Source organism: Veillonella sp. CNR 79/14, assembly GCF_003992185.1.
Lineage (GTDB): Bacteria > Bacillota > Negativicutes > Veillonellales > Veillonellaceae > F0422.
Genome location: NZ_RQVH01000012.1, coordinates 1 through 49,203, shown reverse-complemented (window position 1 = coordinate 49,203; position 49,203 = coordinate 1). Strand labels below are relative to the sequence as shown.

38 protein-coding genes and 2 other annotated features are annotated in these 49,203 nt (G+C 40.2%); of the genes, 4 read left to right on the top strand and 34 right to left on the bottom strand.

Annotation, left to right across the window (positions count from 1 at the left end; all coding sequences use genetic code 11):
- Positions 1 to 226: 226 nt before the first annotated feature.
- The 4 genes from EO119_RS05480 to yfbR all read right to left on the bottom strand — a co-directional run bounded on the left by EO119_RS05480 (position 227) and on the right by yfbR (position 6,516).
- Entirely contained in the window at positions 227 to 1,453 is a 1,227-nt protein-coding gene (locus EO119_RS05480) for an O-antigen ligase (protein WP_126940958.1), read from the bottom strand.
- The gene (locus EO119_RS05475) at positions 1,426 to 2,718 is read right to left on the bottom strand and encodes a folylpolyglutamate synthase/dihydrofolate synthase family protein (RefSeq protein WP_126940957.1); all 1,293 of its coding nucleotides are present in this window, start codon (positions 2,716 to 2,718) and stop codon (positions 1,426 to 1,428) included. Before EO119_RS05475 ends, EO119_RS05480 begins: the two co-directional genes overlap by 28 nt.
- Before the next feature lie 11 nt (positions 2,719 to 2,729).
- Positions 2,730 to 5,390: a valine--tRNA ligase gene (locus tag EO119_RS05470; RefSeq protein WP_126940956.1), complete on the bottom strand. Its 2,661-nt coding sequence runs from the start codon at positions 5,388 to 5,390 to the stop codon at positions 2,730 to 2,732.
- 123 nt (positions 5,391 to 5,513) lie between these two features.
- Positions 5,514 to 5,724 (bottom strand) — a binding site (T-box leader).
- A gap of 198 nt (positions 5,725 to 5,922) precedes the next feature.
- On the bottom strand, positions 5,923 to 6,516 hold the full coding sequence (gene yfbR / locus EO119_RS05465; protein ID WP_126940955.1) for a 5'-deoxynucleotidase: 594 nt from the start codon (positions 6,514 to 6,516) through the stop codon (positions 5,923 to 5,925).
- Positions 6,517 to 6,618: 102 nt separating this feature from the next.
- Here yfbR and EO119_RS05460 point away from each other — a divergent pair, with 102 nt between their 5' ends.
- Positions 6,619 to 7,353 (top strand): adenosylcobinamide amidohydrolase, encoded by a 735-nt coding sequence (locus EO119_RS05460; RefSeq protein WP_126940954.1) that lies wholly within the window; start codon positions 6,619 to 6,621, stop codon positions 7,351 to 7,353.
- Positions 7,354 to 7,426: 73 nt separating this feature from the next.
- On the opposite strand, the gene EO119_RS05455 is transcribed toward EO119_RS05460, so the two are convergent.
- Positions 7,427 to 8,404: an asparaginase gene (locus tag EO119_RS05455; protein ID WP_126940953.1), complete on the bottom strand. Its 978-nt coding sequence runs from the start codon at positions 8,402 to 8,404 to the stop codon at positions 7,427 to 7,429.
- Positions 8,405 to 8,571: 167 nt separating this feature from the next.
- On the opposite strand from EO119_RS05455, the gene EO119_RS05450 reads away from it, so the two are divergent.
- Positions 8,572 to 10,017 carry an aminoacyl-histidine dipeptidase gene (locus EO119_RS05450; RefSeq protein WP_126940952.1) on the top strand — a complete coding sequence of 482 codons (1,446 nt, stop codon included), beginning with the start codon at positions 8,572 to 8,574 and terminating at the stop codon, positions 10,015 to 10,017.
- Positions 10,018 to 10,202: 185 nt separating this feature from the next.
- Here EO119_RS05450 and EO119_RS05445 read toward each other — a convergent pair whose 3' ends face one another.
- From EO119_RS05445 to EO119_RS05335, 23 genes are all read right to left on the bottom strand, one after another.
- Positions 10,203 to 11,774 (bottom strand): methyltransferase regulatory domain-containing protein, encoded by a 1,572-nt coding sequence (locus tag EO119_RS05445; RefSeq protein WP_126940951.1) that lies wholly within the window; start codon positions 11,772 to 11,774, stop codon positions 10,203 to 10,205.
- A gap of 324 nt (positions 11,775 to 12,098) precedes the next feature.
- The gene (locus EO119_RS05440) at positions 12,099 to 12,410 is read right to left on the bottom strand and encodes a hypothetical protein (RefSeq protein WP_126940950.1); all 312 of its coding nucleotides are present in this window, start codon (positions 12,408 to 12,410) and stop codon (positions 12,099 to 12,101) included.
- 241 nt (positions 12,411 to 12,651) lie between these two features.
- Positions 12,652 to 13,065: a PepSY domain-containing protein gene (locus tag EO119_RS05435; protein WP_126940949.1), complete on the bottom strand. Its 414-nt coding sequence runs from the start codon at positions 13,063 to 13,065 to the stop codon at positions 12,652 to 12,654.
- A gap of 314 nt (positions 13,066 to 13,379) precedes the next feature.
- Entirely contained in the window at positions 13,380 to 14,267 is an 888-nt protein-coding gene (pheA, locus tag EO119_RS05430) for a prephenate dehydratase (RefSeq protein WP_126940948.1), read from the bottom strand.
- A gap of 305 nt (positions 14,268 to 14,572) precedes the next feature.
- On the bottom strand, positions 14,573 to 15,646 hold the full coding sequence (gene leuB / locus EO119_RS05425) for a 3-isopropylmalate dehydrogenase (protein WP_126940947.1): 1,074 nt from the start codon (positions 15,644 to 15,646) through the stop codon (positions 14,573 to 14,575).
- A 4-nt stretch (positions 15,647 to 15,650) separates the two neighbouring features.
- Positions 15,651 to 16,145: a 3-isopropylmalate dehydratase small subunit gene (locus EO119_RS05420; RefSeq protein ID WP_126940946.1), complete on the bottom strand. Its 495-nt coding sequence runs from the start codon at positions 16,143 to 16,145 to the stop codon at positions 15,651 to 15,653.
- Between the two features lies 1 nt (position 16,146).
- Positions 16,147 to 17,412, bottom strand: coding sequence for a 3-isopropylmalate dehydratase large subunit (gene leuC / locus EO119_RS05415; protein ID WP_126940945.1), 1,266 nt, complete (start codon positions 17,410 to 17,412; stop codon positions 16,147 to 16,149).
- Positions 17,413 to 17,416: 4 nt separating this feature from the next.
- Positions 17,417 to 18,955, bottom strand: coding sequence for a 2-isopropylmalate synthase (locus EO119_RS05410; protein ID WP_126940944.1), 1,539 nt, complete (start codon positions 18,953 to 18,955; stop codon positions 17,417 to 17,419).
- Positions 18,956 to 19,285: 330 nt separating this feature from the next.
- Positions 19,286 to 19,486 (bottom strand) — a binding site (T-box leader).
- Positions 19,487 to 19,664: 178 nt separating this feature from the next.
- Complete coding sequence (locus tag EO119_RS05405) at positions 19,665 to 21,275, bottom strand: CTP synthase (RefSeq protein ID WP_009352983.1); 1,611 nt, start codon at positions 21,273 to 21,275, stop codon at positions 19,665 to 19,667.
- A 31-nt stretch (positions 21,276 to 21,306) separates the two neighbouring features.
- Positions 21,307 to 22,971, bottom strand: a complete 1,665-nt coding sequence (argS, locus tag EO119_RS05400) for an arginine--tRNA ligase (RefSeq protein WP_126940943.1) — start codon at positions 22,969 to 22,971, stop codon at positions 21,307 to 21,309.
- Positions 22,937 to 23,395: a DUF1934 domain-containing protein gene (locus EO119_RS05395; protein WP_126940942.1), complete on the bottom strand. Its 459-nt coding sequence runs from the start codon at positions 23,393 to 23,395 to the stop codon at positions 22,937 to 22,939. The genes argS and EO119_RS05395 overlap by 35 nt, the downstream gene beginning before the upstream one ends.
- Before the next feature lie 36 nt (positions 23,396 to 23,431).
- Entirely contained in the window at positions 23,432 to 23,704 is a 273-nt protein-coding gene (locus EO119_RS05390) for a GIY-YIG nuclease family protein (RefSeq protein ID WP_126940941.1), read from the bottom strand.
- A gap of 1 nt (position 23,705) precedes the next feature.
- A complete protein-coding gene (locus EO119_RS05385) occupies positions 23,706 to 24,332 on the bottom strand; it encodes a peptidylprolyl isomerase (RefSeq protein ID WP_126940940.1) in 627 nt (208 codons plus the stop codon).
- A gap of 109 nt (positions 24,333 to 24,441) precedes the next feature.
- Complete coding sequence (locus tag EO119_RS05380; protein WP_126940939.1) at positions 24,442 to 24,960, bottom strand: pyridoxamine 5'-phosphate oxidase family protein; 519 nt, start codon at positions 24,958 to 24,960, stop codon at positions 24,442 to 24,444.
- 353 nt (positions 24,961 to 25,313) lie between these two features.
- Positions 25,314 to 25,625, bottom strand: a complete 312-nt coding sequence (locus EO119_RS05375) for a PepSY domain-containing protein (RefSeq protein ID WP_126940938.1) — start codon at positions 25,623 to 25,625, stop codon at positions 25,314 to 25,316.
- Between the two features lie 524 nt (positions 25,626 to 26,149).
- Positions 26,150 to 26,821 (bottom strand): energy-coupling factor transporter transmembrane protein EcfT, encoded by a 672-nt coding sequence (locus tag EO119_RS05370; RefSeq protein WP_126940937.1) that lies wholly within the window; start codon positions 26,819 to 26,821, stop codon positions 26,150 to 26,152.
- Between the two features lie 10 nt (positions 26,822 to 26,831).
- Entirely contained in the window at positions 26,832 to 27,638 is an 807-nt protein-coding gene (locus EO119_RS05365) for an energy-coupling factor ABC transporter ATP-binding protein (protein ID WP_126940936.1), read from the bottom strand.
- Position 27,639: 1 nt separating this feature from the next.
- Positions 27,640 to 29,106: an energy-coupling factor ABC transporter ATP-binding protein gene (locus EO119_RS05360; protein ID WP_126940935.1), complete on the bottom strand. Its 1,467-nt coding sequence runs from the start codon at positions 29,104 to 29,106 to the stop codon at positions 27,640 to 27,642.
- A gap of 336 nt (positions 29,107 to 29,442) precedes the next feature.
- Complete coding sequence (gene purB, locus EO119_RS05355; RefSeq protein WP_126940934.1) at positions 29,443 to 30,738, bottom strand: adenylosuccinate lyase; 1,296 nt, start codon at positions 30,736 to 30,738, stop codon at positions 29,443 to 29,445.
- Positions 30,739 to 31,102: 364 nt separating this feature from the next.
- Positions 31,103 to 32,446, bottom strand: coding sequence for an MFS transporter (locus EO119_RS05350; protein ID WP_126940933.1), 1,344 nt, complete (start codon positions 32,444 to 32,446; stop codon positions 31,103 to 31,105).
- Positions 32,447 to 33,257: 811 nt separating this feature from the next.
- Positions 33,258 to 34,130: a 2-oxoacid:ferredoxin oxidoreductase subunit beta gene (locus EO119_RS05345; RefSeq protein WP_126940932.1), complete on the bottom strand. Its 873-nt coding sequence runs from the start codon at positions 34,128 to 34,130 to the stop codon at positions 33,258 to 33,260.
- Positions 34,130 to 35,881, bottom strand: a complete 1,752-nt coding sequence (locus EO119_RS05340; RefSeq protein WP_009352980.1) for a 2-oxoacid:acceptor oxidoreductase subunit alpha — start codon at positions 35,879 to 35,881, stop codon at positions 34,130 to 34,132. Before EO119_RS05340 ends, EO119_RS05345 begins: the two co-directional genes overlap by 1 nt.
- Positions 35,882 to 36,484: 603 nt before the next feature.
- A complete protein-coding gene (locus EO119_RS05335) occupies positions 36,485 to 37,180 on the bottom strand; it encodes a GntR family transcriptional regulator (RefSeq protein WP_009352927.1) in 696 nt (231 codons plus the stop codon).
- Between the two features lie 192 nt (positions 37,181 to 37,372).
- Between EO119_RS05335 and EO119_RS05330 the strand changes: the two genes are divergently transcribed.
- Positions 37,373 to 38,317 (top strand): diacylglycerol kinase family protein, encoded by a 945-nt coding sequence (locus EO119_RS05330; protein ID WP_126940931.1) that lies wholly within the window; start codon positions 37,373 to 37,375, stop codon positions 38,315 to 38,317.
- A 63-nt stretch (positions 38,318 to 38,380) separates the two neighbouring features.
- Here the strand turns inward: EO119_RS05330 and EO119_RS05325 are convergent, their stop codons facing one another.
- The 6 genes from EO119_RS05325 to EO119_RS05300 form a co-directional block, all read right to left on the bottom strand.
- Entirely contained in the window at positions 38,381 to 39,829 is a 1,449-nt protein-coding gene (locus EO119_RS05325; protein ID WP_164725686.1) for a glycosyl hydrolase family 28-related protein, read from the bottom strand.
- 96 nt (positions 39,830 to 39,925) lie between these two features.
- On the bottom strand, positions 39,926 to 40,258 hold the full coding sequence (locus EO119_RS05320) for a hypothetical protein (RefSeq protein WP_240629062.1): 333 nt from the start codon (positions 40,256 to 40,258) through the stop codon (positions 39,926 to 39,928).
- Positions 40,248 to 41,510 (bottom strand): DNA repair protein, encoded by a 1,263-nt coding sequence (locus tag EO119_RS05315; protein ID WP_126940929.1) that lies wholly within the window; start codon positions 41,508 to 41,510, stop codon positions 40,248 to 40,250. The genes EO119_RS05320 and EO119_RS05315 overlap by 11 nt, the downstream gene beginning before the upstream one ends.
- Before the next feature lie 381 nt (positions 41,511 to 41,891).
- Positions 41,892 to 42,764 (bottom strand): CoB--CoM heterodisulfide reductase iron-sulfur subunit B family protein, encoded by an 873-nt coding sequence (locus EO119_RS05310; protein WP_126940928.1) that lies wholly within the window; start codon positions 42,762 to 42,764, stop codon positions 41,892 to 41,894.
- A complete protein-coding gene (locus tag EO119_RS05305; RefSeq protein WP_062401129.1) occupies positions 42,764 to 43,720 on the bottom strand; it encodes a succinate dehydrogenase/fumarate reductase iron-sulfur subunit in 957 nt (318 codons plus the stop codon). The genes EO119_RS05310 and EO119_RS05305 overlap by 1 nt, the downstream gene beginning before the upstream one ends.
- Position 43,721: 1 nt before the next feature.
- A complete protein-coding gene (locus EO119_RS05300) occupies positions 43,722 to 45,440 on the bottom strand; it encodes an FAD-binding protein (protein WP_126940927.1) in 1,719 nt (572 codons plus the stop codon).
- Between the two features lie 934 nt (positions 45,441 to 46,374).
- Here EO119_RS05300 and EO119_RS05295 point away from each other — a divergent pair.
- The gene (locus EO119_RS05295; protein WP_126940926.1) at positions 46,375 to 48,657 is read left to right on the top strand and encodes a ribonucleoside-diphosphate reductase subunit alpha; all 2,283 of its coding nucleotides are present in this window, start codon (positions 46,375 to 46,377) and stop codon (positions 48,655 to 48,657) included.
- The last annotated feature ends 546 nt before the right edge of the window (positions 48,658 to 49,203 follow it).

Below are 49,203 nucleotides of genomic sequence, written 5' to 3'. Positions count from 1 at the left end.
ACTTTACTGTGTTAGTCCACTCAAAGCTATATAATTGATGATTCCTTTAACTTCAAAACAACAGTATCATTTTTCATATTTCTTAATTCAATATTCATACTCTTCTATAACAATTGATGTATGCAAATATTGTTATAGACAATATACAATCTAAACACAATGATTACCACATATAAAAAGTATAGAGATTGTCATAAGACCTTCTCTATACTTTTTAAGTTTTATATTATTTTTTATTTCGTATGACACTCATAGAAAAGCCTAATAGTTGCCACAAGACCATACTTACTTGCTGGCTATATAAAGCATGATCAAAGAGACCGCTTACCAAAACAACTACGGTAATCAAGGTCATACTATAGCGATATGGAATGGCAAGGTGCTTTTGTTTTTGCATATTTCTACTATGCCCTAATAAAATTGCTAACAACAAGCACAAGGAAATCGGACCCGTTTCTGCAGCCACTTGCAAATACAAATTATGGGCATGATAGATTATGACCGTTGGATCTTGGATAAAATAATTATAGTCTGGATAGGTCATCCAAAATGCATCCCAACCAATACCAAAGATAGGAAAATCTTCTATCATGTACATAGTGCTATCCCATAATGCCCACCGGAGCATGACTGATGTATCTTGCCCACTAAAGAGCGACCACAATCGACTGGATACTTCCCCATGGTAAAAGAATAACACCAACGGCACTACTAGAAGGGCATATAATAATCTTCGCTCTACACAAATACCTGCCACAAATACAACAATAGCCAAACTAAGCCACATGCCTCTCGAATAAGTAAGGACAAGACATAGTAGCATACATATGACTGCTAATGCCATGTAAGCAAAGCGTTTCCAATCTTTAGCTTTCAATACCTGTATCGTTCCTAATCCACCAACGGATAGGACAAACAATAAATACTCACCCAATAAATTAGGGTTCTGTAACGTCCCATACATGCGCCGCATGAGTCCTGGAAAATGAACATTATCCACCCATTCATGAATATGTTCCGGAGTCATATAAAAATACTGATATCCCGCACCTAAGCACACGAGAACTCCAGTCATACAAAATAAGGACAAAAACGCTTTCTGCCGTAATTCATTATCTATATAATATGTCATCAACCAATAGATACTGCCATACATACCTATATGGTAGAACCAGCTCATAGCCGACCATTGTATATTTATGGAATTAACGATAGAAAATCCCGTCCAAAGAATAAACCCCAGAACTGCCCATTGTAGCCAATGTAAGGCCCCAGAAAATCGTTGCCTATCAAACAACAATGCCAGTATCCCCGCCACAAGGACAAGAATATTGCCACCTATGGGTACTAAAGGAATGCACACGGTGGCTCCATAGAGGAGGTAGACTATCCATTGGTCCACAGATAGTCTACGTAGGGCATCCATTAGTGCCCCATTTCTTGGGCGATCCATTGTTGCACGTCCCCAAGAATGTATAAGGATCCCACCACAGCGATGATATCGCCTTCCTTAGTTATTTTCATAGCATGGTCTAAGCCCTCTTGGATTGTCTCCATAGGATCTGCTTGGACGGGCATTTGTTTGGCCAACTGTTGCGGTGCAATGCCTCGTGGTGTTGGTGCTGGTACCGTAATAACACGGTCTTTTTGTCCCACTAAATAACTAACCATAGTGGATACATCTTTATCTTCCAAAATTGATAAAACCACAGTTTTCGCTTTTTCTGGATACAGTTCATTGAAAGTCATAGAAAAGGCTTCTGCTCCGCTCGCATTATGAGCCCCATCTAAAATGATTGTCCTGCCATGGACTTTGAAGGTTTCAAACCGTCCTGGCCAAGTAGCACGAGCTAAGCCTTCACGGTACGTTTCTTCGCTCACTGCTTGTTCTTTGTCTTTCAGGATTTGCAATACCCTTGCTGCACACGCTAAATTCAGGGCTTGATGGATACCATGCATAGAAGTAAAGAGCATGTCTTTATGTCCTTCTTTATCTTTTACAGTAATCATTTGTCCCATCGCCATCGCACTGCGACTATCGATGGTAAAGTCCTCATTGAACACATGGTAGGTCACGCCTAGAGAACGAGCCGTTTCCTTGATCACATCTAGAGCGCTCCCTTGAGCTGCTGTTACAAGAGGTACTCCTTGTTTGATGATACCTGCTTTATGGCGGGCAATCTCCTCTACGGTATCTCCACAGTACGCTTGATGGTCAATGGTCACATTTGTAATTACTGCCACTTCTGGAGTGATGACATTCGTAGAGTCTAGTAATCCACCTAAGCCTACTTCGATAACGGCATAGTCCACATCTTGTTCTTGGAAGAATAAGAATGCTGCTGCCGTCAAGATTTCAAATTGTGTGGGTGCTTCCACACCGCGATCCATAATGGTTTTCACAGCATGACTTACACGTTCAATCAAATCAGCAAAAGCCTCTTCTGTAATGCAGGCCGTATTCACACGCATGCGCTCCGTGTAGGATTGCAGATGCGGGGACGTAAATATCCCCACTCGAAGCCCGCTCATATACAAGCCATAGGTAATATAAGTAGAAACAGACCCTTTTCCATTCGTTCCTGTGACATGAATCGTTTTATATGTATGTTGTGGATTTCCTAGCTCTTCTAATAGCGCTGTAATCCGTTCTAATCCTGGATGAATCCCAAAGGAGGCTACCTCTTCTAGGTAGGCAATCGCTTCCGTATAATTCATGATGGATCTCCTTATGCTAATGTTTTTAAGAACTCTTCACGTTCGTTCAAGGCTTGTTGTTTTTGTTTGTATTCTTCCAATTTTTCTTTTTCTTTCGCTACTACCGCTTCAGGAGCTTTCGCTAAGAATCCTTGGTTGTTCAATTTACCTTCTAAACGAGCGATTTCTTTCAATACTGTGGCTTGTTCTTTGGCGATACGTTCTTTTTCTTTATCTGCGTCAATTAAATCTTTCAACAACAAGTACACTTCTAAGCCGTTCACCACAGTTACTGTAGCATTTTCTGGTTTTGGCGCATCTGGTGAAAATACTGTTACTTTTTCTGCCCAACCTAAGGTATGGAAGTAATCACCATGGGTTTCTAAGATACCTTTCAATTCTTCTGTAGCAGGCACTAAGATAACTTCAGAACGTTTGCCCATTGGTACATTCATTTCTGCACGCATGTTACGGATACCTTTAATGCCGTCCATCATCACATTCATATGTGCCGCTGCAGAGCCGAAACCTTCCATGGATAATGTACTTGGCCATGGAGCAACCATGATGCTCTCCCCTTCATGTGGCAAGTGTTGCCAAATATGTTCTGTTACGAATGGCATGAATGGGTGCAATAATTCCATCATATGACGAAGAATGGATACCAATAGGTATTGAGCTGTTTGACGGTCACGGCCACCTTCTTTGTTGTACAAACGAGGTTTCGCTAATTCAATGTACCAGTCGCAGTACGTATTCCAAATGAAATCGTATACAGCGCTCGCTGCTTCCCCTAATTCAAATTTATCAAGGTTATTCGTAATGTTTGTGACTGTTTTATTGTATTCTTCTAGAATCCATTTATCTGCCAATGTGTAGTCTTCTGCGCTTGGTACAAAACTTTCATCAAAGCCTTCTAAGTTCATCAACACAAATTTGGATGCATTCCAAATTTTATTAGCGAAATTACGGTTTGCTTCCACACGTTCCATGTAAAAACGCATATCGTTCCCCGGTGTATTGCCTGTTACCAAGGTAAAGCGCAACGCATCGGCACCGTATTCTTCGATCACTTCTAATGGATTGATACCATTGCCCAAGGATTTACTCATTTTGCGACCTTGGCTATCACGTACTAGGCCATGAATGAATACGTGTTTGAAAGGAATTTCTTTTTTAAATTCTAAGCCCATGAAAATCATACGAGCTACCCAGAAGAAGATGATGTCGTAGCCTGTTACCATAACACTAGTTGGGTACCAATGTTTCACTTCCTCTGTATTTTCAGGCCAACCCATTGTAGCAAATGGCCATAACGCAGAGCTGAACCATGTATCTAATACGTCTGGATCTTGTTCTACTTTGCCATGGCAATGTGGACATTCTGTCAATGTTTCTGTCGTTACAATCGTTTCCCCACAGTCTTGGCAGTACCATGCTGGGATACGATGTCCCCACCACAATTGACGAGAAATACACCAATCGCGAATAGACTCTAACCAGTTGGTATATGTTTTAGTAAAGCGTTCTGGTACAAATTCAATAGATTTGTCACGTACCACTTCTAAAGCAGGTTTTGCCAATGGTTCCATAGATACAAACCATTGTTTCGATACCATAGGTTCTACTGTTGTGTTACAACGAGAACAATGACCTACACTATGCCCATGTTCTTCCACTTTTTCTAATAAACCTTGCGCCTCTAATTCTGCTACTACTTGTTTACGCGCTAATTCACGAGGCATATTTACAAAGTGACCTGCTCCTGCATTCATGGTGCCATCCGGGTTCATCACCACAATACTTTCTAAATTATGGCGTTGTCCCATTTCAAAGTCATTAGGGTCATGAGCTGGTGTAATTTTTACGCAACCAGTACCGAAAGATTGATCTACGTATTCATCGGCAATGATTGGGATATGACGATTCACGAATGGAAGCAATAATTCTTTGCCTACTAAATGGGCATAGCGCTCATCGTTAGGGTTCACCGCTACGGCTACGTCACCAAACATCGTTTCAGGACGAGTGGTAGCTACTGTTAAAAATACATCTTCTTCCCCGATTACAGGATATTTAATATGCCATAAATGACCATTTTCATCTTCGTGTTCTACTTCGATATCAGATAAAGCTGTCAAACAATTAGGGCACCAGTTAGTGATGCGTTCTCCACGATAGATTAAACCTTTTTCGTATAACTCTACGAATACTTTTAATACTGCTTCATGGTAACCTTCATCCAAGGTAAAACGCTCTCTCGTCCAGTCACAAGAAGCACCTAAACTACGAATTTGTTTTACGATGGTGCTACCGTACTCTTGTTTCCACTCCCATACACGTTTCAAGAACTCTTCACGACCTAAATCATGACGAGATTTTCCCTCTGTTTTCATGATATTTTCTTCTACTTTTACTTGCGTTGCAATCCCTGCATGGTCTGTACCAGGCATCCACAACACGTTGTAGCCTTGCATACGTTTCGTACGAATCAAAATATCTTGCAAGGTGTTATCAAGAGCATGACCCATGTGCAATTGACCTGTTACATTTGGTGGCGGTAAGACAATGCTGAACGGCTCTTTATTTGTGTCCACTTCCTCATGAAAGTACCCTTTCTCTTCCCAATATGTATACCATTGTTGTTCAATCTCTTTTGGATTGTAAGTTGTGAGATTTTTATATTCCTTCATATGTCCTCCTAGTTCAAATATATCTTTACATTCCTACCCTTCAATAAGCATATTTCTATGGTAAACTTGCAAAGTCGCAAAAATGATAGATATTCTTTCTATATACAAAAAGACCCCTTCGTCCATTAGGACGAAAGGGTCTATACTTCCGCGGTACCACCTAGATTATTGCCGTAGCAATCACTCATTATCGTTAACGCTGATCAGCGGGCATACTTACTCTAGTTCACCATGCCAACTCCGAGGCTACCCTCTTTCTATTACATACATTGTTCCACCAACCCAATGCTCTCTGTGATGCGTTCAAAAGATTTTTCCTCTTCTTAGTCATTATCTATATAATATTAGTATACGTGAAAGTATGTAATGACGTCAATATGACAAACTATAAACCCTCTATATTTTCTAGAGATAGTACAGGTTCCCCTTAATAACAATCCCAGGGTTCTTTTTAGACACCTTTAAAGCCTCTATAGTTGTACTCATATAGGTAACATGTCCTTTGCATACATGAAAAGTAATAAGTACACTCTTACTTTGCAAAAGACACATTCATTTCATCTAAAGACTTTGTCAAGCTCGGAACATACACTTTCAAAAATAAATTCACCTCTGGTAAATTCATATCCTGCAAACGCTTATAAATACTGTCATAGGCTGCATTAAACTCATCATTACCAGCAGCTTTTTCTGTGACGCATTTCATAAATGCTGACATCGTATCTGCTGCTTTAATTAAGACTGCATATTCATCAGAGCTACCTAATAAAGCTTCCTCATAGCACGGTTGAACCTCTTCTGGTAATGTATGCCACAAAGTTTTATTTGCCAACTGTTCTACTTCTCCATAGAGAGCACGCAACTTAGGGTTAAAATATTTTACCGGTGTCGGCATATCTCCTGTAAAAACTTCACTCACATCGTGATACATAGCCAATACCGCTAATCGGTTCACATCTACAGCCCCATCAAAATAGGTATTCCGTAACACGCCTAATTGGTGCGCAATCATAGCTGTTTCCAAACTATGGCCTTGTAAGTTTTCTACTTCTGTATTGCGCATTAAGCTCCAGCGTTGAATATATTTCATACGCTGCAATAGCGCAAAAAAATGACTCTCTTCCATGATAGACTCCTCCTCAATGATTATATAATCTATTATACTATCCTAGTTCTTTTTATGGTACTATAACTATATAAAATAACATGTTACTTACTAGGAGGATATATGCCCAATTACAATCAATACAAGGTTCCTACTACACTACGTAGTGGTGGTTACGTGGACATCCATAGTTCAGCCATTACCATTACCTATGATATGCCCTATTATGCCATCAGCACAAGCCCTTTCAACGGTGGCCTACACCATGTCATGGCAGTACGCAATCAGCAATTAACTTTTTTTGTCAATAATGAAAGTGAATTACCTGGTGGGTCCACCTCTGCCTATTTAGCAAAAGAATGCGTACAGTTAGACTTACCCATCCATTTTTGTACAGCCTTATTGACTAGTGCCTCTATGAATCGACATGCCTATGTATGTTACCAAGAAGGAACTATCATCGTAGAAGTCATTGCCACCGCCGGTGTTGAAAAAACAGCGCATCGAGCAGGCGATGGCTACACATACTACGAAAAAGATGGAGTTTTTCACGCTGGAGGCACCATCAATCTCTTAGTCTTTACTAATTGTGCACTTACTGATGGAGCACTTACAAAATCACTTCTCACAATTACCGAAGCCAAAACAGTGGCACTTCAATCTATAGGAATCACTAGCGTTCTATCTAATCAGCCTGCCACTGGTACATCCACAGATGGCGTCATCATGACCATCGATCCAAATGGAGCGCTCCTGACAGATACAGGAACCTTCTCCCAATTTGGTGACACCTTAGCTAAAGCCGTGCGAAGTGCTATAGAAAAAGCATTAGAAAACACAGCTACCTTGGATCTGTAAATTTTATGGACTTATTTGCTACCATTTCGTTAACCTAGACCTCTATAGAATGCATAGCAGAACAAGAGATGCCTTAATAGAGTGCAAATAAGTTCTCTAAATCTTCTCGACTTCGTTCTTGTTGTAAAGCCAACATCAAAAGAATTCTAGCTTTCACAGGTGACAAGGAATCGCTAACGATAAAGCCTTCTTTTACATCTGATGAATTACTGGACACAATACCATTTCCAATGCGAGATGATCGTACTTTGGGAATGGTAATTTTTTTGAGCGTATCTCGTACAGCCTGTGGCAATGTGCCATGCCCAAAACCACCCACAATTAACCCTTGTGATCGACTTGCTACCATAGTTAGTATTTCTGTATCCATACCTCCATAGAGATTCACAATTCCCACTTGTGGCAATTCCACTTCTTCACGCAAAATAAATTCGCTGTCACTTGTATGCTTACGACATGGAGTATAGTAAAAATAAGCCTTTCCATTTTGTATACACCCCATATGGCCTAATTGGGTATTTCCAAAGGTAGCCACATCGGTGGTATGTAATTTTGCTACTTCTCTAGCGCTATCAATGTATCCATTCATCACTACAAGAACACCTTGGTGGATAGCACTTTCACTGCGCGCCACTTGCACTGCTTGCAGCAAATTCACCGGACCATCAGCACTGAGTGCTGTAGCAGGACGCATGGAACCAGTCATCACAACCGGTTTCTTCGTATGTACCGTCAATTGCAAGAAATACGCAGTTTCTTCCATCGTATCTGTGCCGTGGGTAATAACAATACCACCTATATCATCTCGCTCAGCCACTTCATTCACAAGTAGTGCTAACCGTACCCACCGATAAGGGCTCATTTCAGAACTATCTATGTTAGAGAATTGCACACTTTCAAAAGGACCATACTCATTCAAAGCAGGCACAGCCTGTATCAAATCATACACGCCTATGGATCCCGCTCTATATTCCGTTAATGCACTAGACCCATTTCCTGTACCTGCAATGGTACCTCCTGTGCCTATAATCATAATCTTTGTATCCTTCATGTGATAACCTCCTTTGAAATCACTATTCTTATTATAGCATTCCTTGGCACACCATTGACATAGACTTTCATCATAAAAGAATCATTTATTCTTATATTGACCCCTTACGGCTAATAGAGTATAGTTATTTTATTGAATATTTCATCCATCCTAAGAAAGGGTTTATTATGACACATACTAACTATACAACTAATGTATTACACTGGTTCCGTGAAATCAGTCAAATCCCTCGTGAATCTGGTAATGAGCAGGGTATTAGCGATTTTCTAATGCAATTTGCCAAAGATAGAGGTTTAGAAGCAGAACAAGACGAAGAATTAAATGTAATCATTCGTGCTAATGCAACTGCTGGCTATGAAAATCATCCATCTATCATTTTACAAGGTCATATCGATATGGTGGCAGAAAAATCTGACACATCCACTCACGATTTTTCCAAGGACCCCATCGAGCTGATTGAAGAAGGTGAATGGTTGCACGCCAACGAAACTACTCTAGGTGCCGATAATGGCATCGCTGTGGCGATGGCACTGGCCGTGCTAGATGATCCAACCATCCCGCATGGACCTTTAGAATGCCTATTTACCACTAATGAAGAAACAGGTATGAATGGTGCCATGGCTGTGAAAGGTGACCGCCTACACGGACAATATTTGCTCAATATCGATACAGAACAAGAACATGAATTCATTGTAGCCTGTGCTGGGGGCTGTCGTTTGGACCTTACCTTGCCAACGAACGCTGTACCAACACCAGCTGGATTAACTGCTTTGAAAGTCTCCGTAGATGGACTCCATGGTGGTCACTCCGGCATTGAAATTGGTGAACAACTTGGTAATGCTGTGACAATCCTAGCTCGCTTATTAGTGGAAGCACAACAAGAATCCCCTATTTCTTTAAGCCATTTTACAGGTGGTTCTAAACATAACGCGATTCCTCGCTTTGCAGAGGCAACTATTCTTTGCCAACCTTCTGATGCAGATGCATTACAAGCTCATATTCAAGGCAACGCTGAGATCATTCGTCACGAATTATCTCCACAAGATCCAAATCTACAAGTGAAAGTCACTCCTTGTGACACACCTGCTACAATCTATAGTGATGCACAAGCACACACCTTCTTGCAATTCTTATACTTAGCACCTCATGGTGTATTTGGTATGAGTAAAAAGTTAGAGGGCTTAGTAGATACCAGCAACAATATCGCTATCATAGAAGATAATGACACACAATTAGATATTCTTATCTCCGTACGTAGCTTGACTATGAGTCAACTAGCATACCTACGTGACCGCATCATGACATTGGCAAAAGCACATGGCTTCACGGCTTCCGAGCAAGGTCGTTACCCAGCTTGGGAATACGAACGTGGTAGCCGTTTAGAAGAACAAGCGATTGCTCTATACAAAGAGGTAATCGGTGTAGAACCTCATGTAACAGCCGTGCATGCAGGCCTTGAATGTGGCTTATTAAAAGCACAATTACCAAATACACAAATGATTAGCTTTGGTCCTACTATCTTAGGCGCTCATACTCCAAAAGAACGGTTACACTTGCCAGCAGTAGATACAGTATCTAAATTCTTATTAACCTTATTAGAAAAATTACAATAACACCATACACAAGGGGGATTGCTACGCGATTCCCCCCGTTGTATACACATCATTATGAATGTCCTGTCCTTTGTATATTCTCTAGCACAACAAAAGAGCTGTACTTACATGTCACATAGACATGCTAGTACAGCTCTTTTTAATAGGAAAAGCTACATCTACCATCTAGGCAGACATACATCCATCTACTTATTACACAGGAATCCAAGACGTCCCAAATCATCTAAAACACCATCTACAACGGTACGACCAGCTATTTCTACCACTTTTCCAGATGATTCTGTTTCATTTACTTTTAACTTTTCATCTGCCAGTATATAGAGTTCTTCTAATGTTTTTGGTGTTTCTAACTCTTTCATCATCAGCACATGTCCAGAGTTAAATCCAGTGATGCTATCATTGTATAAGTCGGAGATATTAATGAACTTATCACCGCCTCTATCCACAACAGTTTGTACATAATTAGCCATCTCTTTTGGCACTGTGGACATACCTTCTTGGAATGTAGTAATTTCTTTTTTCTCCGTCACAGGTACAATGAATCCACATAATAAGAAACGAATGAGCATACTGTATAATTCTATTTCATTGTATTCTGCACCATTCTGCAATCGTTCCAGTTCTGCTTTACAATCTGCGACATTAAAGAATTCTCCTTTTCGGCATTGATTTACAATGGCTTGCTCTACAGCATTGTCAGTATCCTTCAACTCTTTACCTTTATTAACCATACCAAAATACAAAGAATCTAAAGTTTCAATTAAAAACTCTTCATTATGACGTAGTAAATGCGCTTGCGACTCATGGCATAATAGGGAACGACGGAATTGTGTGTCATAATAAAAATCTAGAATTTGTTCCTTTGTATTCCAATCTCCACCTGACATAGTATTAATTAATTTCCTACGTTCTTGTTTCATCCAAGTAATCGCCGACAATTGGAAATCTGTATCTGCTACATATACCATGTTATAGTTTTTAGCTCTCTTAATGAAATCACTCACATATACCGGATCATTGATAGGTTCTAAATATTCATGAGCAATATAATAGGTTTTGTGATCCAATGCCGAATCAAAGCTATTTGTTTTCCACTCCAAGGTAGGAACAAGATCTTTAGACTCTTTAATAAGCTCATTCATATGATGTACAAAGGAAATTCCTTTTTCTGTACGTTCTAATAAATCCATACCTTGATCATTTTGTGTGGCAAATATCATCATTTCACGAACTTGATTCAATCGATGCCAACCTGGGTATACGTTATAAGAAATGTAGGCTACCCCACGTTCGGACAAGTTTACATTACAGATTTCTAAAATTTTATCTTTTACCACATCTGGCACCCAAGACCAAATCCCATGAACGATAATATAATCAAAGGTTCCAAAGTCTTTGTCAATTTTTAGAATATCTTGTTCTACTAATTTTACATTTTTTAACTCCATAGCGTTGATGATTTCGTTACCAATTTCAATTTGAGATTCGCTAAGATCAACCCCTACAAAAGTAGCCCCTTGGTGATACACAGCCTGTCCAATGATATTCCCACCCATAGAACAACCTAGTTCTAACACGCGAGCCTCTTTAGCTGGAACTGGATTTAACCCCCACAATTTTGCCTTTGCTTCTAAACTATTAATGGAGGTAACCCCAAAAGATTTAGATGGATACACTAATTCATTATAGGAATTTTTTAAGTGTTCGATTACCTCTGTTTCTTCTTTTGTAATCGATGTATTTTGGTTTAACTTCATTTATAATTCCTCTCTTATATTTTCTGCATAGAACAATCTAATCTATAAGGTCATAACATTTCTTATATTCAATGTAATCAATTTAATTATAGCAAAGTATCCTAATTTTTGCGAATATTCTATGGACTTAGTTTATAATACCTCGTATTCATTACCCATACTATGATGACTACTAATACAGGTACCAAGTATCCTATACATAATACTACTTAGCTATTAAAACTATATCCATAGAAGCAAAAAAATACCTAACCCAAAACTTAGGTTAGGTATTCTATAGTGGTATCCAATATGTTCTATATCATAGGAATCCATCACTAGGTATTATTCTGCAATTTGTACTGGCACAACAGTAGTCGCTTGCAATGTATTGCCCACTCGTTTCGGTACCACAGTGTTATCTTGTGCACGGTACACCGGTTGGTTCACTTGTACAGGTACTACAGTCGTTGTTTGTTTGAACTCTGTATTGCCTGTACGTTTCGGTACTACTGTATCACTTTGTGCCGCTTGTGCAGATACTTTCATAGTCGATGTTGATTCTGTATGTTGTACGCGGTCTTGGGACCAAACGGCACCCATCACGCTAGATGTACTGATAATTGCCACTACTATTGCCATAATAAATCGTTTCATTGTATTCTCCTTGTATAACTTATATATCTTATTCCATCACTTAATCTATATCTATATCCTTCGATATACTTATATAGTAACATACGCCTAATGATACTACAAGGGAATTTACAAACCATAATCATTCTTTATTATAATAGATGTGTTGCAATTATGATATAGTTCCATATTATAATTCATCACTATGTAAAGTTATGTGCTTGCATATAAAGTGAGACTATCGTATTTAAAATAAAAACTATTAATGCCCTTCTTTAACTTGGAAGATCTCCCCAGTAACAGCATCGATTTTAATTTCTACTTCCCGTGTTAAGGTTTCCCCATCGATTTCATAATGAGCACGACCATGATCTGTATCGAACTTAACTTTTTCAATTCGATAGTCAGGGTATGCTGTTTTGAAGATTTCCATCGCTTTTTCTTGCGTAATTTGTACTTGTTGCTGCGTTGCTTGTGGCACTACAGCTCCAGTTTGTTGTACAGCATTATTTGTCGTTCCTGCTGGTGTCCCATTCACCACTGGCGCTACTTGGGCTGATCCTTTTACAGCTGGAATGGCACGTGTATACTGTTCACGATCGTGATACCAAAACCACCCCATTGCACAACCTGTCACGATTACGCCTACTAAAAAAGAAATAATGCTTCGTTTCATACTATGTCTCCTTACTCAAATTTCACATTCTTAATACTCACATAGAAATTGGCGACCGCCTATACTAGATTTGCATAGTACATTAGTATAATATGTCTGCATAATACATCTACATAGTATATCTACATATTTCTATATGGTTTATAGTAATATAGTATCATACCTCTATTTCTGTGGGCAAGGGGGGTAAATCCAAACTTCATCAAACTTTTAAATTACTCCTCTTATACTATCCATCATTACAACATCTAGAAATCGCAAAACATTATGTCTCTATATTAGCATTCTATGATATCAGAGTTCTGATTGAACCCTCACAGTACATCATAGATTTTATAATGTCCTAACACTTGCAAGTAATTAGATAGTTCTCGCACTTCTGTTAAAGCTTGTTGTACTACTTCTTCACGGCCTTCCCCTTCTATATCAATGTAGAAAAAGTACTCCCACGGCGTGTGCATACATGGTCGTGACTTGATATTCACCATGTTCAGCTGATGATTTTCAAAGACTCGTAATACTTTCACCAGTGCCCCTGGCGTATTCGATGTTTGTACAATGATACTTAACTTATGGGCATCATGAATCACTACATCCTTGTGGGTAATAATGAAGAATCGTGTAAAGTTTTCCTTGAAGTTCGCAATGTCTGATGCCAATAATGTGAGTCCATATAGTTCTTTAGCAGATGCATTAGCAATGCATGCTTTCGTGATATCCTGGGTATCGCTTACATATTTCGCACTCATAGCGGTATTGTTCATAGGACCTAGTTGCCACGAACTGTGTGTCGCCAAAAATTGCGAACACTGCATGAGTGCTTGCTCGTGGGAGTACACTTCTTGAATCGTGTCAAGGCTGGCTCCCGGTATCCCCAGCAAACTATGGCTAATACGATGTCGCACTTCTCCTACGATGTGGATATTCTTATCTTTGATTAAATCCGTACTATCTCGCACTTCTCCGACAATGGAGTTTTCAATAGGCAATATAGCATAATCGATGCGCCCTTCGTGAACAGCCTGTACGAGCTCACGATGACTTTGACAGCGCTCAATCCGTTGTCCTTCCACGGATCCGCCCTTTTCTATATATTTTGAAAGTACATTCTGTAACACTTCATAGGCATAGGCCCCAGGTACGCCTGTATAGCCTAGCACAGAGTGTGCCAACTGTAGATCCGTAACTCGTTCATCCGGCATAGTAACTCCTCCTATATTCCGTTCCTAACATTGACATATGTACTCTATTATACACAAAAGTACATGAAACCTTAACCAGTATATATATTTCTTGTGAGATAGGTCTGTACAGACCTTCCTCTTTTCCCTAAAATTATACATAGCTACTTTTCTCTAATCCCCTCATAGCGCCCCTAGGCGATGTTAGTGGTATCTAGACAACAACATATGAAAAAAGAGCGGCATACTCCGAAGCAAACCTAATGATAGTATCAGTTTGTGGAGGAGTGTACCGCGATTTTTTATACCTTATATACTCTTACATCTTATCCTAAGTGCGCTATGACAGCGTCAGTCATGCCTTGTGTATTCACTTTTGTGAATCCTTCACGGTACATATCACCTGTGCGATAGCCCGCATCAAGAACGGCTGTCACCGCTTCTTCAATGGAGTCTGCTATTGTTGGTAAATCCAAGGAGTAACGACACATCATAGCAGCAGACAAAATCGTACCTAATGGATTGGCAATCCCTTGTCCTGCAATATCTGGTGCTGATCCATGGATTGGTTCATACAAGGAAGTACCTGTACCAATGGAAGCAGATGGCAATAAACCAAGAGATCCAGAGATAACAGCCCCTTCATCGCTCAAGATATCTCCAAATAAGTTCGTTGTCACTAGTACATCAAATTGACCTGGGTTTGTTACCAATTGCATAGCTGTGTTATCTACATAGTAGTAATCCATGTTGATATCTGGATTCGCTTCTGCTTTTTCTTTCGCAATTTTTCTCCATAAACGAGAAGACGCCAATACATTAGCTTTATCTACGCTCACCACTTTGCCAGATCGTTTACGAGCTGTTTCCACAGCTACATCCATGATGCGTTCTACTTCATAACGAGCATAGGTCTCTTTGTCCCAAGCAAACTCTGTTGGGCCTTCTCCTTGTGCTTCTTCCCGTTCCCCAAAGTAGATGCCGCCTGTTAATTCACGAACGATGACAAAGTCAACGCTTTCTACCAATTCTGGTTTCAACGGAGAAAATTCACGCAATGCTGGATAGATTTTCACTGGGCGCAAGTTACAGAACAAGCCCAATGCTTTGCGTAAACCAAGGATAGCTTTTTCTGGACGGATGGACGGATCTACGTCATCCCATTTAGGGCCGCCTACAGCACCTAATAATACAGCATCTGCTGCTTGACATGCATCGATGGTATCTTGTGGCAATGGTTCACCGAAGGCATCGATGGCCGCACCACCTGCTTTTTTCTCAATCCAGTTTGCTGTTACACCAGCTTTGGCAAAGGCTGCATCCACCACAGCGCGTGCCGAATTTGTTATCTCTTCCCCAATACCGTCACCAGCAATTAGGGCAATTTGTTTTTCACTCATCATATTACTCCTGTCTTGTTTTTGCAAAATTCACCAGTCCACCTGCTTTGGCAATATTTTGCACAAATTGTGGTAGTGCCGTTCCCTGGTAGCTTTCACCGGTAGTCACATTATGTACAACTCCCGTGGCCATTTCCACAGCGATTTCGTGACCTTCTTGAATGCGGTCCACAGCTTCGCCAATTTCGATCACTGGTAAACCGATGTTGATAGCATTGCGGAAAAAGATACGAGCAAAGCTATCTGCTACGATGCAAGAAATACCTTTTTCTTTAATCACTGCTGGCGCATGTTCACGAGAGGAACCACAACCAAAGTTTTTGCCAGCTACCATAATTTCACCAGCTTTCACATTCGGTGCAAAAGTCGTATCAATGTCTTCCATAGCATGTTCTGCTAATTCCGCCATATCCGCGATTGCCAAATAGCGTGCTGGGATGATTACGTCTGTATCTACATTGTCGCCGTAGCGCCAAATTGTTCCTTGAAAGTCTGTCATATTATACCTCCTCAGGGCTTGCTAAATACCCTGCTACTGCACTTGCTGCCGCCACATAGGGACTTGCCAAATATACTTCACTGTCTACGTGTCCCATACGACCACGGAAGTTACGGTTTGTGGTAGACACGGTACGTTCTCCCTCTGCCATGATACCCATATAACCACCTAAGCAAGGACCACACGTTGGCGTACTTACAGCACAGCCTGCTTCGATGAAGATATCCATTAATCCTGCTTTTACAGCTTGGTTATATACATCTTGGGACCCTGGGATCACGATGCAACGCACGAAGTCCGCTACCTTGCGACCTTTAAAAATTTCTGCGCACATTTCTAAATCTTCAAAGCGTCCATTCGTACAAGAACCGATGATAACTTGGTCGATTTGAATGCGGTCTTCTTTTACAATGTCTTTCATGTAATGCGTATTGGAAGGAAGATGTGGGTATGCTACCACTGGTGTTAATTCGTCCAATTGGATGGTCACTACTTGGCAATAGTCTGCATCTTCGTCTGCTGCAATCGGTTCGATAGTGCGTGTGATGCGACCTTGGATATACTCCTCTGTCACTGCATCGTATGGGAATACACCACATTTACCACCCGCTTCGATGGCCATGTTACAGATGGTCAAACGGTCTGCCATCGTCATGTATTGCACGCCAGTTCCATGGAACTCAAGAGCTTTATAACGAGCTCCATCCACACCGATTTTACCGATTAAGTCCAATACAATATCTTTACCGGAAATCCATTTGGCAGGCTTTCCTTCTAACACGACTTTGATCGTTTCTGGCACTTTAAACCAAGTTTTACCTTCTGCCATAGCAACCCCAGCATCTGTAGAACCTACACCAGTAGCAAAAGCATTCAATGCTCCGTACGTACAAGTATGAGAGTCGGCGCCAATGATCATTTCCCCTGGACCAATTAAACCTTGTTCTGGCAACAATACGTGTTCAATGCCCATACGCCCTACTTCAAAATAGTGTGTAATCTTATGTTGTCGCACGAAATCGCGCATCACTTTGGCTTGCGTAGCAGATTTAATATCCTTATTTGGTGTGAAATGGTCTGGTACTAAATAAATGCGGTCTGCATCGAATACAGGTTTACCGATTTTTTCAAACTCTTTTTTCGCTGGCGGAAATGTAATATCGTTCATCAAGATGAAATCTAATTGACACTCAATCATTTGACCTGCTTTTACTTCTGCTAGCCCTGCGTGACGAGCCATATTTTTTTCTGTTATGGTCATACCCATGACATTAACCCTCCTGGTTTCCAAACTCTTGTTCTAATTCTTTTGCTAAATAAATGGCATTGACTGCGTTGATATAGGCGTTTACACTAGATTTTACGATATCTGTGCTCACCCCACGGCCTTGGAATCTGCGGCCATTATAGTTGACTTTCACAACCGCCTCACCAAGGGCATCCTTACCCACTGTTACGGAACGGATTTGGAAATCTTCCAATACAAACGGTGTGTTCACTAACCGTTCGATAGCTCTGAAAGAAGCATCTACTGGACCATCACCAACAGCGGCGTCCATGCGTTCCCCACTCGGTGTTAATACACGAATGCTAGCAAGAACGTATCCATTTTGATCGGAATGGTAATCGTGTTGTACCACGTGAAATGCTTGTTCGTGATGCATAGTATCCATCACCAAAGCGTAGATATCTTCATCGTAAACTTGTTTTTTCTTATCTGCTAAGGCTTTAAACTGCACAAATAGCTCATTCACTCGTTCTTCTTCTAACTGAAAGCCTAAATTCACTAGATGATCTTCAAAGGCATGACGACCAGAATGTTTACCTAATACGATGGACGTTTTTTCCGCTCCTACACTAGCTGGTGTCATGATTTCATAGGTAGTTGGATTATTCAACATACCATGTTGATGAATACCAGACTCATGAGCGAAGGCATTCGCTCCGACGATAGCTTTATTAGGAGATACGGCAACTCCGCAAAGTTTGCTCACCAATTTACTAGTACGAGTAAATAGTGGTGTGTTGATGTGTACATCAAATGGATAGTAGTCATGACGTGTTTTAACGGCCATTACTACTTCTTCGATAGCCACATTACCAGCTCGTTCTCCTAAGCCATTCATAGTACATTCTACTTGACGAGCTCCAGCTTCGATAGCTGCCAACGTATTAGCATTCGCAAGACCTAAGTCATTGTGACAATGTACACTGATGATTGCTTTTTCGATACCTTTCGTATGCTCTTTAATGTAGCGAATACGATTTCCAAACTCTTCTGGAGTCATATACCCTACTGTATCTGGCACATTCAAGATAGAAGCTCCACCTTCGATAGCCACTTCAAAGACACGGCATAAATAATCTAAATCTGTACGAGATGCATCTTCTGCGGAGAACTCGATTTCATCAAATTTACCTTTCGCAAACTCAAGGATATGTTTTACTATCGCTAGTACTTCTTCACGAGTTTTCTTTAATTTGTATTCTAGGTGAATATCGCTTGTAGCAATAAACACATGAAGACGACTGCGCTCTGCACTAGCTAGCGCCTCTGCTGCTCTTGTCACGTCATTTTCGTTGGATCGAGCAAGGGCTGCGATCGTACATCCACGTACCTCTCTCGCAATCGTAGATACCGCCTCAAAGTCGCCTTCCGATGCAGCTGGGAACCCCGCTTCGATAACATCTAATCCAAGGCGTACAAGAGACTGTGCAATTTCTACTTTTTCTGGTGTTTGAAGGGACACACCTGGTGTTTGCTCCCCATCGCGTAGTGTAGTATCAAAAAAATAAATTCTGTTGTCCATGATGATTCCTCTTTCTAAAAATAAAAAACGCCCCCAGAGATGACTATGCATCCCTAGGGGCGTTATATGTAGCGTATTGGTTTCATAGAGGTTTTTACATTTTACATACTATAGTTTTAGTAGTACTACATCACAGATTTTTCTCTATCTTGTGTAGCGGTTTGTTCACAACCAACCGCATATTCTACTGCTAGTAAGCTATACTTACAACTATCAGAACATTCTAATAGAGTCTACTTGTACTGCATACCTTATACAGATCTCATCGTAAAATGTAAGAAACACTAATCAACCTATGATACAAAAAAGCCCCTCAATGTGCAACGCACATCAAGGGGCATTATCATTTCAATAACACGGTCCCACCCTAGTTGGTTCTCACAGTTATAACGGAACTACCGTCGATGACTACTTGATTTCACCATCGCTGCTCACAGGGGAGTTTCAATATAACCGTTCTACTACTTCACACCAACCAGTAGCTCTCTGAAAGCAACTAACTATATCTTTATACCTGTTCATCGCATTTGCTTTATGTAACTGAAGACTATTCTATAGTATTTCGAGTCGCTTGTCAATAGACTAATGTGTTTTTCATTTAAGTGTGTACACAATACGAATAAATTCTGTTATATAGTACAAAAGGACTGCACCCAGAATCTATTGTATTCTCGTTACAGTCCTTTCTATATTACATACTCACTATGTCTTATTTTTTATTTTCGATGGCCGCTTTCACAAATCCTTTGAACAATGGATGTGCATTGTTTGGACGAGATTTCAATTCTGGGTGGAATTGTACGCCTACGAACCAAGGATGATCAGCTACTTCAACGCATTCTACTAGACGATTATCAGGGGATGTACCAGAGATAATCAAGCCTGCATCTGTCAATTGTTGACGATAGGCATTGTTGAATTCCCAACGATGACGATGACGCTCGTAAATCAAGTCTTCACCGTATGCTTCATGCACTTTTGTACCAGGTACTGTTTTACATGGATATACGCCAAGACGCATTGTACCGCCTTTTTCATCTACATCTACTTGGTCATCCATTAAGTCGATCACAGGGAACTGGCAACTTTCATCAAATTCTGTGGAAGTAGCGCCTTTCATATCTAAAACGGAACGAGCAAATTCCATCACAGATGTTTGCATGCCCAAGCAAATGCCAAGGAATGGCACTTTGTGCTCACGAGCATATTGGATCGTAGAAATTTTACCTTCTACACCACGGCAACCAAAACCGCCTGGTACTAAGATACCATCTACATCTTTATATACTTCGGCTAAATCAGTACCTTCAGCTTCTACCGCTTCAGAATCAACCCATTTAATGTTCACTTTTGTATCTTCTACGATACCTGCATGACCCAACGCTTCTGCTACAGAAATGTACGCATCATGTAATGCTACGTATTTACCAACAAGAGCGATGGTAATTTCTTGTTTAGGATGTAAGATTTTATGAACCATTTCTTTCCATTCTGTCATATCTGCAGGACGATCTTCTAGGTTCAATTTGCGTACAACAATGCTGTCTAATCCTTCATCTTGCATCATCAAAGGCACTTCATAGATCGTGCTACAAGTGCGGTTTTCCACGATAGCATCTGGATCCACGTCACAGAATAATGCCAATTTATCTTTCATTTCACGGGAAATTTCTTTTTCCGTACGGCATACAATGATATCTGGTTGAATACCGATGCCACGAAGTTCTTTTACGCTATGTTGTGTTGGTTTTGTTTTCAACTCACCAGCTGCACTAATATATGGTACCAATGTTACGTGGATATATAACACATCATCACGGTTGACTTCTTTTTTCACTTGGCGGATAGCTTCCAAGAACGGTAAGCTTTCAATATCCCCCACAGTACCGCCGATTTCTGTAATCACCACATCTGCATTATCTTCTTTACCTACGCGGAACACAGCATTTTTAATTTCATTCGTAATATGAGGGATAACTTGCACAGTAGAGCCAAGATATTCACCTTTACGTTCCTTATTGATCACAGACCAATACACTTTACCAGCTGTAATATTGGATGTTTTACCTAAGTTAATGTCGATGAAACGTTCATAGTGACCTAAATCTAAGTCAGTTTCTGCACCGTCGTCAGTGACGAACACTTCACCATGTTGATAGGGACTCATTGTACCTGGGTCAATATTGATATATGGATCAAATTTTTGAATTGTCACCTTATATCCACGGTTTTTCAACAAACGTCCCAAGGATGCTGCAGTAATGCCTTTACCTAATGATGATACGACGCCACCTGTTACGAAAATATACTTTGTTGACATGATGCCTCCCTAATAAATTATGCGCTTCTGATTACATTTTTTCAGGAGCAGAAATACCTAAGATACCAAGACCATGTTGTAATACATGTGCTGTTGCCGTAATCAAGCCTAATCGAGCTTGTTGCAATTCTGGTTCAACGCCCATGATACGACCTTGTTTATAGAAGGAATGGAATAGACTTGCTACATCGTACAAGTATTTAGCGATACGATGTGGCGCTTTATTATTAGCAGATAGTTGAACTTCTTCTGGATAAGCCGCTAATTTTTTAATCAATTCCACTTCTTGTTCACTTTGCAATGCTGTGAAAGATGTATTTGCCCAGTCGCCATAGGCAATACCTGCTTCTTTTACTTGCCCAAAAATACTATGAATACGAGCATGTGCATACTGGATATAGTACACTGGATTGTCGTTAGATTTAGAGGATGCCAAGTTGATATCGAAGTCCAATTGACTATCTAAGGAGCGCATCAAGAAGAAGTATCTTGCTGCATCCACTCCTACGTCTTCAATCAATTCATCCAAAGTTATGGTTTCACCAGTACGTTTGGACATTTTTACAAGTTCCCCATCACGGTATAAAAATACCATTTGTAATAACAGAACTTCTAACTTATCTGGATTGAACCCAAGCGCTTCCATCGCTGCTTTTACACGAGCAATATAACCATGATGGTCAGCACCCCAAATGTTAATTAATTGTTTGTAACCACGTTCGTATTTATCTTTGTGGTACGCAATATCTGCGGCTAAGTATGTTGGCTCTCCATTGTCACGGATAACTACACGGTCTTTGTCATCTCCATATTGCATAGATGCCAACCAGTAAGCCCCATCTTTTTCATACATTCCGCCAGATTCTAATAGCTGATTCACTAATGTGCGAATCTCACCACTTTTATGCAAACTACGTTCGCTAAACCAACGATCAAACCCTACGCGGAAATTACGCAATGTTTTACGTAATCCATTTAATTTTTCTGTTAAAGCAAATTCTTTAAAGAATGGAACACGCTCTTCTTCTGGAAGCACTGCAAAGAAATCGCCTCTCCAGTTAATCAATTCCTGCGCTGTATCGATAACATCTTGACCACGATAGCCAGACTCAGGGAACTCATGTTTCATATCTAATAATTCCAAATAACGAGCATTCACAGAGGCCGCTAAGTTGTCGATTTGTTTACCTGCATCATTGATGTAATATTCAGCAAACACATTATATCCAGCTGCACGCATTAAATTTACCAACGCACTACCATACGCAGCACCACGGCCATGACCTACGTGTAACAATCCTGTTGGGTTTGCGCTCACATACTCGATTTGCACAGTATCTTCTTCACGAAGTGGTGCATTACCGTATGTTTCACCAGCTGTTAATATATTTTTTAAAGTATCGTAAATCACATCAGAGGCTAGGAAGAAATTAATAAATCCCGCACCTGCTACTTCTGCGCGCGTTAACCAATCATAATTCATATGGGAAATGATCGTTTCCGCAATAGCACGTGGGTTGGATTTCGCTATCCGTGCAGATTGCATAGCAATATTCGTAGAAAAATCGCCAAATTCTTTCTGCGGTGGCACTTCCAAATGTGCTTCTGGATAGGCACCTTCTGGTAATTCTCCTTGTTCTAGAGCTATCTGCAAAGCATCCTTAATGGCTGCTTTCAAAACTTCTTTCATGTCCATAATGTACATCCTCCCGAATCTCTACATATAGCTGGTTGTAAAATTGCCATTCACCACCAACAGAGATATCATATCCTAAACAAATATGGCCCTTGCCATCTTCCAAATCTATGTCTAATTCATGGGTTAGCATAGCTAGTTCTACCGCTCCATATGGCGTTTCCAAACTTGCAATGTTAGTCTTCCCTAGTTGATACTCATGGCGCATAGAAAATTCACCAGTTCTTAGGAGTACCACCGAATCCTTATAGGCTTTAATCGTTGTTTTTGTATTCCCCAAACCAGTGACTTCACTTTCATCATAAATAATATGTTTCGCCAAGGCTGTTTCATAATACTTACCAGAGGATACTAATTCCACCACCGTATCTTCTCCATCCGCATCACGCTGCGTACTTTTCACGGACACAATGACTCGTTTCATTAGCATTCCTCCTCTCGTATTCACGCACTATCTGTATCATTTCATTATATCACAACTTGCCGCAATGAGGGCATCTTTTTGGGACCGTTCCATGCGCTTCACTTGTTGTTCCATGGATTGCGCATCTTGCTTTCTACTGAAAGCTGTACTCCATACCAAAGTGACAGGTCTTCGACCTCGTGTATACTTGGCGCCCCCTTTAATTTCACCATTATGGGCTCGTATACGTTTTTCTAAATCTGTAGTCCATCCCGTATAGAGAGATCCATCTGCACAGCGCACCATATAGGTATAAAATTTTTCTTCCATCTTATTCACCAGCTGGGATTGGTGCTAAATCAACAGACTGAATCACCACTGGTTCTTTTGGAGTATCCCGTTTATCTCTCGGCACACGACTGATTGCTTCTACCACATCCATACCCTGTACAACCACTCCAAAGATGGTGTGTTTGTTATCTAACCATGGGGTTGGTGCCACTGTAATAAAGAACTGAGCATTCCCTGTATTAGGACCTGCATTAGCCATCGCCAAGATCCCCATTTTATTAAAGTGTAAATCATTGCTTACTTCATCAGGAATTGTATATCCAGGACCACCTTTTTTATTATCTCCACCTTGGATCATGAATCCATCGATAACACGGTGAAAGGTTAAATTATTGTAATATCCTTGCTCAATTAAACTTTTAAAGTTTTTCACAGTAATAGGAGCCTTACTGCCATATAGACGTACTTTGATATCGCCTTTATTCGTATGAATCGTAGCATATTCATCAGCAATAGGCGTCGCATCAAAGCTAGGCATTTTTGTTTCTACTTTCACTTCTTTCCCTACTTCAGAGTTTGCTTGCTGAGCTGCGTCAGTACCACAAGCAGCCGTCACTACTAACGTTGCTCCTAATAGCGCACTCAGTAAGATACGTTGTATATTCATTAATTGTTGTCTCCATTTCTAAAATAAAGACCGCCGTTAGATGAAACCTCTAACGGCGGTCTTTATTTATTATATCATACTTGACGCAGATGTGCAAAAAGAATCTACCCTATCTCGCCAAGACTTGGCGAATATAATAGCCACGTGCTCGCAAAGAACCATTCAAGTAAACAATCTCATTCGATTTCACACGAATCAAATACAATGCATCATCACGGTCTAATAATTTTTCCATACCAATTTCTGTTAGTACCTTAGCATACTCTTCATCATCAGGGCCTAGCACCGTTGCTACACCTTGAATCTGAACACTCTTCGCCGTACCTGGACCCTCATAAGGATCGAACACAGTAAGAGATACATTTTTATCTTCTTCTAAGTGAAAGAATTTCTCACCACCTTCAGAGAAAATATCAATGTATCCACCATGCACAGTATACGATAATGGAGTACAACGGACACCCGTTTCACTATGCGTCGACAAAGCACACGTATGATGGGCTTTCAAAAAATCAACAATCTCAACATGCAATTCACGTGGGTCCATCTTTCTTGCAGTTTTATCCTTCTCTGTCCAAAAAGAAGCTGCTACTTTATAATCCATCAATTCTCCTTTCAACCCCTGCACGAACTTACCTCATTCTATTATAGCACTAACAGCCATGTCCATTTCAAGTACTTGCAGAATAATTTTGAAAGTTATTATTAAAAACTTAGCTCGACCAAAGTAAATACGACATTTCCTAAGCAAACTTAGCAAAGTGCAAGTTTGCATATCACCTCACACCTTGAGGAACGCAGTTAAGCGTAGCAGCCTTGTGGCGTTCCTTTACTACCTAAATCACACAAACATAAGAAGACCGTAACATACCCCTGAACAAACATAACCACTGTATAGTTTGAGAAGGGGTGTGTTACGGTCTTCCGTTTATTTTATTTAGGTAAGAACGGCACAGGCTACATAGCAAAACAAGAAACGACTTAGTTACGATCATATTTCACGCGATAAATCTCACCCGTAGCCGCATCAATTTTTACATCAACTTCTTCGTATCCACGGAAACCTTCAATTTCATAATGAGGACGACCATGGTCCACATCAAAATCAACATCTTTAATTTGATAATCTGGATATTGTGCTTTAAAAATTTCTACTGCACGATCATAGCTAATAGCTGCTTGCGCTTGTACTAGTGTATATTTACCGAAAGCCGCTTGTGTTGGCACAGCCACTGCAAATAAACCTGCACCTACCACAACTACTAACGCTAATTGTTTCATTACTTTGTTCATAGTATGCTCCTCAATAAACGAAACTCATCTTTTATATCGATATATTTCTATATCCTATAGTATTAGTATATCTTAGATACAAATAGGACGTCAAATATAACCATAGATCTCTCTATGCTAAATTTGCATAGTTATAAACTATAACAAAATAAACAGCCCTCTTTTTCCCTAGGGAACGCAGTTAGCCGTAGTAGCCTTGTGGCATTCCTTTACTGCCTAAATAAAACAAATACAAGAAGAGCACGGTGTGCCTCAAATAAACTAAGGTAATGTCACGTTCATTTATATCATAATTACACCTATCCTAAAAGAGCACGGCATGTTCCTGAAGAAACATTATGAAATACCGTTTCTGAAGGAATGTGCCGTGCTCTTTATTTGCTTTATATAGTATTGTTTGAACGTGACAATCATCAACAGGAGAGCATCGCGCTCTTCCCTTTATCATATTTAGTTAAGAACGCCACAGGCTACATAGCGGAACTAGTGACACCCCACAGGCTATATAGCATCACCAGTGACCCTTATAGTACGATGTAATGTATCACAGCATATGTGATGCCCAACATAACAAGAACTGCCACATAATCAATGCCTTGCAAGCTCACTTTCCGCATAAATGTATGTTGCTGATTTCCAAAACCTCGAAGTTCCAAGGACAATGCCATTGTCTCCGAACGGCTCAACGACTTCAACATCAACGGTTGAATGACCGTCATGTAAGATTTTATCTTTGTCAGCCAATTACCTTCTAACGACATACCCCGACAGGCCTGTGCTTCTTGCACCGCTTTACTTTCACGTAAAAAGTCTGGTACAAAGCGTAAAGCCGCTGTAAACATAAAGGCATACGCATAGGGGATACGACATTGTTGTACAAGAGCCACTGTTAAATCTTGTGTTTTTGTTGTTACAATGAGCATCATAAAGATGGTGGTCATCGTCAACATGCGCAAAGCTGTTACAACCGCGGAGTCCACGGACCAGCTACCCAAGTACTGTACGATACCTAAGAACGCAGAAAACCCGATTAAGGCGAATAATGCTTTCCATTGACGGAATAGAATACCACCAACAAGCATCAACAGCACTTCTACCCCGAATAATGCCAATAATAATTCTGGAGTTTTCATAGCAATGGCTAAGATGGACACGAAGATTGTTGCCCAAATTTTTGTTAATGGTACAAATTTCATCGGTCTCCTCCTATCCTTTCACATACTCTGCATAGCGCAGTTCAAATTCTTTCATAGATTTACAATACCCTAAGGCTGGTACCGTTTCACTAAGCACTACACTCGGTGGCTTCGTTAAACCGAGTTCTAATAGATCCTCACGATGCGTAAATAATTCTTCCGGGGATCCATCGAAGGCTTTTGTGCCATATCCCATAATGATCACTCGTGTAGAATATTCCGCCATAATTTCCATATCATGGGTAATGAGTAATATGGTCAAACCTTGGGCTTGCAATTCTTGTAACAACACAAGTAAACCTTTTGTTTCTGTTCCATCTTGTCCACTAGTAGGTTCGTCAAGAATCAACAGTTTAGACTGCATCGCTAACGCTGAGGCAATCGCTACTCGTTGCTTTTCTCCACGGCGTAAGCCTAATGGATAGGATTCTGCTAAATGGGAAATACCTACTCGTTCTAGAGCATCTTGTACGATGCGATCTACCGTTGCTTTGTCGTATCCCAACTGTTCAGGACCAAATGCCACCTCTTCTGCCACAGTCTGGCGGAACATTTGGCGATCTGGTTGTTGAAATACATAGCCAATAAAACGTCCTCTTTCAGAGGTAGGCATATTCGTAATATCTTGGCCGTCGTAAGAAATCTTACCTTCTACAGGTGTTTCCAAACCCACTAATAAACGGGTCACAGTGGTTTTTCCACAACCATTTCGACCACCTAATGTGATGAACTCACCATTCCCAATTGTGAAAGTTACATCTTTCATAATATCTTGTCCCGGTACGTAGGAAAAGCGCAGATTTTCAACTTGTAACATATTAGCGTTCTCCTTTCATAAGACTAGACTTCGCAGATGCTAAAGACAACCATGGGGTATCTAAAGCAATCCCTTTTGCTGCTAAGGATTTATAAGTCACAAATAAGGATGGCAATGCATCTACGTATGTATTCGTATCATACATATAAGACAATACATTTTCTACAGAGCTGTCGATTTTTAGCTCCCCACCATCGATTAATACCATACGATTTGCATATGGTAAGACAGCATGTAAATCATGGTCAATAACCACAACGGTAATACCATGGTCACGATTCAAGGAACCTACTAAGCGATATAACTCTTCTGTGCCTTCTGGATCTAAAGAACTAGTCGGTTCATCTAAGACTAAAATGGATGGGTTGACCGCTAATACAGAGGCAATGGCCAACCGTTGACGTTGTCCTCCAGACAAGCTGTACACATTGCGGTCTTCCAATCCAGTTAAGCCTACTTGTTCTAATACGATGGCTGTACGCTCTTGAATCGCCTCCGCTGTATAACCACGATTTTCAAGGGCAAAGGCTACTTCCTCTGCCACCGTCATGGTCACTAGTTGTGTATCATAGTCGGCTAAGACGATACCGATATCATCTGCTACATCTGGAATTTCTAATTGCGTCACTGCTTTTCCATTGATGAATACCATGCCTTCCATGGTACCACCATAGAACTTCGGTACAGCTCCTGCCATAGCCATGCAAATGGTAGATTTACCACAGCCTGCTGGGCCTGTAATGACAAGGAAATCTCCTTCGTTCACCACTAAGTTAATATCTTTCACGGCATACTGCGTTTGATTCCCATAGCGATAACTCATATGCTCGATAACAATCGGTGCTTTCACAGACGGTACAATGTGTAAATCACTGTGATCACTGCTATCCGTCAATTCTTGCCCTTTCACAGTTTGACGAGCCAATAATTTTTGCGCTGGAATGTACAAGAATGGTGCCACTACCGCATTACAAAGGGATACCATCAACACCAATGGCCACATAGCATTCCAATACACATTGCTAGGCAATCCTAACACGAGATATAAGCAAGTAATAAAAGCTCCACCAGATGCTACAGTACTGATGAAAGCACTTAAAATCGGCATTACATTTAGCCTACCAATTTTCAGATTAGAAATATAATGCACTAACACAGCACAAGTGAAAGCCCCCAAAGGCTCACTAATCAGGTTACCATATGGCAATGCCGATTTTGACGTGAATACATTAATCAAGGCCGCTACCAAACCAATACCTAAACTTTGTCTAAGGGTTGGACGCGTTAAGTTGATAGCTACGCAATAAGTAGCTATAGTCCAGTTCGGTGTGACCCCTGCCACACTTGGGGATACAGCATGTAAAATCGTTCCCAAAGCTAGCATGATGGTACTCACCGTTATCCAACGAAACTGACCACCTTGTACATGCGTGTAAGTCAGTTTCGACACATCTTTGATTTCTTTCATACGTTCCTCCCTATCATCTTCTATATCACTTGTATCGTATATTCTAAAATACAATTATACTATTTTTTTACGATTCATGCTATCACTAGGATAATATTTATATCAAAAAAAGACCACAACACTTTCCCAAGGAAATGTTGTGGTCTTTGCTACTGTATAGACGATAGCCATTTACCCACGGCTAGCTGCCAATAATTGTTTTGTATACGGATGCGTTCTCATTCACGAACGGACAAACTCGCACCTTTCAGAGCTGCCACCATCCTTTTTTTGTTTAACACCATGTTGAAGTCAATGCTTAGTTTTACTATCCTAATTATATACCCGCATGCCTTATTATAATCCAAAGCGAGCCATAATGGTATCTACATGACGTAACAATGGTGTTGGATCAAAGCAGGCATCAATTTCTTCTGCACTTAGGTATTTTGCAATCTCTGGATCAGATTTCAATCCTGTAGCGAAGTCTTTACCTTCCAACCAACGAGCCATAGCATGACGTTGCACCCACCGATAGGCTTCATCACGAACAGCCCCTTTATCCACCAAATGCGTTAAAATCGTTTGGCTAAATACAAGGCCACCTGTTAAGTTCAAGTTTTTCATCATATTTTCAGGATATACCAATAATTTATCTACCGTACGAATGGCTAGATGAATCATATAATCTAATGTAATTGTCGCATCTGGTAAAATCACACGCTCTACAGAGCTGTGAGAAATATCGCGCTCATGCCATAAAGCTTGGTCTTCAAAGGCTGCTTGTGCGTGACCACGTAAGATACGAGCTAAGCCACAAATTCTTTCACACGTAATTGGATTGCGTTTATGCGGCATCGCAGAGGAACCTTTTTGTTTTGGGCTAAAATATTCTTCCGCTTCACGGACTTCTGTACGCTGTAAGTGACGAATTTCTAAAGCGATACGGTCCAAGGTACCGCCGATAACAGCAATCATAGACAACAATTCTGCATGACGATCACGAGATACCACCTGTGTAGCTACTTTCACTGGTTCTAACCCCAATTTTTCACATACATATTGTTCCACAAATGGATCAATATTAGAGTATGTTCCTACAGCTCCAGACAATTTACCTACCGCTACAGATTGACGAGCCTGTTCTAAACGAGCAATGTCACGATCAATTTCGGACATCCAGTTCACTAGCTTCACACCAAATGTAATTGGTTCCCCATGAATACCATGGGTACGACCAATCATCGGCGTATATTTGAACTCTACCGCACGGCGAGCTAGGACCTCACGGAAATTGCGCAAGCCTTTTAACAACAAGTCGCAGGCTTGTTTCATCATGTATCCCAAGGCCGTATCTTTTACATCTGTAGACGTTAAGCCAAGATGAATGTATTTCGCAAACTCAGGTCCTACGTATTCGCCTACAGCAGTGACAAAGGAAATAATGTCATGATTCGTTTCTCGTTCAATCTCACGAATCCGTTCTACTTGAAAGTCCCCTTTTTCACGAATCGCTACGGCCGCTTCTTTTGGGATAATCCCCAATTCTGCCTGCGCTTCCGATGCCAAAATTTCAACTAATAACATCGTATCGAACTCATTGCGTTCGCTCCAAATATGTCCCATCTCTTCACGAGTGTAGCGATTAATCATACTATAACTCCTTTATCTAATCCATTTCCTTATAGAAATATTTTATTATCCATTGTACATCCCCTTAGGGCATTCTATATTACTTTATCATTATACAAAAATCAGGGCCAACTGTCAGCTATTAGTTCGTGATCCCACAAGTATAAAGTGGTTGTCAACTAATAGTTAACAACCACTTAGCAGCAGAAACCACTCTATCAACTCTCTTACTATATCAAACTAGCACATGGCAAGAACAGCCACATCACTTCTAAAAACTACCCTACGTGAAAGTTTTTAGAAACAACATGGCTGTTCTAATCAATCTCTATGCACTACTATTCGTTATCTCATGATGAAAAAACCATAATCAAGTACATTTGCATTATATACTCTTTTTATTCCATCCAGCAGGAATCGCCCCAACCAAGCAAATAATACCAAACACAACTAATGCGATAGTACTGTTATACTCCATCATTTGTAGCGCCGTTCTTCCTTCTATTGTATACGCAAGAATAATCCCTATAAGTGCCATACTCAATGTCTGCCCCAATAGCCGCACTGTGGAAATGGTAGACGATGCAAAACCGATGTACTCTTTCGGTACAGAACTCATAATTAGATTATTATTCGGCGGTGCAAAGCAACTAACTCCAATACCAACAACAGCTAAGCTCACCATAATGATTGTCATGCTTTCAGTGAAAGTGCCATACGCCATAGCTAGTAAACCTACACCGATGAGTACCATGCCCCAACGAGCAAATACTGCGGGATTATATCGATCAGACAAAGCTCCCATCCGTGGTGCTAAGAACACCATAATTCCGGTTTGTATGCACAAAATCAATCCTGTCATACGAGAATCAAATCCCATAATCATTTGTAAAAATAAAGATAATACAAAACCTACACCAAAGGTGGCACTAAAGTTCATCATCGCAGCTATACTGGACATCGTAAATACTATATTGGACAAGAACATTCTAACTGGTATGAGTGGATCTTTACTATTCCACTCCACATAACCTAATAGGCATAATGCTAGTATACCAGCTCCCACAGCATAGGCACTCCACCAAAATCGAACCCATTCCGTAATACCAATCATCACTGCACTGATACCCAAGGCGTATAAAAGTAAACTTCTCGTAGAAATACTACTATCTGGTGTATGTACCCATTCCTCATGCAAAGAGCGAAAAGCCATCACATTTGCTACAACACCTAGTAAGGTAGTAAACACAAAAATACTGCGCCAACCATAATAATAATTTAGAAATCCACCTACGGCCGGCCCCAAGGATAATCCCAAATAGACCATACCTCCGATCATACCAAATGCATAACCGCGCCGTTCTAATGGTACTGATAAAGTTAAAATAGACATAGACGTAGTATATACAACCCCTAAGGCAATTCCTTGCAAGGCTCGATACACCGTCAGCATCTCTACTGAGTCAACAAAGCACATAAACCCAGATATCATCGTAAATACAATACTACCTACATAAAATAGCTTGCGCTTTCCATAGATGTCCGCTAGCTTACCAGCAGGAATCACCGCCACCGTACAGCACAGTAAAAAAGATTCCACCACCCATGCCATATCATTCGTAGTAGCCCCAAACTCTTGCATCATATCTGGAAAAGACATCGTAAGAGAACTCGATACAAAGGGATTTAAAAACGCCGCTATCATCATTGTATATAAAACAGATTTCATCTAATTATCACTCCTCATTTCAATATACTCTCATTATAACAATACAATTGAGGTTTTGAAAGCAACTAAACTTATAGACTATACTAATCTAAACCTTCGGCATATATTGTACATATACCTCAAAAAGAAGTTTAACATGTATATGACAGCCTTCTTGACTTGTGCTATACTACAGACATATAGGTTGAGTGTTTCCATCGAAACAAAGAACCCCCACAGCGGCTACTGTGGAGGTTCTACTTTTTTAGATGACAATTCTCTTTATTTATGATATACTATAACCAACAAGTTGATTAAGTTCCATTGGGACAACGAAACCCCACAGTTGCAGCTGTGGGGTTTCTGCTTTTTTTGGAGAGCTACCTCCATATTAGGCTAGTTACCCTTAAATCTCCTGTCTAGCCATTTGCAAAAATAATAACTAACTATTCCTGCCATAACAGAGATTGTAAAGCTGATTAAGAAGTCCATTGGTTCACCCCCTTCCTGTCACCAGTATCGGGGAGGTAACATCTACAGTATAGCAAAAATTCACAAACTATAAAATAAATATGGCAAACATATCACAGACTCTAACAACATCCCCCTCAAGAAAAGCCGTAATGCTTACTAAAAACTTTCACCCAGTTTTCAGAAGCGCTGCGGCTTTTCCCTCCCCCTCGAGTCCCCCCAGTAGAAACAACATATCTCGCCACACAATACGATAATGCAAAAAAAGCCGTATAACTTCAAGAAAACTTTCGCGTAGGGCAGTTTTCTGAAGTTGTACGGCTTTTCGCACATCTATATCCTCAACCGAGATATGTCGTTTCTATTTGAACTCGTTGCAAAGAGCTGCAAACATCTCTGCATCTGGTTTCACCACGTCATGTACTAATGCACGAGCATGTGGACCACCGTTAGCAGCATATAACGCTTGTTCAAAAGATGGTTTTGTTGTATCTTGATAAATCAAACCTGTTACAAGACCATTAGTTTCACCTAATGTAGCGAATGCTTGTGCACGGTTTGTTGGATCGTAACCTTCTGGCAAGTTCACCAAATTATCTTTGAAGTAATCATAGCCATTTTGTTTATTGTACGTTACGCAAGGGCTGAACACGTTGATGAAAGAGAATCCTTCATGTTGCATACCTTGTTTAATTAAATCCACCAATTGTGCACGGTTTACCATGTAGCTTTGTGCTACGAAAGTAGCACCAGAAGCAATGGCTGTTTCACAGATTGGCAATGGACTTTCAAAAGAACCATGTGGAGATGTTTTTGTCACAAATCCCACATCAGAACGAGGAGATGTTTGGCCTTTTGTCAAACCATATACATGGTTATCCATAACCACATACGTAATATTTACATTACGTTTGAACGCATGGATCGTATGACCCATACCGATAGCAAAGGCATCACCGTCACCACCGCAAACCACAACGTTCATATCTTCATTTGCTAATTTCACACCTTGTGCATAAGGAAGTGCACGACCATGTGTTGTATGCGCACCATAGGCATAGAAGTAACCACCGATACGGCTAGAACAACCGATACCAGAGATAACAGCCAATTTTTCAGGCGCAATATCAAGAGCAGCTACTGCATCAGCGATGGCTGCTTGTACCCCATAATGACCACAACCTGGGCACCAGTTAGGGCGGATATCATTTCTATATTCATTTGCTGTAGCCATTATAAAACCTCCTTAATTGCTGCTTTTACATAAGATGTTGTAAATGGATTACCATCATATTTTAAGCAACTAGAAAGTTTTTCTTTATTCGGCATGTTGATGCGGAATAAGTTAGTCAATTGACCTGTCGCATTTTGTTCGCAGATCACAACTTTTTTAGCACTGTTATAGAATGGTAGCAATTGTTCTTTCGGGAATGGTTTAATCAAGCGAAGTTGTAAATGGTTCACTTTATGGCCTTCTGCCTCTAATTCCACCACAGCTTCTTCAATAGCACCACGGCTAGAGTTAATACCGATGACAAGAACATCTGCTTCCTCATGTTTTGCATTGTTTAAGAATGGTTCATATACATCTGCTACTGTAGATAATTTACGGAAACGTTTATCTGTTTGTGCCACGTGCATAGAAGGTGCTTCTGCTGGTTTACCTTCTTCGTTATGCTCTAGACCAGTAGACAAGAATAGCCCATTTTTCATACCTGGGATAGTACGAGGGGAAATACCACTTTCAGTAATTTCAAAACGTTTGAAATACTTAGGATTTTCCAATGCTGGCAATTCTTCTTCTTTCATTAAATTACCACGTTCAATACCAACACGGTTCAAATCGAATGTTGGTACAGATTGTTTATTCAAGCCTTGTTGTAAATCAGGCATGAAAATAACTGGACATTGGTATTGTTCTGCCAAGTTGAAGGCATGTTGAATTTCGTAGAAACATTCTTCAATGCTTGTAGGTGCGATAACGATATTGGAATAATCGCCATGCGCATTGTAGCAAGCTGCATCGATATCGGATGTTTCTACTTTTGTAGCCATGCCTGTAGATGGGCCAGAACGTTGTACATCGATGATAAGCATTGGCAATTCAGCCATAGATGCCATGGATAAAGACTCCGCCATCAAGCTCAAGCCAGGGCCAGATGTACATGTAAAGCCACGAACACCAGCGTATACACCACCCATAGCCATCATACATGCCGCAATCTCATCTTCTGTTTGTACCACAGTAGAACCAACTTTATCCATTTTCTTAATCATGTATTCCATTACTTCAGAAGCCGGTGTAATTGGGTAGGACGCCATAAAACGGGATCCCGCTGCAATCGCACCTAATGCTAAGGCTTCATTACCAAGTAAGAACATTTGATCTTTTGGTGTTGGTTTGTCCAATGTATCTACTTCTACATCACCCAATTGTTCTTTTACAAGATCATAACCCAATTGGAATGCTTGTAAGTTTTTGTTAATAATATCTTCGGATTTTTTCGCAAAGCGAGCTTTAATGGCTGTTAAGAATAATTCTGTTTCAAAGCCTAATAAGGCAACAGACATCCCCAATGCTACGATGTTACGCATCAACAAGGAACCTTGTTGTAATGCCGTTTCAGAAATTGGCAAGGCCAAACAAGTCACACCTGTGCCTGTGAAAGCTTCAAAATTAGGATTTACTTTGCTATCGCAAATGATAAAGCCACCTTCACGTACTTCTTTACCGTGCATATCTACAGTTTCTTGGTCAAGCGCTACCAAGAAATCGATATGCTCGCCTACTGTCATAATTTGTTCTAATGCGATACGTAATGCAAATGTTGTATGACCACCTTTGATACGAGATGCAAACAAACGTTGGCTGTACAAGGAATAACCTTCTTTGGCAAGAATAGTAGCTAAAATTTCGCCACAGCTTTCAATACCTTCACCTTGCTGACCGCCCATTTTCCAGATAAAATCTTTACGTTTTTGCAAGAGATTCACCCTCCTTAGGATTGTAATATAGGACCACAGAAAGACTGTTATTTATTAAGTGTTTTCGATACACATCAATCTCTCAAAGTTCATCTTTAATAATAGCATTTTTACCGTTTTTCATCAATCATATTCCCTATATTTATAAACTATTTTTGCGCCACTTAAAGACTATTTATACATCTATTTTCTAAACATATATAATACTCTCTATATATAGACATTCCCTATAAGCAAAAAATACAAAAACCTCGGCCAAGAGAATACAGCCGAGGTCTTTGTATTTGAGAAAAAAGAGAGAGAACATTTGAAATAGCTTCAAATGTTTTGTTGGGGCAATGGGGGGCGCCCCTTCGGTAAAAGTAGGGTCTTTTACCTGGGAAGGTATAAGATAAACCCTTCCCTATTGTAAGTTAGGTATATAAAGAGAGAGATCTTTATCTAGCAAAGGTAGTGTGAACCCTTTGCCTGAGTTATTATAGCAAATGATACTTTAAAAGTAAACACATGAACCATAAATTCAAAGCTTTTTTATATATTTTTTACATATAACATTATAAAATATTTATATTATAGCCTATTAATATTCTTTCAATAGGATATTTACTTCTCTTTCTGTTTTGCTAATAACTCTGCATGAGCCTTTTTAAATACAAACGCATTCCGTACATGAGCTCGCATTCGTTCTTCTGCCAGCTGTCCATTGCGATCATGGATAGCTTCCATAATTTGTTGATGTTCTAGATCACAAGAGATTGTTCGTGTTTTATCTGATGTACTGATGTACATATCGCGATTGACCATTTCCCGAAAATCTGCTAGATAATCTGCTACACGATCATTTCCAGAAAATTCTGCAATTAACGTATGAAAGCGACTATTAATAGCTACCCGTTCTTCTGGATCTTCCGTGTGAATCCCTGCATCACACACTTCTTGTAACTCTACTAGTTGCTCCTCTGTGCATCGTTCTGCACAAAGTCTAGCACCCAAGCCTTCCATTACTTCACGACATTGATACATGGCTACAATCTCTTCTGGAGAATAACCTTTTACCGTCACACCTTTCCATGGCTTGATAACCACCAAATTATCTTTTGCTAATTTACGAAATGCTTCACGTACCGGTGTGGCACTCACATTTAATTGCTCTGCAATACGCACTTCACTTAATTTCATTTTTGGCTTTAAAGAACCCGTTAAAATGGCTTGCTTTAGCGACATATATACTTGCTCACTCAACGGCAGTCGCCCAATTGAGTCAATACTATGCAAACGATACTCTTCCGTCTTATCCATCAAATCCCCCTCCAGGATGTTACTTTTCTATATTTTCACCTAGTCTGGCATACGTAACACATTTCTTTCATTATACGTGAAGTAGGTCCTAAAAATCAATGAAATCTACAGAAACAACCCTTTCCCACAATTAAATTTCCTATGCTATAATAGTAATAACTACTATATTTATGTTTAACATAGGAATCAACCATGAGTCGTTGTCTAATTATTATAAACCCTGTATCAGGTGGCGGTCGGGCTCGCCGATACGTAATGGAACTACAATGGCAACTAAGCGCGCTCTTTGATCGCTTAGAAGTAAAATTTACCCGACAATCCGGCGACGCCACCCGCTTCGCCATCGAAGCCTCCAACGAAGGGTTCGATGCTATCTTTTGTATGGGCGGTGATGGCACCATCAATGAAACTGTCAATGGTATTGTGAAAGCTGGCTGTCGCTCTAAATTCGGTTTCATTCCCCTTGGCACTGTCAATGATATGAGCCGTGCTTTGGGCATCCCCTTACAACCATTAGAAGCTATTCACGGCTTAAAAAATAGTACCATTCGCCATGTCGATGTAGGTCGTTGTAACGATTCGTTTTTTTGCAACAATATCGCCATTGGGGTCATCCCTGAGGTTGTGGCCTCTGTCACGCCAAAAGAAAAACAATTACTGGGCCCCTTAGCCTACTTTGCCAAAGGTGGACAAGCTTTATTTACAACCAAGGATTATAAGTTCCGCATCACTACCGAAGAAGGGACCCAAGAATTTATGTCCCCATTGGTCATCGCCTTATTGACCAATGTGGTATCTAGCTTTGAACATTTTATGCCTACTGCTTCCGTAGATGATGGGTATATGCGGATTATTATTTTCAAAGAATACTTCATCATGAACCTATTCTTCATCTTGCCACTCATTCTAAGTGGTTCTATTTATAATTCAAAATATGTAACCATATTAAAAGTCAAACAAGCTCGCATCGAAGTGTGTGACACCATGGATGCGTCCACCAATATGGATGGCGATATCGGACCTGATGCACCAGTAGACTTAGAAGTATTGCCTAAGTTTTTACAAGTCTACGTACCTAATAAGCGCCGCAAAAAAACACAGGGATTATTCTACAATCCATTACAAAAACAAATCTAATCTCAAGAGATAAAATACTTATAGCAAAGGAGAGTTGATACATCAACTCTCCTTTATTATTTGTTAATTTAGGGGCTCTACAGTAGTATGAATCCATTCTGTAGGACTATTTCGTCTGTTTCCTATATCTATTTGTTGTGCAATCCCTCGCAGTTGAGTATCTCGTACCACAATATCACGAATGCCGCCTCCTATGGTTGTAGTCTCACGAACACGCATAGCGAGTAGTACATCTTCCATAGTCAATCCTTGTAAATACATATGTTGAATCCAAGTATTTCCTGTATTAGTAAAGACAATGCCTACACGACTATGATGAATCTGTAAATTGTACGCATTCCACTGCTCCGTTACACTGGATCCTACAGGGTGTCCTGCTAATACCACAATCCCTTGTTGCATACGTTCCATCACAAGATTCTGTGTCAGTAACCCTACACCATCCCAATGTAAGCCATCACCACTGTGCCTACCTTCCATACGCACCTCTTGGATGCTTAGTTGATCCACTTGTGTAGCCTCCACCATATGAGCTGATGCATTTCTTAACACCGTATTTTTCAGAAAAATATCCTTACCATGATGGATAACCACTAAAGAAGACCGTGTAGAATTACCTTTTTCATAACTAGCCCCTCTACGCATAGCAGCTTGTACTTCCGACTTACTTAATAAACCAGTATGATCAAGCACATCTTGCGTCACTGCATCCGCTTCAGGTGTATTCTCCTCTTGTAAAAGGTCTTCTTTCCATCCATATCCATCAATAGTACCACCACGAATGACAACGTTTTCGATAGGTCCTTGCTCATCGCCTTCTAACTGTAAAAGTCCTAAATATGGCGTACCTCCTGTCACCACATAATTAGGTTTCACAAAGGCAGAGCTATTATTAACCGCCATCAGTACAGCATCCTCATCTAATTCTAAGGTCATATAACTGTGCAAGAATAGCGTTCCTGTGAGATATACACCTTTACTAATATGTAAGATACCTCCCGCTGGGGTATCACGTATCGCTTTTTGTAATGCTAACGTATTGTCCGTGATTCCATCTCCTACTGCGCCATAGGCGGTAGCCTCTAAACGCGGTTCTTGAGGTAATGTTTTGACTGGTATCTTGGAAGAATCAAACAAGGTAGAGCCCGTATCATCTACAGCTTTTACTTGCACTAAGTATACTGTATCAGATTCTAGTCCCTTCAACTCTATTCTAGGAATGATAGATACGTCCTTTGCACTAGGACGAATTTCTTTCACTTTTTCTTGATTAACGTAAATATCATATCCCACCAATCGTTCATCATTTACTGGATTCCAAGCTAAAGAGATAGTTGTACTAGTTGTGCCTAACTTAGGGATTTGCAATTCAAAATCGCCTGCTTCTACCACATATTTCGTCACCGGCGTTGTATATTTCACATACATATTCCAGCCTAACCCTAGAAAAGCCAAGATTAGACTCAATCCTATAGCCCACCACCCATAGGTTCTATATCGTTTTTGTTTCATTATGTCCATCCTGTTCTCATGTGTTCGCTATGGCTCGCATATCTAGCACATAGCTTATATGTACCATTCTACATGATTTACAAAAATGGTCAATACTCAACCGATGATGGTAACCCGCATAATATGAGACATAGGTACAAGCACATCTCCTACCGTCATCGTTCGATACACTGTATCAATCTGTTGTAATCGCCCTTGCACCGTATCATAAACTCGTCCATTGTAATAGACTACACTAACTACGTCCCCTATCACTAGCCCCTTACACTGTGTATCCAATACTTCCAATTGCTCCTCTGAAAGTTCTTTACGATTCTCTTTATATCGTGCAGTTTCCTCCAATAACTCTTGAAATCCTTTCAATGCAGCAAAGGGCATAAATTGTTTAGCCCTCTGTAACAATGTCATCTTCGGTCGTTTATGTTGCATTATGCCCTCCCACCAAGGTGTTACGAAACTGCATGGTCCCCTCTTCTTGCAAACTGCTAGCACGAAGTATGGAATTACCGCCAAACTTTTCCTTAATCGACAATACAGTCCGCTCCACTTGGTATGCTTTTTCTTCTCTATCCTGAGACGTAGAAAACAAATCTTCTTCCCAAGGTACCGCCTCACGACTAACCAAATCATCAAATCCCACCGATAACTGCCGAATCTCTTGATGAGGGTGAGTAGTTTTTTTATACAGTTCCAATACTGCCTGTGAAAGTCCCTCTAAGGAGCACGTATACTTCGATAATCGTCGTGATCCACCGGTACCTTTCACCATTCTATCTGCATACCGCACCCCTAAGGAAATATATTTTGTCAGCGCTTTCTCTGCAATCAGTTCCAACAATAAAGATTCCACCATCTCCCGAAGAGGCACAAAACACTCTTCGTAAGTATAATTCCTCAGTAAAATTTGCCCTCTCGACAAAGAGTGTTTCGCTGGTCGATAGGCATGAATCTCTTTCATAGTGCACGTCTCACGCCCCCAAGCATGGTCAATGAGTAGCTCCGCATTAATCCCAAATTCCTTATACCAGCGTTCCTCAGGCACAGTCGTAATACCATGTAAATCCACTACACCATACTTATGTAACCGGTTTGCGATTCCCCTTCCGATTTGCCAAATATCTGTAATCGGTTGATGATGCCATATTTTTTCTTTAAATAACTTCTCATTAAGAATACCAATTCCCTGTGGCGCATGCTTGGCCAACATATCGAGAGCTACCTTAGCTAAAAACAAATTAGTTCCTAATCCAACTGTAGCATGAATATGAGTCTGTTCTAATATCTTATATTTGAGGAGCAATGCTAGTTCTCGCCATGTTTTCTTATACAATCGGCTATATGGAGTCACATCAATAAAATACTCATCAATAGAGTATACATGAATATCTTCTGGTGCCACATAGTCCAATAAGACGCTATAAATAGAGGCAGATACTTCCATATATCGTCGCATCCTAGGCTTTACTGCCATATACTCAATAGTGGAGGGAATCTCAAACAACCGACATCGGTTCTTGACGCCTAATTGCTTTAATGCCGGAGAAATAGCTAGTGTAATCGCCCCTAGCCCACGTGATGCATCGGCCACAACTAATGGAGTTGTAAAGGGATCTACCCCCAAATCTGCACACTCCACAGAAGCATAAAAACTCTTCAAATCTAAACACATATACACTGCCATACTATCCCTCCTCCACACTAGTATGGTAGCATATTTGTTCTATATTTTCAATATATATGTTCGGTATATTAATCTTACAATAGTTATAGTAATTTACTATATTTTAAAAAGATTACTACACAATACCCCCTGTATTTGACTTGGTTTACCACTAGGAAATACATCTCATTATATCCGACCTCAACGTTTTTAAAACAACTTTAACATGCAACGAAGCCAGTATTTAAACAGGATCACCCCTATTAAAACCAACTCAGTTTGTCCTATAAGCCACAGTTAGACATGTACAATTACAATATAAGGCTTCCATGAGCACGAAAAAAACAGGTTGTCCCGAGGGACAACCTGTTGTAAGTTTGTGTAATACGATTGTATTTCTGATTATAAAAAACGGTTCAAGGAAGCAGTGCTTGCCAAGTGACGATCTGTCATACCCATTTCTGCTGGAGTGCAACCCAATGCAAGGCCAATTAATTGGCTCATGTGGATGATAGGCATATCACCATTCATTGGAACAGTTGCTTTTGCTTCTTTTTGGAACATATCCAATTGCATTTGGCAAAGTGGGCATGGTGTTACGACACAATCAGCACCTTCTTTTTGCGCATCAGCATTGATAGAACCAGTCATTTGCATTACAGAATCATGTGCAGGATATACTGCATGGAAACCACAGCAATCTAATTTACGGGAGAAATCGATTGGAGTAGCACCTAATGCTGTAATCAAATCTGCCAAGCTTGTTGGGATTTGCATATCTTCGAAGCCCATTTCTTCTTCTGGACGAAGGATATGGCAACCATAATATTCAGCAACACGAAGACCAGTCAATGGACGAACCACTTTTGCTTTCAAATTATCTAAACCATATTCGCGGATAAGTACCCACAAGAAATGTGTTACTTCGCTAGTACCTTTGTAGTTCATACCAGCTTCGCCAAGAATGTTGTTAACTTTTTGGCGAGTTACTTCATGGTCATCAAGCTCTTTTTTAGCTTCACGAAGCATTAAAGTACAAGTGTTACAAACTGTAAGAATATCTAAGCCTTCTTTTTCAGCTAACGCAATGTTACGAGCATTAGTGGAAAGAGTCAACAATGGATCGATATCTTGAACATGAGATGCGCCGCAGCAAGTCCATCCATCCAATTCTTGGATTTCGATACCTAATTTTTTCGCTACTGCAACGGTTGCTAAGTAGTCTTCTTTAGATGCGCCTTCTAATACGCAACCTGGGAAAAATCCGTATTTCATTATTTTCCAGCCTCCTCTACTGCACGACCGATTGTACGAACACCTTCAATACCATTCACTGGTTTATGAGGAACTACCAATTCGAATGGATTGATTTTGCCATGTTTCCATAAACGAAGAGCGTATAGACCTTGTTTTGCGGAATCCAATAATCCGTCTGTTTTCAAGCTCATTGTTACTTCGTTTAGGCGACCAGTTTTTAACAAGTCTTGTTTGAACGCGATAGCATGACGAGTACCTTTATTGGACAAGCCTGCTTGTGTCGCTACACGGCGAAGGTTGGAAATATCTTTTTCTGGTTTCAAATGTTTTGGACAACGAGTGATACAGTTCATACAATGCACACATTTCCACAAGCCATGATTGAAAGCTGGTGTGGTATGTGCCATTGGGGACACATCACGGGAATCCATTACAAAACGATTAGCTTTTGTATATACATATGGATCCAAGAAGTCTTCACGGTTAGCAGACAATTTATTACATTCGGAAGCACAGCATCCGCAAAGGATACATTCTGTGTTCATAACGAATTTTTTGAAGTCTGCAGCAGATTGGCGTGTACCAGTTTTAGTAGTGAATTCTGGTTTTACGAAAATCCAAGGAGCTACTTCTTTCAAGCGGCTAACTTTTGCTTCCCAGTCAACTACTAAGTCACGGATTACATCAAAGTTACCGATTGGAGCTACTGTGATTTCATCAGAACCGAAACGTTCTGTAATTTCATCAATTTTAGCTTCACAACCAAGCATTGCTTGACCGTTAACTTTCACGGAGCAAGCGCCACATACTGCAGAACGGCAAGCTGCTACGAAAGTTAATGTTGGATCTAATGTATCTTTAATTTTTTGTAAGCCCCAAAGGATAGTACGGTCTGCTTCATAATCGAAAGTATAAGACTGTACATACGCGCGGCCTTCGTTAAAGCGGTGGATATGATAAGTAATTTGTCTCATCTTAGTACTTCCTTTCTTGTGGTTCGTATTTAGTGAACACTACATCGCGTTCGGACATTACGTATTCGCCATTTTCGCCAAGTTTCCAAATAGCGTGTTTTAAGTATTGGGAATCATCACGTTTAGGGAATTCTTCACGAACGTGAGCGCCACGAGATTCTTTACGATGTAAAGCGCCCAAAGCGATAGCTTTCGCAACTGTCAACATAGATTTGATTTCTACGTAGTTTACGAATGCCATATTGTAAGTACGGTTAGAGTCACCTACATAGCAAGTTTCATATTCTTCTGTCAAACGATCGATCACTTCAAGAGCTTCTGTGATACCTGCTTCGTTACGGAAGATACCTACTTTATTCCACATCGCCACAGCTAATTCATCACGAATTTCAGCTACTGGACGACCAGATGTACGGGATGTAACTTCAACGAATTTAGCTTCCCACTCATCAGCTTTTGCTTTCAATTCAGCATCGCAATCTGCAAATGCACTAGCTTGTGCATAATCAGCAGCACCTGCACCAGATACTTTACCAAATACAACGCCGTCAGCTAAGGAGTTACCACCTAAACGGTTAGCACCATGGATAGAGATACAAGATGCTTCACCAGATGCGAAGATACCAGGGATTTCTGTTGCACAAGTTTTGTAGTCAACTACGTCGATACCGCCCATGATGTAATGGCAAGTAGGACGAATTGGCACTGGATCTGTTAAAGGATCGCAATGTTCAAAGCAAAGAGCCAAGTCACGGATACCATGAAGTTTTTCGATGATAACTTCAGGTCCTAAGTGACGAAGGTCAGCTACTACGTATGCATCAAGGCCAGAACCATTGAAACCACGACCAGCTGCGATTTCATCTTCGATTGCTTTTGCTACAACGTCACGAGACGCTAATTCCATTTTGTTAGGAGCGTATTTTTTCATGAAACGTTCGCCCTCAACGTTTAACAAGTATCCGCCTTCACCACGAACAGCTTCGGACATCAAGATACCAGTTTTACCAAGACCAGTTGGATGGAATTGGATCATTTCCATATCTTTTAAGCCTACACCAGCGCGGAAAGCTACTGCCATGCCGTCACCAGTAGAAAGGAATGGGTTAGTTGTACGAGTCCAGAATACACGGCCAGCACCACCAGTGGATAATACGATGGATTTAGCTTTGATAATTTCTACTTTACCTTTTTTCATATTCCAGATAATAGCACCACCAGCTTTACCGTCTTTTACAACGATATCTAATAGGTACCATTCTTGTAAGAAATGTACGCCTTCTTTAAGACATTGTTCATATGTTGTATGAAGAATTACGTGACCAGTTTTATCCGCACTGTAGCATGTACGTGGATAGGATTGTCCACCAAAGTTACGTTGTGCGATTTTGCCTTCGTCTGTACGAGAGAAAGGAGTTCCCATGAAATCCATTTCTAATACGCCTTCTGGGCAACGTTGACAGAAGAATTCGATAGCATCTTGGTCGCCAAGATAGTCAGAACCTTTTACAGTATCGAATGTATGAACTTCTGTGGAGTCTTCTTTTGCTACGTTATTTAACGCCGCATTAACACCACCTTGTGCCATTGCTGTGGCAGAACGTGTTGGGAAAATTTTTGTGATCAATGCTACACGTAAACCATCACGTCGTGCAGCTTCTAAAGCAGCTCGTTGGCCTGCTCCACCACTACCTACTACGAGAACATCATATTGTTCCATACGTACCTCCTCAAAAACACTTGTCTTATTTTGAACTATACCTCTTACATACTGTTCTTAAAATAAGGAACTATGTTTAACTGCATATATGACTGATATATGCATCAATCTATAGCCTTATTATATACGGTATTCCAAAGTGTTACAATTGTCACAGCAGCCCCTAAAAACCCCCTTTTTACAAGGGATTAAGCAGTTTTGATAACGTTTTTCATAGGTTTTAAGTAAGTATATAACAATATACTATTTTCAAGGTAATTCTCATTCAATTTATACTTATACAGTGTACTTTTATCTTTTCCCCCAACTATCTTGTTATTACACAATTTTTTAGGTTATATAATTTTTTGTCATTATTAAAAGTTTCTTTAGAAATAATTTCCTCTTACTATTTCTAAAATTACTCATTTTAATTATGTGATAGTTTTTCTCATAATTTATTTTCTTTCTTTTATATATTTATTTTGCATTATTAAAATTACTAAAACTCATATTACAATATATTGATTTTTATCACACCTCGACTACAAGTCATATCTATTTTTTTCCATTTTCTTTTTCTGAAAGTACCCACTACAAACTATCTTATACAAAAACGACGAAATTTTTCATTCTCTTTATTTTGTAAAGTATCTTTTCCTCATTATGGTATGCATTTTTGACATGCTGAGGGCGTTGTGAAAAAATGACTGATATAGTATAATTTTAGAAGATGTTGTGCCAAAGCACTTTATCTCTATACAATATATTGATATTGAGTCCGTGTGAAAACATATCTATGCACTCTCATTTGCGATTCGTAAATGGGAGCCCTTTTATGGTCAAGTCCTAATACATATGTCAAACGGATATGCTTTCACATATATTCAATATATGTGGATAATCTTAACAATGGATACAAGTATCCTGCACTTTTAGAAAAGGGAGAACTTTCATGAGCATTATGATCAAGAAACGGGATGGCCATTATGAGCCATTGTCGGTAGAAAAAACGAAGAAAATGGTTGCCTTTGCTTGTTTAGGCTTAGACTCTTGTGACCCTATCGAGCTTGAAATGGACTGTAAATTGCAGTTCGTGGACGGCATGACTACGAAACAAATTCAACAAACTCTTGTTCAAACTGCCATCGAGAAAGTCATCCAAAAAGTAGACGATGGTTTTGGCAACATGGTAAACCGCATGAACCAAGATTGGCAATTCGTGGCTGCTCGTCTATACTTATTCGATTTATACAAAGAAGCTGCTATTAACCGTAAATACAAAGCCTTTGGTTATGGCAACTTCACTGATTTAGTAAAAACCTTAGTCGCTGCTGGCCGTTATGCAGACTTTTTCTTAACACAATATACAGAAGCTGAGTTAGAAGAACTAGGCGATTATATCAAGCCAAAACGTGACTACTTATTTAACTATGAAGGTATTAAATTATTGGCAGACCGCTATCTAGTGAAAGGTTTCAACAAAGAAATTTACGAACTTCCACAAGAGCGTTTCATGGCTATCGCTATGCATTTAGCTGTCATCGAAGGGGACAAAAAAGTCTACTACGCTAAAAAATTCTATGATTTGATGAGCGAATTAAAAATGACTACAGCCACACCAACATTGGCGAATGCTGGTACACCATTCCATCAATTGAGTTCTTGCTTCATTTCTGGTGTAGAAGATAATCTATGGTCCATTTACGATGTGAATGCAAAGTTCTCCCGTGTCTCTAAACATGGTGGCGCTCTTGGTATTTATCTTGGTAAAGTACGTGCCTTGAACTCCGATATTCGTGGCTATAAAAATTCTTCTGGCGGTGTCATCCCTTGGATTCGTTTATACAACGATACTGCCGTTGCGGTAGACCAGTTAGGAAAACGTAAAGGTGGCGCTACGGTAACACTTGACGTGTGGCACAAAGATTTCTACGAATTTGTTGAACTTCGTACGAACAATGGTGATGACCGTCGTAAAGCGCACGACATCTTCCCTGCTCTATCTGTACCAGATATTTTCATGGAACGTGTTATCAACCGTGAACACTTCACTTTATTCGACCCACATGAAGTATCTCGTGTAATGGGCTTCCAATTAGAAGACTATTACGATGACGATACGAATAAAGCGTTCACAGAAAAATATTTAGCTTGTGAAGCTAGCCCAGATTTACACGGCATCGAAGTAAGTGCTTTGGATATGATGAAAAAAATCATGCGTTCTGCTGTAGAAACTGGTACACCTTTCATTTTCTTCCGAGATACGACGAACCGTGCGAACCCTAATAAGCATGCAGGTATGATTTATGCGTCCAACTTGTGCCATGAAATTGCACAAAACGTTGGTTTCACCGATTTAGATGAAGAAATTATCCAAGACGATGGTTCCATTGTGACTCGCACAAAAGCAGGGGACATGGTAACCTGTAATTTGAACTCTATCAACCTAGGTCAAGCCTCTGACGAAGAATTGGAAGAAAATATCGCCTTACAAGTTCGTATGTTAGACAACGTTATTACTATCAACCAATTCCCTGTGCCTGAAACACGCGTAACTAGCGAAAAATATCGCGCTATCGGCCTTGGCACTAGCGGTTACCACCACTACTTGGTAAAACATAAAGTACAATGGGAAAGCGATGAGCATTTGGCTGTAGCTGATACATTGTTTGAAAATATTGCCTACGCTGCCATCAAGGCATCCATGGAATTAGCGAAAGAAAAAGGTGCTTACCCTGCTTTCAAAGGTTCGCAATGGGAAACGGGAGAATATTTTGAACGCCGTGGTTACACCTCTGAAAGATGGCAACAACTGCGAGCAGATGTGGCAAAATACGGTATCCGTAACGGTTACTTAATGGCTATCGCTCCAACAGGCAGTACATCCAACATTGCTAATACCACAGCTGGTATCGATCCTATCTTCAAAAAATTCTTCATTGAAGAGAAAAAAGGTAGCTTTACACCTAAAACAGCACCTGATTTGAGCAACGAAACTATGTGGTTCTACAAAGAAGCCCACACGATTGATCAACAATGGTCTATCAAGGCTTGCGGTATCCGCCAACGCCACATCGACCAAGCACAGTCTTTCAATTTGTACATTACGCCGCAAATGAAAGCAAAAGAAATTCTTGATTTATATGTGGAAGCCTATAAACAAGGCATTAAGACAATTTACTATATCCGTAACCAATCCTTAGAAATGGATGAATGCACTAGCTGTTCCTCCTAATCTTTGGTGGGGTTAAACCTGATACATATAAGAGCACGGCATGCTCCTCACAAACGGCATTTTATGATGTTTGTTCGGGGCACACCGTGCTCTTTTGGTATATTTCGAATTAGGCAAATCCCCCACCAAAGATGTAGTCGGAATAGGGTCCTTACTTCGAGAGGATGTTTGTATTCTGTAAGTAACTATGGTATACTTGACTTAGAAACAAGAAGAGTCTTCAACGTGTGGTGGCGTTAGGCTCATCTCAAAAAACTGTTGAAATGAAATGGCCTAACGTGTTGAGGTGGTGAGATACCTCTTTACGTTAGGCGTTTTCATTATTTATATAAAGCAATAATGTTAACTACTAATGATAAAATAGAAATGATCAAGCTGATTTTTTCATATTTCGTCATAGTATCACCTCCTCCCATGGTAGGAAGAGATGAGCCCAACTCACGTTGATGACTCTTCTATGGTTTTATTATAACACAAATATTTGCGATATGTTGATATTTTAAAGGTATTATATATAGTACGATTGATATGTATTTTGTTTATGAT

What these genes read in the sequence shown, in the direction of transcription:
- EO119_RS05480 (WP_126940958.1), bottom strand. Translation starts at nt 1,453, where the DNA reads ATGGATCGCCCAAGAAATGGGGCACTAATGGATGCCCTACGTAGACTA.
- EO119_RS05475 (WP_126940957.1), bottom strand. Translation starts at nt 2,718, where the DNA reads ATGAATTATACGGAAGCGATTGCCTACCTAGAAGAGGTAGCCTCCTTT.
- EO119_RS05470 (WP_126940956.1), bottom strand. Translation starts at nt 5,390, where the DNA reads ATGAAGGAATATAAAAATCTCACAACTTACAATCCAAAAGAGATTGAA.
- yfbR (WP_126940955.1), bottom strand. Translation starts at nt 6,516, where the DNA reads ATGGAAGAGAGTCATTTTTTTGCGCTATTGCAGCGTATGAAATATATT.
- EO119_RS05460 (WP_126940954.1), top strand. Translation starts at nt 6,619, where the DNA reads ATGCCCAATTACAATCAATACAAGGTTCCTACTACACTACGTAGTGGT.
- EO119_RS05455 (WP_126940953.1), bottom strand. Translation starts at nt 8,404, where the DNA reads ATGAAGGATACAAAGATTATGATTATAGGCACAGGAGGTACCATTGCA.
- EO119_RS05450 (WP_126940952.1), top strand. Translation starts at nt 8,572, where the DNA reads ATGACACATACTAACTATACAACTAATGTATTACACTGGTTCCGTGAA.
- EO119_RS05445 (WP_126940951.1), bottom strand. Translation starts at nt 11,774, where the DNA reads ATGAAGTTAAACCAAAATACATCGATTACAAAAGAAGAAACAGAGGTA.
- EO119_RS05440 (WP_126940950.1), bottom strand. Translation starts at nt 12,410, where the DNA reads ATGAAACGATTTATTATGGCAATAGTAGTGGCAATTATCAGTACATCT.
- EO119_RS05435 (WP_126940949.1), bottom strand. Translation starts at nt 13,065, where the DNA reads ATGAAACGAAGCATTATTTCTTTTTTAGTAGGCGTAATCGTGACAGGT.
- pheA (WP_126940948.1), bottom strand. Translation starts at nt 14,267, where the DNA reads ATGCCGGATGAACGAGTTACGGATCTACAGTTGGCACACTCTGTGCTA.
- leuB (WP_126940947.1), bottom strand. Translation starts at nt 15,646, where the DNA reads ATGAGTGAAAAACAAATTGCCCTAATTGCTGGTGACGGTATTGGGGAA.
- EO119_RS05420 (WP_126940946.1), bottom strand. Translation starts at nt 16,145, where the DNA reads ATGACAGACTTTCAAGGAACAATTTGGCGCTACGGCGACAATGTAGAT.
- leuC (WP_126940945.1), bottom strand. Translation starts at nt 17,412, where the DNA reads ATGGGTATGACCATAACAGAAAAAAATATGGCTCGTCACGCAGGGCTA.
- EO119_RS05410 (WP_126940944.1), bottom strand. Translation starts at nt 18,955, where the DNA reads ATGGACAACAGAATTTATTTTTTTGATACTACACTACGCGATGGGGAG.
- EO119_RS05405 (WP_009352983.1), bottom strand. Translation starts at nt 21,275, where the DNA reads ATGTCAACAAAGTATATTTTCGTAACAGGTGGCGTCGTATCATCATTA.
- argS (WP_126940943.1), bottom strand. Translation starts at nt 22,971, where the DNA reads ATGGACATGAAAGAAGTTTTGAAAGCAGCCATTAAGGATGCTTTGCAG.
- EO119_RS05395 (WP_126940942.1), bottom strand. Translation starts at nt 23,395, where the DNA reads ATGAAACGAGTCATTGTGTCCGTGAAAAGTACGCAGCGTGATGCGGAT.
- EO119_RS05390 (WP_126940941.1), bottom strand. Translation starts at nt 23,704, where the DNA reads ATGGAAGAAAAATTTTATACCTATATGGTGCGCTGTGCAGATGGATCT.
- EO119_RS05385 (WP_126940940.1), bottom strand. Translation starts at nt 24,332, where the DNA reads ATGAATATACAACGTATCTTACTGAGTGCGCTATTAGGAGCAACGTTA.
- EO119_RS05375 (WP_126940938.1), bottom strand. Translation starts at nt 25,625, where the DNA reads ATGAACAAAGTAATGAAACAATTAGCGTTAGTAGTTGTGGTAGGTGCA.
- EO119_RS05370 (WP_126940937.1), bottom strand. Translation starts at nt 26,821, where the DNA reads ATGAAATTTGTACCATTAACAAAAATTTGGGCAACAATCTTCGTGTCC.
- EO119_RS05365 (WP_126940936.1), bottom strand. Translation starts at nt 27,638, where the DNA reads ATGTTACAAGTTGAAAATCTGCGCTTTTCCTACGTACCGGGACAAGAT.
- EO119_RS05360 (WP_126940935.1), bottom strand. Translation starts at nt 29,106, where the DNA reads ATGAAAGAAATCAAAGATGTGTCGAAACTGACTTACACGCATGTACAA.
- purB (WP_126940934.1), bottom strand. Translation starts at nt 30,738, where the DNA reads ATGATTAATCGCTACACTCGTGAAGAGATGGGACATATTTGGAGCGAA.
- EO119_RS05350 (WP_126940933.1), bottom strand. Translation starts at nt 32,446, where the DNA reads ATGAAATCTGTTTTATATACAATGATGATAGCGGCGTTTTTAAATCCC.
- EO119_RS05345 (WP_126940932.1), bottom strand. Translation starts at nt 34,130, where the DNA reads ATGGCTACAGCAAATGAATATAGAAATGATATCCGCCCTAACTGGTGC.
- EO119_RS05335 (WP_009352927.1), bottom strand. Translation starts at nt 37,180, where the DNA reads ATGGATAAGACGGAAGAGTATCGTTTGCATAGTATTGACTCAATTGGG.
- EO119_RS05330 (WP_126940931.1), top strand. Translation starts at nt 37,373, where the DNA reads ATGAGTCGTTGTCTAATTATTATAAACCCTGTATCAGGTGGCGGTCGG.
- EO119_RS05325 (WP_164725686.1), bottom strand. Translation starts at nt 39,829, where the DNA reads ATGAAACAAAAACGATATAGAACCTATGGGTGGTGGGCTATAGGATTG.
- EO119_RS05320 (WP_240629062.1), bottom strand. Translation starts at nt 40,258, where the DNA reads ATGCAACATAAACGACCGAAGATGACATTGTTACAGAGGGCTAAACAA.
- EO119_RS05315 (WP_126940929.1), bottom strand. Translation starts at nt 41,510, where the DNA reads ATGGCAGTGTATATGTGTTTAGATTTGAAGAGTTTTTATGCTTCTGTG.
- EO119_RS05310 (WP_126940928.1), bottom strand. Translation starts at nt 42,764, where the DNA reads ATGAAATACGGATTTTTCCCAGGTTGCGTATTAGAAGGCGCATCTAAA.
- EO119_RS05305 (WP_062401129.1), bottom strand. Translation starts at nt 43,720, where the DNA reads ATGAGACAAATTACTTATCATATCCACCGCTTTAACGAAGGCCGCGCG.
- EO119_RS05300 (WP_126940927.1), bottom strand. Translation starts at nt 45,440, where the DNA reads ATGGAACAATATGATGTTCTCGTAGTAGGTAGTGGTGGAGCAGGCCAA.
- EO119_RS05295 (WP_126940926.1), top strand. Translation starts at nt 46,375, where the DNA reads ATGAGCATTATGATCAAGAAACGGGATGGCCATTATGAGCCATTGTCG.